66 protein-coding genes and 1 pseudogene (1 of these 67 cut by a window edge) are annotated in these 56,329 nt (G+C 39.8%); 29 read left to right on the forward strand and 38 right to left on the reverse strand.

What is annotated here, in order from left to right:
• From WYK_RS12680 to WYK_RS12690, 3 genes are all read right to left on the reverse strand, one after another.
• The coding region (locus WYK_RS12680; protein ID WP_040374857.1) for an APC family permease at positions 1-1,289 on the reverse strand (1,289 nt) is incomplete at its 3' end.
• A 155-nt stretch (positions 1,290-1,444) separates the two neighbouring features.
• Positions 1,445-2,827 carry an amino acid permease gene (locus WYK_RS12685; RefSeq protein ID WP_040374858.1) on the reverse strand — a complete coding sequence of 461 codons (1,383 nt, stop codon included), beginning with the start codon at positions 2,825-2,827 and terminating at the stop codon, positions 1,445-1,447.
• Between the two features lie 298 nt (positions 2,828-3,125).
• Positions 3,126-3,947 carry an undecaprenyl-diphosphate phosphatase gene (locus WYK_RS12690; protein WP_040374859.1) on the reverse strand — a complete coding sequence of 274 codons (822 nt, stop codon included), beginning with the start codon at positions 3,945-3,947 and terminating at the stop codon, positions 3,126-3,128.
• Between the two features lie 189 nt (positions 3,948-4,136).
• On the opposite strand from WYK_RS12690, the gene WYK_RS12695 reads away from it, so the two are divergent.
• A complete protein-coding gene (locus WYK_RS12695) occupies positions 4,137-4,883 on the forward strand; it encodes a glycerophosphodiester phosphodiesterase (protein ID WP_040374860.1) in 747 nt (248 codons plus the stop codon).
• A gap of 51 nt (positions 4,884-4,934) precedes the next feature.
• Here WYK_RS12695 and WYK_RS12700 read toward each other — a convergent pair whose 3' ends face one another.
• Entirely contained in the window at positions 4,935-5,138 is a 204-nt protein-coding gene (locus WYK_RS12700) for an alpha/beta-type small acid-soluble spore protein (protein ID WP_040374861.1), read from the reverse strand.
• Positions 5,139-5,310: 172 nt separating this feature from the next.
• Here WYK_RS12700 and WYK_RS12705 point away from each other — a divergent pair, with 172 nt between their 5' ends.
• Both WYK_RS12705 and WYK_RS12710 read left to right on the forward strand, forming a co-directional pair.
• Positions 5,311-6,597, forward strand: a complete 1,287-nt coding sequence (locus WYK_RS12705) for a glycosyl hydrolase family 18 protein (protein WP_040374862.1) — start codon at positions 5,311-5,313, stop codon at positions 6,595-6,597.
• Positions 6,598-6,733: 136 nt separating this feature from the next.
• The gene (locus WYK_RS12710; RefSeq protein WP_051387479.1) at positions 6,734-7,543 is read left to right on the forward strand and encodes an ion channel; all 810 of its coding nucleotides are present in this window, start codon (positions 6,734-6,736) and stop codon (positions 7,541-7,543) included.
• 62 nt (positions 7,544-7,605) lie between these two features.
• Here WYK_RS12710 and WYK_RS12715 read toward each other — a convergent pair whose 3' ends face one another.
• The 4 genes from WYK_RS12715 to WYK_RS12730 all read right to left on the reverse strand — a co-directional run bounded on the left by WYK_RS12715 (position 7,606) and on the right by WYK_RS12730 (position 11,097).
• Positions 7,606-8,007: a YugN-like family protein gene (locus WYK_RS12715; RefSeq protein ID WP_040374863.1), complete on the reverse strand. Its 402-nt coding sequence runs from the start codon at positions 8,005-8,007 to the stop codon at positions 7,606-7,608.
• Between the two features lie 18 nt (positions 8,008-8,025).
• Positions 8,026-8,388, reverse strand: a complete 363-nt coding sequence (locus WYK_RS23330; RefSeq protein ID WP_051387481.1) for a FlxA-like family protein — start codon at positions 8,386-8,388, stop codon at positions 8,026-8,028.
• Between the two features lie 116 nt (positions 8,389-8,504).
• Positions 8,505-9,851, reverse strand: coding sequence for a glucose-6-phosphate isomerase (locus tag WYK_RS12725; protein WP_040374864.1), 1,347 nt, complete (start codon positions 9,849-9,851; stop codon positions 8,505-8,507).
• Between the two features lie 82 nt (positions 9,852-9,933).
• Positions 9,934-11,097, reverse strand: coding sequence for an iron-containing alcohol dehydrogenase (locus tag WYK_RS12730; protein WP_040374865.1), 1,164 nt, complete (start codon positions 11,095-11,097; stop codon positions 9,934-9,936).
• A gap of 131 nt (positions 11,098-11,228) precedes the next feature.
• Here WYK_RS12730 and WYK_RS12735 point away from each other — a divergent pair, with 131 nt between their 5' ends.
• On the forward strand, positions 11,229-11,462 hold the full coding sequence (locus WYK_RS12735; RefSeq protein ID WP_040374866.1) for a DUF378 domain-containing protein: 234 nt from the start codon (positions 11,229-11,231) through the stop codon (positions 11,460-11,462).
• 89 nt (positions 11,463-11,551) lie between these two features.
• Here WYK_RS12735 and yugI read toward each other — a convergent pair whose 3' ends face one another.
• On the reverse strand, positions 11,552-11,962 hold the full coding sequence (yugI, locus tag WYK_RS12740) for a S1 domain-containing post-transcriptional regulator GSP13 (protein ID WP_040374867.1): 411 nt from the start codon (positions 11,960-11,962) through the stop codon (positions 11,552-11,554).
• Positions 11,963-12,320: 358 nt separating this feature from the next.
• Between yugI and WYK_RS12745 the strand changes: the two genes are divergently transcribed.
• A complete protein-coding gene (locus WYK_RS12745; RefSeq protein WP_040374868.1) occupies positions 12,321-13,664 on the forward strand; it encodes a sodium-dependent transporter in 1,344 nt (447 codons plus the stop codon).
• A 97-nt stretch (positions 13,665-13,761) separates the two neighbouring features.
• Positions 13,762-14,124, forward strand: coding sequence for a helix-turn-helix domain-containing protein (locus WYK_RS12750; protein ID WP_040374869.1), 363 nt, complete (start codon positions 13,762-13,764; stop codon positions 14,122-14,124).
• A 141-nt stretch (positions 14,125-14,265) separates the two neighbouring features.
• Here the strand turns inward: WYK_RS12750 and WYK_RS12755 are convergent, their stop codons facing one another.
• Positions 14,266-15,432: an aminotransferase gene (locus tag WYK_RS12755; RefSeq protein WP_174391507.1), complete on the reverse strand. Its 1,167-nt coding sequence runs from the start codon at positions 15,430-15,432 to the stop codon at positions 14,266-14,268.
• Positions 15,429-15,929, reverse strand: coding sequence for an Lrp/AsnC family transcriptional regulator (locus WYK_RS12760; protein ID WP_040374870.1), 501 nt, complete (start codon positions 15,927-15,929; stop codon positions 15,429-15,431). Before WYK_RS12760 ends, WYK_RS12755 begins: the two co-directional genes overlap by 4 nt.
• Before the next feature lie 147 nt (positions 15,930-16,076).
• On the opposite strand from WYK_RS12760, the gene WYK_RS12765 reads away from it, so the two are divergent.
• Positions 16,077-16,913, forward strand: a complete 837-nt coding sequence (locus WYK_RS12765) for an alpha/beta fold hydrolase (RefSeq protein WP_040374871.1) — start codon at positions 16,077-16,079, stop codon at positions 16,911-16,913.
• Positions 16,914-17,170: 257 nt separating this feature from the next.
• Here WYK_RS12765 and WYK_RS12770 read toward each other — a convergent pair whose 3' ends face one another.
• Positions 17,171-17,431, reverse strand: coding sequence for a DUF1871 family protein (locus WYK_RS12770; RefSeq protein WP_040374872.1), 261 nt, complete (start codon positions 17,429-17,431; stop codon positions 17,171-17,173).
• 82 nt (positions 17,432-17,513) lie between these two features.
• Here WYK_RS12770 and WYK_RS12775 point away from each other — a divergent pair, with 82 nt between their 5' ends.
• A complete protein-coding gene (locus tag WYK_RS12775) occupies positions 17,514-18,677 on the forward strand; it encodes a MalY/PatB family protein (protein ID WP_040374873.1) in 1,164 nt (387 codons plus the stop codon).
• Here WYK_RS12775 and WYK_RS12780 read toward each other — a convergent pair.
• The 3 genes from WYK_RS12780 to WYK_RS12790 form a co-directional block, all read right to left on the reverse strand.
• On the reverse strand, positions 18,636-19,199 hold the full coding sequence (locus WYK_RS12780; RefSeq protein ID WP_051387488.1) for a superoxide dismutase family protein: 564 nt from the start codon (positions 19,197-19,199) through the stop codon (positions 18,636-18,638). The two genes, WYK_RS12775 and WYK_RS12780, sit on opposite strands and share 42 nt — an antisense overlap.
• Before the next feature lie 100 nt (positions 19,200-19,299).
• Positions 19,300-20,955 carry a CoA-disulfide reductase gene (locus WYK_RS12785; RefSeq protein ID WP_040374874.1) on the reverse strand — a complete coding sequence of 552 codons (1,656 nt, stop codon included), beginning with the start codon at positions 20,953-20,955 and terminating at the stop codon, positions 19,300-19,302.
• A gap of 91 nt (positions 20,956-21,046) precedes the next feature.
• Positions 21,047-21,826: a TraR/DksA C4-type zinc finger protein gene (locus WYK_RS12790; protein WP_326238851.1), complete on the reverse strand. Its 780-nt coding sequence runs from the start codon at positions 21,824-21,826 to the stop codon at positions 21,047-21,049.
• 129 nt (positions 21,827-21,955) lie between these two features.
• On the opposite strand from WYK_RS12790, the gene WYK_RS12795 reads away from it, so the two are divergent.
• On the forward strand, positions 21,956-22,747 hold the full coding sequence (locus tag WYK_RS12795; RefSeq protein ID WP_040374876.1) for a DUF817 domain-containing protein: 792 nt from the start codon (positions 21,956-21,958) through the stop codon (positions 22,745-22,747).
• A 39-nt stretch (positions 22,748-22,786) separates the two neighbouring features.
• On the opposite strand, the gene WYK_RS12800 is transcribed toward WYK_RS12795, so the two are convergent.
• Positions 22,787-23,011, reverse strand: coding sequence for a hypothetical protein (locus tag WYK_RS12800; protein WP_040374877.1), 225 nt, complete (start codon positions 23,009-23,011; stop codon positions 22,787-22,789).
• A 104-nt stretch (positions 23,012-23,115) separates the two neighbouring features.
• A complete protein-coding gene (locus WYK_RS12805; protein ID WP_040374878.1) occupies positions 23,116-23,706 on the reverse strand; it encodes a peptidylprolyl isomerase in 591 nt (196 codons plus the stop codon).
• Positions 23,707-23,897: 191 nt separating this feature from the next.
• Between WYK_RS12805 and kapB the strand changes: the two genes are divergently transcribed.
• Positions 23,898-24,287 (forward strand): kinase-associated lipoprotein KapB, encoded by a 390-nt coding sequence (kapB, locus tag WYK_RS12810; RefSeq protein WP_040374879.1) that lies wholly within the window; start codon positions 23,898-23,900, stop codon positions 24,285-24,287.
• Positions 24,288-24,328: 41 nt separating this feature from the next.
• Here the strand turns inward: kapB and kapD are convergent, their stop codons facing one another.
• Positions 24,329-24,949, reverse strand: coding sequence for a 3'-5' exonuclease KapD (kapD, locus tag WYK_RS12815; RefSeq protein WP_040374880.1), 621 nt, complete (start codon positions 24,947-24,949; stop codon positions 24,329-24,331).
• Between the two features lie 265 nt (positions 24,950-25,214).
• Here kapD and WYK_RS12820 point away from each other — a divergent pair, with 265 nt between their 5' ends.
• Entirely contained in the window at positions 25,215-27,083 is a 1,869-nt protein-coding gene (locus WYK_RS12820; protein WP_040374881.1) for a transglycosylase domain-containing protein, read from the forward strand.
• Here WYK_RS12820 and WYK_RS12825 read toward each other — a convergent pair.
• Positions 27,078-27,635, reverse strand: coding sequence for a DUF5366 family protein (locus WYK_RS12825; protein ID WP_040374882.1), 558 nt, complete (start codon positions 27,633-27,635; stop codon positions 27,078-27,080). The genes WYK_RS12820 and WYK_RS12825 overlap by 6 nt on opposite strands.
• Positions 27,636-27,839: 204 nt before the next feature.
• Here WYK_RS12825 and WYK_RS12830 point away from each other — a divergent pair, with 204 nt between their 5' ends.
• Genes WYK_RS12830 through mnhG form a run of 7 tightly spaced genes read left to right on the forward strand, consistent with a single transcriptional unit; the run spans position 27,840 to position 33,579 of the window.
• Positions 27,840-30,239 carry a Na+/H+ antiporter subunit A gene (locus WYK_RS12830; RefSeq protein ID WP_040374883.1) on the forward strand — a complete coding sequence of 800 codons (2,400 nt, stop codon included), beginning with the start codon at positions 27,840-27,842 and terminating at the stop codon, positions 30,237-30,239.
• The gene (locus WYK_RS12835; protein WP_040374884.1) at positions 30,236-30,658 is read left to right on the forward strand and encodes a Na(+)/H(+) antiporter subunit B; all 423 of its coding nucleotides are present in this window, start codon (positions 30,236-30,238) and stop codon (positions 30,656-30,658) included. Before WYK_RS12830 ends, WYK_RS12835 begins: the two co-directional genes overlap by 4 nt.
• Positions 30,658-30,999 carry a Na(+)/H(+) antiporter subunit C gene (locus WYK_RS12840; RefSeq protein WP_040374885.1) on the forward strand — a complete coding sequence of 114 codons (342 nt, stop codon included), beginning with the start codon at positions 30,658-30,660 and terminating at the stop codon, positions 30,997-30,999. The genes WYK_RS12835 and WYK_RS12840 overlap by 1 nt, the downstream gene beginning before the upstream one ends.
• Positions 30,992-32,470, forward strand: coding sequence for a Na+/H+ antiporter subunit D (locus tag WYK_RS12845; RefSeq protein WP_040374886.1), 1,479 nt, complete (start codon positions 30,992-30,994; stop codon positions 32,468-32,470). Before WYK_RS12840 ends, WYK_RS12845 begins: the two co-directional genes overlap by 8 nt.
• A 7-nt stretch (positions 32,471-32,477) precedes the next feature.
• The gene (locus WYK_RS12850) at positions 32,478-32,954 is read left to right on the forward strand and encodes a Na+/H+ antiporter subunit E (protein ID WP_040374887.1); all 477 of its coding nucleotides are present in this window, start codon (positions 32,478-32,480) and stop codon (positions 32,952-32,954) included.
• A complete protein-coding gene (locus WYK_RS12855; protein WP_040374888.1) occupies positions 32,955-33,239 on the forward strand; it encodes a Na(+)/H(+) antiporter subunit F1 in 285 nt (94 codons plus the stop codon).
• The gene (gene mnhG / locus WYK_RS12860) at positions 33,223-33,579 is read left to right on the forward strand and encodes a monovalent cation/H(+) antiporter subunit G (RefSeq protein ID WP_040374889.1); all 357 of its coding nucleotides are present in this window, start codon (positions 33,223-33,225) and stop codon (positions 33,577-33,579) included. Before WYK_RS12855 ends, mnhG begins: the two co-directional genes overlap by 17 nt.
• 153 nt (positions 33,580-33,732) lie before the next feature.
• On the opposite strand, the gene WYK_RS12865 is transcribed toward mnhG, so the two are convergent.
• Both WYK_RS12865 and WYK_RS12870 read right to left on the reverse strand, forming a co-directional pair.
• Complete coding sequence (locus tag WYK_RS12865; protein WP_040374890.1) at positions 33,733-34,491, reverse strand: nuclease-related domain-containing protein; 759 nt, start codon at positions 34,489-34,491, stop codon at positions 33,733-33,735.
• A 384-nt stretch (positions 34,492-34,875) separates the two neighbouring features.
• Positions 34,876-35,268: a hotdog fold thioesterase gene (locus tag WYK_RS12870; protein ID WP_407951476.1), complete on the reverse strand. Its 393-nt coding sequence runs from the start codon at positions 35,266-35,268 to the stop codon at positions 34,876-34,878.
• Between the two features lie 132 nt (positions 35,269-35,400).
• On the opposite strand from WYK_RS12870, the gene WYK_RS12875 reads away from it, so the two are divergent.
• Entirely contained in the window at positions 35,401-35,784 is a 384-nt protein-coding gene (locus WYK_RS12875; protein WP_051387494.1) for a hypothetical protein, read from the forward strand.
• Positions 35,785-35,841: 57 nt separating this feature from the next.
• Here WYK_RS12875 and WYK_RS12880 read toward each other — a convergent pair whose 3' ends face one another.
• Positions 35,842-37,341 (reverse strand): leucyl aminopeptidase, encoded by a 1,500-nt coding sequence (locus WYK_RS12880; protein WP_040374892.1) that lies wholly within the window; start codon positions 37,339-37,341, stop codon positions 35,842-35,844.
• A gap of 240 nt (positions 37,342-37,581) precedes the next feature.
• Between WYK_RS12880 and WYK_RS12885 the strand changes: the two genes are divergently transcribed.
• Together WYK_RS12885 and WYK_RS12890 are read left to right on the forward strand one after the other, a co-directional pair.
• Entirely contained in the window at positions 37,582-38,064 is a 483-nt protein-coding gene (locus tag WYK_RS12885) for a divergent PAP2 family protein (protein ID WP_040374893.1), read from the forward strand.
• 6 nt (positions 38,065-38,070) lie between these two features.
• The gene (locus WYK_RS12890; RefSeq protein WP_326238849.1) at positions 38,071-38,868 is read left to right on the forward strand and encodes a cobalamin-binding protein; all 798 of its coding nucleotides are present in this window, start codon (positions 38,071-38,073) and stop codon (positions 38,866-38,868) included.
• A 40-nt stretch (positions 38,869-38,908) separates the two neighbouring features.
• Here the strand turns inward: WYK_RS12890 and WYK_RS12895 are convergent, their stop codons facing one another.
• From WYK_RS12895 to WYK_RS12905, 4 genes and pseudogenes are all read right to left on the reverse strand, one after another.
• On the reverse strand, positions 38,909-39,589 hold the full coding sequence (locus tag WYK_RS12895) for a 3D domain-containing protein (protein WP_040374894.1): 681 nt from the start codon (positions 39,587-39,589) through the stop codon (positions 38,909-38,911).
• Between the two features lie 139 nt (positions 39,590-39,728).
• On the reverse strand, positions 39,729-40,046 hold the full coding sequence (locus tag WYK_RS12900) for a YuiB family protein (protein WP_040374895.1): 318 nt from the start codon (positions 40,044-40,046) through the stop codon (positions 39,729-39,731).
• A gap of 133 nt (positions 40,047-40,179) precedes the next feature.
• Positions 40,180-40,302 (reverse strand): YuiA family protein, encoded by a 123-nt coding sequence (locus WYK_RS24940; RefSeq protein WP_161629132.1) that lies wholly within the window; start codon positions 40,300-40,302, stop codon positions 40,180-40,182.
• Between the two features lie 198 nt (positions 40,303-40,500).
• A pseudogene (locus WYK_RS12905) lies at positions 40,501-41,669 on the reverse strand (NAD(P)/FAD-dependent oxidoreductase).
• Between the two features lie 317 nt (positions 41,670-41,986).
• Here WYK_RS12905 and WYK_RS12910 point away from each other — a divergent pair.
• A complete protein-coding gene (locus tag WYK_RS12910) occupies positions 41,987-42,979 on the forward strand; it encodes an NAD(P)/FAD-dependent oxidoreductase (RefSeq protein WP_040374896.1) in 993 nt (330 codons plus the stop codon).
• A gap of 119 nt (positions 42,980-43,098) precedes the next feature.
• Positions 43,099-43,740, forward strand: a complete 642-nt coding sequence (locus WYK_RS12915; RefSeq protein ID WP_040374897.1) for an SDR family oxidoreductase — start codon at positions 43,099-43,101, stop codon at positions 43,738-43,740.
• 41 nt (positions 43,741-43,781) lie between these two features.
• On the opposite strand, the gene WYK_RS12920 is transcribed toward WYK_RS12915, so the two are convergent.
• Together WYK_RS12920 and WYK_RS12925 are read right to left on the reverse strand one after the other, a co-directional pair.
• Entirely contained in the window at positions 43,782-44,144 is a 363-nt protein-coding gene (locus WYK_RS12920) for a HesB/IscA family protein (protein WP_040374898.1), read from the reverse strand.
• A gap of 138 nt (positions 44,145-44,282) precedes the next feature.
• Positions 44,283-44,519 (reverse strand): YuzB family protein, encoded by a 237-nt coding sequence (locus tag WYK_RS12925; RefSeq protein WP_040374899.1) that lies wholly within the window; start codon positions 44,517-44,519, stop codon positions 44,283-44,285.
• Positions 44,520-44,768: 249 nt separating this feature from the next.
• Here WYK_RS12925 and WYK_RS12930 point away from each other — a divergent pair, with 249 nt between their 5' ends.
• On the forward strand, positions 44,769-45,836 hold the full coding sequence (locus WYK_RS12930) for an NAD(P)/FAD-dependent oxidoreductase (RefSeq protein WP_040374900.1): 1,068 nt from the start codon (positions 44,769-44,771) through the stop codon (positions 45,834-45,836).
• Between the two features lie 35 nt (positions 45,837-45,871).
• Here WYK_RS12930 and WYK_RS12935 read toward each other — a convergent pair whose 3' ends face one another.
• Positions 45,872-46,204 (reverse strand): YuzD family protein, encoded by a 333-nt coding sequence (locus tag WYK_RS12935; RefSeq protein WP_040374901.1) that lies wholly within the window; start codon positions 46,202-46,204, stop codon positions 45,872-45,874.
• Positions 46,205-46,335: 131 nt separating this feature from the next.
• Between WYK_RS12935 and WYK_RS12940 the strand changes: the two genes are divergently transcribed.
• A complete protein-coding gene (locus tag WYK_RS12940; RefSeq protein ID WP_040374902.1) occupies positions 46,336-46,572 on the forward strand; it encodes a NifU family protein in 237 nt (78 codons plus the stop codon).
• 47 nt (positions 46,573-46,619) lie between these two features.
• Here the strand turns inward: WYK_RS12940 and thrB are convergent, their stop codons facing one another.
• The 6 genes from thrB to yutH form a co-directional block, all read right to left on the reverse strand.
• Positions 46,620-47,555 carry a homoserine kinase gene (gene thrB / locus WYK_RS12945; protein WP_051387496.1) on the reverse strand — a complete coding sequence of 312 codons (936 nt, stop codon included), beginning with the start codon at positions 47,553-47,555 and terminating at the stop codon, positions 46,620-46,622.
• Complete coding sequence (gene thrC, locus WYK_RS12950) at positions 47,552-48,613, reverse strand: threonine synthase (protein ID WP_040374903.1); 1,062 nt, start codon at positions 48,611-48,613, stop codon at positions 47,552-47,554. Before thrC ends, thrB begins: the two co-directional genes overlap by 4 nt.
• The gene (locus WYK_RS12955; RefSeq protein ID WP_040374904.1) at positions 48,610-49,908 is read right to left on the reverse strand and encodes a homoserine dehydrogenase; all 1,299 of its coding nucleotides are present in this window, start codon (positions 49,906-49,908) and stop codon (positions 48,610-48,612) included. The genes thrC and WYK_RS12955 overlap by 4 nt, the downstream gene beginning before the upstream one ends.
• Before the next feature lie 203 nt (positions 49,909-50,111).
• Positions 50,112-51,023, reverse strand: a complete 912-nt coding sequence (locus WYK_RS25650; protein WP_235782500.1) for a L,D-transpeptidase family protein — start codon at positions 51,021-51,023, stop codon at positions 50,112-50,114.
• Positions 51,020-52,030 carry a 2-hydroxyacid dehydrogenase gene (locus WYK_RS12965; protein ID WP_040374905.1) on the reverse strand — a complete coding sequence of 337 codons (1,011 nt, stop codon included), beginning with the start codon at positions 52,028-52,030 and terminating at the stop codon, positions 51,020-51,022. The genes WYK_RS25650 and WYK_RS12965 overlap by 4 nt, the downstream gene beginning before the upstream one ends.
• 100 nt (positions 52,031-52,130) lie before the next feature.
• Complete coding sequence (gene yutH / locus WYK_RS12970) at positions 52,131-53,132, reverse strand: spore coat putative kinase YutH (RefSeq protein ID WP_040374906.1); 1,002 nt, start codon at positions 53,130-53,132, stop codon at positions 52,131-52,133.
• Positions 53,133-53,276: 144 nt separating this feature from the next.
• On the opposite strand from yutH, the gene WYK_RS12975 reads away from it, so the two are divergent.
• Positions 53,277-53,771 (forward strand): phosphatidylglycerophosphatase A family protein, encoded by a 495-nt coding sequence (locus WYK_RS12975; protein WP_040374907.1) that lies wholly within the window; start codon positions 53,277-53,279, stop codon positions 53,769-53,771.
• A 79-nt stretch (positions 53,772-53,850) separates the two neighbouring features.
• On the opposite strand, the gene WYK_RS12980 is transcribed toward WYK_RS12975, so the two are convergent.
• Positions 53,851-54,615: a TIGR01457 family HAD-type hydrolase gene (locus WYK_RS12980; protein WP_040374908.1), complete on the reverse strand. Its 765-nt coding sequence runs from the start codon at positions 54,613-54,615 to the stop codon at positions 53,851-53,853.
• Positions 54,616-54,637: 22 nt separating this feature from the next.
• Positions 54,638-55,075, reverse strand: a complete 438-nt coding sequence (locus WYK_RS12985) for a DUF86 domain-containing protein (protein WP_040374909.1) — start codon at positions 55,073-55,075, stop codon at positions 54,638-54,640.
• 153 nt (positions 55,076-55,228) lie between these two features.
• Here WYK_RS12985 and WYK_RS12990 point away from each other — a divergent pair, with 153 nt between their 5' ends.
• Together WYK_RS12990 and WYK_RS12995 are read left to right on the forward strand one after the other, a co-directional pair.
• Positions 55,229-55,495 carry a DUF3055 domain-containing protein gene (locus tag WYK_RS12990; protein ID WP_051387497.1) on the forward strand — a complete coding sequence of 89 codons (267 nt, stop codon included), beginning with the start codon at positions 55,229-55,231 and terminating at the stop codon, positions 55,493-55,495.
• A gap of 47 nt (positions 55,496-55,542) precedes the next feature.
• Positions 55,543-55,797 carry a hypothetical protein gene (locus WYK_RS12995; protein WP_040374911.1) on the forward strand — a complete coding sequence of 85 codons (255 nt, stop codon included), beginning with the start codon at positions 55,543-55,545 and terminating at the stop codon, positions 55,795-55,797.
• A gap of 50 nt (positions 55,798-55,847) precedes the next feature.
• On the opposite strand, the gene WYK_RS13000 is transcribed toward WYK_RS12995, so the two are convergent.
• On the reverse strand, positions 55,848-56,120 hold the full coding sequence (locus WYK_RS13000) for a YutD family protein (protein WP_040374912.1): 273 nt from the start codon (positions 56,118-56,120) through the stop codon (positions 55,848-55,850).
• Positions 56,121-56,325: 205 nt separating this feature from the next.
• Between WYK_RS13000 and WYK_RS13005 the strand changes: the two genes are divergently transcribed.
• On the forward strand, positions 56,326-56,329 hold the 5' portion of the coding sequence (locus tag WYK_RS13005; RefSeq protein WP_161629133.1) for a YhcN/YlaJ family sporulation lipoprotein. Its footprint extends 539 nt past the window's final position; 4 of the gene's 543 nt are visible here — the first part of the coding sequence; its start codon is at positions 56,326-56,328; its stop codon lies off the right edge, out of view.

The raw sequence follows: 56,329 nt of genomic DNA on the forward strand, positions 1-56,329 counted from the left end.
AACACCCAGTAGAGAGGAAGTCCGATAATCCCAATTCCAATCGATAAAAGGGCATCTGCGGGTTTATCCATTACCGTATTAACCACCAGATAAATGGTTCCAATTACAGCTATAATTGGTGTTAACGGATAAAAAGGAACTTTATACGTCTTCACATCCGGCTGTTTCTTCCTGAGAATAAATACCGCAAAAAACGCTAATCCATAAAAAGAAAATACCGAGAAAATAGCCATATCTGTGAGCCGATCGGGGTCACTAACAATCATCATAATAACTGCAATGACCATTTGCATGATGGTTGCATTCATTGGTGTCTTGTAAGTCTTATGAACTTTTGAAATTTGTTTGGCTCCAGGTAATAAACCGTTTTGCGCCATGGCAAAAGGAATTCTTGGAAACGTTAATATTTTCCCATTTAAACAACCAAAGATAGAAATTAAAATTCCTATGGTAATTAATTTACCACCAAAGTCCCCAAAGAGAATCGTGGCCGCAGTATTCGCAGCATTAGGACCGAGTTCAATTATTTGTTCTGCTGTAAGTACATGCAGCATAGCTATGTTCACGGACAAGTATGAAACCATAACAATTAAAATCCCAGTAATAATTGCCTTCGGCAGCGTTTTCGAAGGATCTTTCATTTCCCCCGCCATAAAACCGACATTCATCCAGCCATCGTAGGCCCATAGTGTAGCCAAGATTGCCGCTCCCATGCTAATAGCTGCTGTTGAAGATCCACTCGATACATTTAATACAGGTTGATCTCCCAGAATGATTCCAAATATAGCTATTGCAAATATCGGAATCAGTTTCGCAACCGTTGAAACGTTTTGGATGATTCCCCCATAACGAGTACCTAGACTATTCACAACACCTAAAAAAATGACCGTTATAATACCCACGATTGTTGATAATGAGGAATCTAACTGAAAAAAACTAACGAGTAACGAACCAAAATATAACCCTAGGGCTCCCATAACAGCTGGTCCATAAATAACGGTTTGAACCCATCCGCATATGAATCCCCAGATTCTTCCGTATACTTCTTCCAGGTAAGCATAAAGCCCTCCGGTTTTTGGAATACGCGTACTTACTTCGGCAATCGTTAACCCGCTGGCAAGGGTTATGAGTCCTCCTATTAACCAAGCTAAGAGTGCTCTCGTTGAGTCACCGCTTGATTCAAGAACAATTCCTGGTTTCATAAAAATTCCGGAACCGATGACGGTTCCAACTACTAATGATGTTCCAACAAAAAAGCCAATGTTTTTCTTTAACTGTTCTGTTCCCAAAGCATCCTCCCCATAACATATGTATGAATTTAATTAGTGTAATTATAACATGTTTGATATATAAGAATAATTTAATGGTCGGCTTATGGCTGAAAAGTCCTTTTTCAATCCACACTGGAAAGCCCTGCTTCTTAAAAAGAAGCAGGGCTTTGTGTTTAGTTTAAATGACTATGTTTTTTAGAGTAACTGAAATAAATAATCGACCCTATCATCAGCCAAATAAAAAATGAAAGCCAAGTAATCAGCGGCAGACTCAAAGCTAAATAGAGACATAGCAATGCGCTGATGGCCGGTAGAACAGGCACAAAGGGTACTCGGAAGGATGCTTTCAAATCAGGGTGTTTTTTACGCAGCACGATAATAGCAAGTGACACAAGCGTGAACGCTGCTAATGTCCCCATATTAACCAAATGGGCTAGGGTAGTTAAATCTACGAAACCGGCGATTCCAGCTGCTACAAATCCGGTGATCCAGGTATTGATGAACGGCGTCTTAAATTTCGAATTCACTTTAGCCAATGTTTTAGGCAGCAGGCCATCTCTGCTCATTGCATAAGAAAGGCGCACCTGTGCATATATCAAGGCTAATATTACGGTCGTAATTCCAGCAACAGCCCCTACAGATATAATTCCCGCCATGGAATCTTGTCCAACCACACGAAGTGCAAAGGATACAGGATCCGCCACATTTAGATGGGTATAAGAAACCATTCCTGTCAGCACAGCAGAAACACTTATATACAACACTGTACAGATTAATAAAGAGGTAACTATCCCAATTGGCATATTTCGTTTTGGGTTCTTCACTTCTTCCGAAGCTGTAGCAATCACATCAAAGCCAATGTAGGCAAAGAATACTGTTGCAGCACTGGTAACAATCCCTTCTAATCCAAATGGAGCAAAGGGGGTCCAGTTTTCAGGTTTTACATAACTGATTCCAGTAACAATAAACAACAAAATGACTCCTAATTTAATAAATACCATAATGTTATTAAATGTAATGCTTTCCTTAACTCCGCGACTGACTAGCGCTGTAATGAACAAAATGATTAATACAGCTGGTAAATTAACCAGTCCCCCTTCTCCCATCCCAGGAGCAGATGCTAACATTTTTGGCACCTGCATTCCAAAGCCGGCAATAAGTGATTGGAAATAAGCAGACCAACCTGTCGCAACTGCTGAAATGGCCAGAATATATTCCAATATTAGGTCCCAGCCAATCAAAAAAGCAAAAATTTCCCCTAATGTTGCATAGGTGTATGTATAAACACTACCTGATACCGGTACAGCAGAAGAAAACTCCGCGTAACAAAAGGCAGCCAGCGCACACGCTATGCCAGCAAGGACAAAGGAAAGCATGATTGCAGGTCCGCCGCTGGTTGCAGCAACTACACCAGTGATAACAAAGATCCCAGTTCCTATGACACAACCGACACCTAGGAAAATTAAATCAAGTAATCCCATCGAACGATTTAGATCTTTTCGTTGACCCTGAATAAGTAAATCATTTATTGATTTTTTTCGAAATATTTGGTTCATGGGAGTCCTCCTGAGTAAATACAAAAAAATTCTGAATAAAGACATCAAGTAGCAGTATATTGTCGATTTTTGTCGAAGTCAAGGTTTCTTTAAAAATGGATTGCATATTTTTAATGATCATGTACACATACATATCATGTCTTTTCTATAGTATCTAACAAAATCTAGTATCTATTTAGTTATTACACATATTTCTCCGAGAAGTGCCTGCTAACAATAAAACTCTCGTCTCATATGTTATGAGGCGAGAGTTTTTTATAGTCTATTTAAATTCAAAGCATTTGAACTAACAAGAACCTTACCAAACAATAAAGAGAAGGATAATCGCTAGTACGATTCGATAAATGGCAAATGGAGTCAATTTAATTTTTTCAATCAACTTCAGGAAGTATTTAATACAAAATAACGCAAACACAAATGCACTAATGAAGCCTGCAATGAAAAACGGCATCGCTTCAGGTGTAAAAAAGCTCCAATATTTAACTACTTTTAAAAGTGTAGCTCCAGCCATAATCGGTACGGCCATGATAAAGGTGAAATCTGCAGCCGCCCGATAACTCATTCCCAGGAGAACCCCTCCAGAAATCGTTGAACCTGAACGCGAGAATCCGGGCCATAACGACAAGCATTGAATAAGTCCAACGCCAAGGGCTTGTTTATAGGTAATCTGATCAACTGTTTCAGTCTTGATTTTTGGATGCAGCTTATCCGCAGCAATCATAAGGAAAGCACCAATAAACAATCCAATTGCGACCGTTTTTACTGAAAAAAGATGGTCGTCAATATAATCTTCAAAAGCAAGACCTAGTACTGCTGCTGGAAGTAATCCAACAATGATTTGCAGTAAATTTAGTTTCTTTTGACCTGCAGGGGCTGAAGAATCCATTTTTTTCAGTCCAAGCAAGTCCATAAAACGGCTCCAAAAAAGAACCACTACAGCAAGAATAGAACCTAACTGAATGATTATCTTAAAGGCATTGGCAATCTCGTCTCCAAATAACTCATTTGATTTAAATAAAAAGTCGTCGACAATAATCATGTGACCTGTTGACGAAACTGGTGCAAATTCTGTTAGTCCTTCTACTAATCCAAGGACTATCGCAACAAATATTTCCCACATCTCTTAACTCCACCTCGTTTTATCTTATTCAGCTCTAATTAACAGTATATTTATTATTCCCTTTCTTGCATACGGTCGATTTTACCGTTTGTATAGAAAATTGTCTAAGAAAAAAGGTGAAGTATTACCAAATACCACGTAAAATAGGGGAAAATAGCTAGAGATACCTCGTAAAAGGAAGTGAATGGAGTGAAAAAAATTAGTGTATATGCTCATCGAGGATCAAGAGGTACACATCCTGAAAACACAATGGCCGCTTTTGTCGAAGCCGATAGAGTCGGTGCTGACGGCATTGAATTCGATGTCCATCTTACTAAAGACGGCGAACTTGTTATTATTCATGACGAAACACTTAATCGAACGACTACCTTAACTGGCTTTGTAAAGGATTATAGCGCAGCTGAATTAAGAAAAGCTGACGCCGGGGTGAAGTTCTCACCTGCTTTCTCAGGAGAGGGGATCCCCTTCCTCTCTGAAGTGTTTGAATGGGCTTCAGCAAATAAACTAATTATGAATGTAGAGTTAAAAAATGATAAGCTGAACTACCCTGCTATTGAACAAAAAGTCATATCCTTAATTCGTCACTATCATTTAGAAAGCCGTATTGTGCTTTCCTCCTTTAACCATTCTTCTATTGCAGAAGTTAAACGACTTGCACCGGACATCGAGCGTGCATTACTATTTGAAGGTCTTCCAGATGATATTGTTAACATTTTATCTGAAAAAAAGGAAGCAGGATTTCATCCAGACGCGCCTAGTCTAACCAAAGAATTAAACAAGCAGGCACAAGAACTAGGATATGTTGTACGGCCGTGGGTGGCCAATTCAAAGGAGCAGATCCTTAAAATGGCTGAATTCGGGGTAGATGTGATAATGACTGATTTTCCAGAAGCCGCTATAGACATACTCCAAACTAGAGATTTTGAATCAATGTAAAAAAGAAGGGGCATATAAGCCCCTTCTTTTATCCATTTTATTAGGTTTTTATCAACGAGACGATCCGCCTAGTTGTTGTTCAGCCATTTGTACTAAACGCTTAGTGATTTCTCCACCAACCGATCCGTTTGCACGAGCAGTTGTTTCTGCACCTAAATTCACTCCAAATTCTGAAGCAATTTCATACTTCATTTGTTCTAGTGCTTGTTCTGCTCCTGGTACTACTAAATCATTGCTGCTGTTGTTATTTGCCATATGTCTTTCACCTCCTCTCTACTATTAATGATTTACTTTTCTCCCCTTTTGTATGTTTGCCAATTTATTGAAAGTTGTTTATTCACTTATCATGAATGAAATCTTTTCTCATACATTAATAATGAAGTCTTTTTCTTTATGGCATGCCATCTATAAGAAGGAGGATATTCCTTTGCAAATACATGTTGTTCAACCAAATCAAACGTTGTCAGGTATTGCTTCTACTTATGGAGTCACGGTAGACAGACTGATTGAATCAAATAAAATTCCGAATCCAACCAACTTAGTTGTCGGACAAAATATCGTGATCCCCATTGTAGGAAGTTATTATTTCGTTCAGCCAGGAGATTCCCTTTATAGTATTGCTCAGAAAGTAAACGTTCCGTATCAAGAGCTAGCGAGAATAAATGGCCTTTCAGAAAATCAACAGCTTTCCGTTGGTTACCGGCTTTATATACCATCTCGAACAAAAACAACAGCTGAATTTAATGCGTATATTGAGCCGCGCGGATCTAAAGTATCTACGGTCTTAGAGCAAAGCGCTATTGAGAATGCACCGTACTTAACTTATTTAGCACCGTTTAGCTTTCAAGCAAAGCGAGACGGTTCTCTTAAAGAGCCGCTCCTAAATAACTTTGCCGAAATTGCTAGAAATAATCGCAATGTCTTAATGATGGTTATTACCAATCAGGAAAATGACCAATTTAATGATGAACTCGGACGGATACTGCTTACCGATATGGACATACAAAATAAGTTTGTTACCACGATTATCAGAACAGCGAAGAAGTATGGATTCAAAGACATTCATTTTGATTTTGAGTATCTTCGTCCTGAGGACCGTACGGCTTATAGTCAATTCCTTCGAAAAATGAAAACCCGCTTCCAAAAAGAGGGGTGGCTGCTATCCGCCGCCTTAGCTCCAAAAACCAGTGCCGAGCAAAAGGGACGCTGGTACGAAGCCCATGATTATAAGGCAATTGGCGCAATTGTTGATTTTGTAGTTATAATGACGTATGAATGGGGATACAGCGGAGGGCCCGCACAGGCTGTTTCTCCGATTGGTCCGGTTCGGAAGGTATTAGAATATGCCATCACGGAAATGCCCTCTTCCAAGATTCTTATGGGGCAAAATTTATACGGCTACGACTGGACCCTCCCTTTTGTACAGGGGACGACTGCAAAAGCTGTCAGTCCACAACAAGCCATTGAAACTGCCGCTGACTACCAAGTGACCATTGAATACGATCAAACAGCTCAAGCGCCCCATTACACATATACAGACAACGATGATAAACAGCATGAAGTATGGTTTGAGGATGCACGTTCCATTCAGGCCAAATTTGACCTTCTTAAAGAATTAAAACTACGAGGAATGAGTTATTGGAAACTAGGTCTCGCGTTCCCGCAAAATTGGCTCTTAATCAGCGATAACTTTAATGTGCGGAAACGGGCATAAACAGAAAAGCTGTCTCAAAAGGTCCCGAACCTTCGAGAACAGCTTTTTCTTTTTGAATGCCTGCTTGAACTAAATAAATGACTGCCTTATGAATCCATTTTTTTTGTACATAATGGAATTAAGGAGTGTGAGAAACATGCTAAGAGTAAGAGTAAAACAATTTTATGACAGCTATCCACGCTGGCCTCGTCTGGCTCGGCTGCTCGTGATTATTTGTCTATTTCTGCTGGGATTTGGCACTCTTATTCATCTAGTAGAACCACAAACATTTACGTTCTTTGATGGGATTTGGTGGGCGATAGTGACTGCTGGGACGATTGGATATGGTGATTTCGTTCCAGTGACGTCTTTGGGCAAAGCAGTTGGAATCGTCCTAATTTTTACTGGAGCTGGAATTGTCGCCACTTACTTCGCCTCCATTGCGGCAGTAGCCGCTTCCTCGGAGAAATCCTTTATTGAGGGAAAAAAACCATTCAAGGGTAAAGATCAGTTAATCATTGTAGGGTGGAATGAACGCTCTCGGTATATTATCGCGGATATGCACGAAAGAGAACCACAGCTGCCTATTGTCTTAATTGATGAATCTTTACCCAGACATCCACTGCCGCGCACAAACATTCATTTCATCCATGGTCGAGCTGCTGAAGATAACATTTTGTTCAAAGCAAACATTCATGAAGCAAAACAAATTCTAATTACAGCCGATTTACAGCAAAATGAATTTCACACAGATATGTTTTCAATTCTTACCCTTCTAGCCGTTAAAGGACTGAATCCTGCAATCTATTGTTTAATTGAGATTCTTACAGAAGAGCAGCGTCTTAACGCCTTAAGAGCCGGAGCAAACGGATTAATTGAAACCAATAAATTCGCCAGTTTTTATATGGTTAAGGCACTTATTACCGGTAAAACCGTTTTTGAAGAGGAAGAGCTTCCTTCCAAGTAAAAAAACCTTCTCCATAGAGAAGGCTTACCCAAGGGGCTCTTTTTTTTACAAGAATGGATCTATTATAAGAGTAACTTTTCTACCTCATGTAAATGAGCTTGACCAAGAGAGATATAGTCTTCAGGAAATTCTCCATCCTTATCCTTCGGTTCAGCAAACTGGTTAAAAGCAGCAGTTACATTCCCGATATTTCCTTCTGGATCGACACTATCCTGATAGACATGAGACAATAAGAAGGGTTGCTGCAGTTCAACGACTGCACCCGCCGAGTCAAGCTCGCTGTTTACAGCTTTAAATGGCAATCGCAAAAACAGATACCCCTCTTTATCATCCATTTTATAATCAAAAGACCCATGTTCATAATCCCAATTGCCGCCAATTGAATACCCCAGCGGTTTCAGCTTACGTTCTAACTCAAACAAGGAAAAAGTCATACCTGAAAGTGAAGAAGACAACTCAATCATTCAAACATCTCCTTTTTTCTACTTTAGGTTAGCTTTACCCACACCCGATAAATCATCCGAAGAAAACGACTGTCTTCCAAATAAAGCAGCAGCTTTTGAACTAATTTCTATCGTGTCAGTCTGGTTAGCTGTATTCGTTTGTTTTTGGTCATTCTTTTGCTGGTTCTCGAGCTGTTGCATTTTCATAGTAATCTGCTGTATCTGAACCTGCAGTTGTTCAACCTCTTTTTGCTTTGTTTCGTCATCCTTATCACTTTGGTTTATTTTCTCAATTTCTGCTTGAAGTTTCGATATTTGCTTTTCTAATTGTGACGACGAAGTTGATGTTTGGCTGGCGGCACCACTGACGGACGCACTCGATAATGTAGAACTGATTTGCATAGTACTCGTCTCCTGTTCCTCTAAGTTAAGTAAAAAGTAACTATAAAGGATAAATATTACCAAGTTATGAACAAAAAAAATCCGGAGCAGCATAGCCGCTCCGGATTCATTTACTATTACAGACGTTTTTCTAGTTCCGCTTTCTTCTCTTCAAAGCCAGGTTTCCCTAATAAAGCAAACATATTTACTTTATAAGCTTCAACTCCTGGTTGGTCAAACGGATTTACCCCTAGTAGGTAACCGCTGATTGCACACGCTTTTTCAAAGAAATACACAAGGTATCCGAATGTAAAAGCATCCATTTTAGGAATGCTTACTATTAAATTCGGTACGCCGCCATCTGTATGAGCGAGCAATGTTCCCTCAAACGCTTTATCATTAACAAAATCAACTGATTTGCCAGCCAGATAATTCAAGCCATCTAAATCATTCTCTTCTGCTTCAATCGTAAGTTCATGACGTGCCTGATCAACTTTAATAACTGTTTCAAAAAGGTCACGGCGGCCTTCTTGGACATATTGACCTAATGAATGCAGGTCAGTCGAAAAATTGGCTGAGGAAGGGAAAATTCCTTTTTGATCTTTTCCTTCACTTTCACCAAACAGCTGCTTCCACCATTCAGAGAAATACTGTAAGCCTGGCTCATAGTTAATTAACATTTCAATCGTTTTACCCTTATTGTAAAGTACATTCCGAACAGCAGCATACTGATACGCAAGATTTTCAGAAAGTTCATCTGAACTGAAATCTTGACGTGCCTCAAGTGCACCCTTCATCATCTCTTCAATATTTGCACCGCTTACTGCAATGGGTAATAATCCTACAGCAGTTAATACAGAATAACGGCCGCCAATATCATCTGCAATGACGAACGACTCATAACCTTTTTCTGTTGCAAGTGTTTTTAATGCGCCTTTTGCTTTATCTGTCGTAGCATAAATCCGAGTTTTCGCTTCATTCTCTCCATATTTTTCTTCGAGAAGTTTACGGAAAATCCGGAATGCCAAAGCAGGTTCTGTCGTAGTACCTGATTTAGAAATGACATTGATTGAAAAATCTTTCTCTTTTAATAGATCCATTACATCAGTCATATAAGACGAACTGATGTTGTTTCCAACAAAGATAATTTGTGGTGTTTTACGCTGGTCACCTGGAAGTGCATTATAGAAACTGTGCTGAAGCATTTCGATTGCAGCCCGAGCACCTAGGTATGAACCGCCAATTCCAATGACTAGTAAAACTTCTGAATCCTTTTGAATCTTTGCAGCGGACTTTTGAATCCGTGAAAATTCTTCTTTATCATAATTCTCTGGAAGATCGATCCAGCCTAGAAATTCATTCCCTGCACCTGATTTGTTGTGCAGAGATTGGTGCGCTGCTTTTACAGCATCTTGTAAGTAAGTAATTTCATGTTCACCGAAGAACGGTAATGCTTTTGAGTAATCGAAACGTACATGTGTCATGTTAGTTCCTCCATCTTCTATAAGAGTACCACTTCACTTTATACAAACCTGTCCCATTAATCAAGATGCTGCTTTTCAAAAATTACAGGGATGCACGTAATATTGCGAGTACGTCTTCTCGATTTAACTTCTTAAAGTTACCAAATTCGCCGTTAATCATAGCTTTATCAGCCATTTCTTCTAATTTTGAATCATCTATATCATAATCCGACAATTTTGTGGGCGCACCTAAGCTGCTCCAAAATTCCCGCAGTTTAGCAATTCCCTCAAGTGCTGTTTCTTCATCTGTTTTTCCTTCAGGGTTAACACCAAACACACGGACTGCTACCTGTTTAAACCGGGAAACATCTTCATGAAGCACATGCTTCATCCAATTAGGGAAAATGATTGCCAGACCCCCAGCATGAGGAATATCGTATACCGCTGATACGGCATGTTCTATATTATGTGATGCCCAATCTCCTCGATATCCAACCTGTAAATAGCCATTAAGAGCGATTGTACCTGAATAAAGAATTGTTTCTCTGAGTTCATAGTTATCTAACTCATTTAACAGCTTAGGTCCAGACTCAATCACCGTAAGAAGTAATGATTCACAAAAACGGTCCTGAAGTGGTGCATTTGTTTTTTGATGAAAATATTGTTCAAATACGTGAGACATCATATCGACCATTCCATAAACGGTATGATTTTTTGGAACAGTAAACGTATTAACCGGATCAAGGATGGAGAATTTCGGGAATGTCAATGGACTTCCCCAGCCATATTTCTCTTTTGTTTCCCAGTTGGTGATAACTGAACCTGAATTCATCTCTGATCCCGTGGCCGCAATCGTCAGAACGGTTCCAAAGGGAAGTGCTTCCTTAATCGGCGCTTTTTTAGTCACTAAATCCCAGGCATCTCCATCATACTTCGCCCCTGCTGCAATAGCCTTGGTACAATCGATTACACTACCACCGCCAGCAGCTAGTATAAATTCAATATTTTCTTTTTTACAGATTTCTACCCCTTTACGTACTGTCGTAATTCGTGGGTTTGGTTCTACACCGGATAATTCATGGATATCTGCGTCGATGTTTTTGAGTTGTGTCATAATTTCATCATAAAGGCCGTTCTTCTTTATACTTCCGCCGCCATAAACAAGCAGTACCTTTGTTCCGTACTGCGGAATCTCTTTTGACAGTTGTTCAATTTGTCCTTTACCAAATATTAATTTGGTAGGGTTTTGATACGTAAAATTATTCATAAAAAAATAGCCTCCTTTTTTCTTCATTATGAAGAATCACGCTTCAAATTACAAAATATCGGATTGAATCAATGAATAAAATTCGGGTTATGCAGCAAACTAAAAATGTTCGAACTAAAAGGAGGAATACTATGAGTGGCATTCAAAGAGCTGCACTAGTCCTTACAATAATCGGCGCCATTAACTGGGGACTGATTGGGTTTTTCCAATTCGACCTCGTTGGTGCCATCTTCGGTGGCCAAGGTTCTGCCATTTCCCGTATCATATTCGGTCTTGTCGGAATAGCAGGATTGGTTAATCTCGGATTATTATTTAAACCGAGTGAAGAACTCTCGACGCAACCTGAAACAAGAACAGAACGTTAAAAAGAAATGGCCGGCAATTGCCGGCCATTTCTTTAGTTCATTATGAAATAAAAAAACGGCTGCTCTCAAGAGAGAACAGCCGTCGAAAATTATTTTTTAATTAAATCTTCGCGTTGGGATTGTTCGATCCATTCTTGAAGCTTGTCCTTCAACGTATTGAAGCCTTCAGTTGAATCATTAGTTGTTGTTGAAGTTTTAATAGCTGCTTGACGTTTTTTAGGGGCTTTTTTAGCTGGTGAAGCAGGAACTTCTGGAGCTTCTTCAGTAGCACGAATTGATAATCCGATTTTACCTGCGGCTGCATCAACAGAAAGTACTTTAACTTGAACTTCATCGCCCACTTTAAGATGTTCATTTACATCTTTAACATAACCGTGAGTAATCTCAGAAATGTGAACTAAACCTTGTGTAGACTCATCTAACGCAACAAATGCACCATATGCTTGAATGCCTGTTACTTTACCAGTAACAACCGATCCAACTTCGAATTTTTCAGACATTGTAACACTCCTATATAAGTATATTTTTCCTCTATTACACGCAATATAAAATTATATCATACTTTTTGCAAACAATCAAAACATCCATATTCATTTTAACACACATCACACATTGTTTAAACCTGTATTTTAAAGAACGACTTGTCTTTACATTCTCCTATTTCATTTCAATTCAGTCATCCAGACAGCTGGATGATATTCCTAATATTAGAAACAAGCCGATTTACTGCAATAATTCCCCTCTTGTCCTTCCCTAAAAAACATAGTAGTATAGTAAAAATATTCACAATTCAGCATTTTATAAAAGATACCTTCTCGATTTATTGTTGATTGTATTTTTAAAAGGAGTTATTCATCTATGGCAAACCAGGAGCAGTGGACATCTAAGATCGGATTTATTTTAGCAGCAGCAGGGTCTGCTATTGGGTTAGGAGCAATCTGGAAATTCCCTTATATGGCAGGGACTAATGGGGGCGGTATATTTTTACTACTGTTCATCCTATTTACCCTCTTAATTGGTACACCAATATTAATAGCTGAATTCATTATCGGCAGAAATGCACAAAAGGATGCTGTGAGTGCTTATAGGCAAATTGCGCCTAAAAAACCATGGTTTTTAATTGGATATGGCGGAGTAATTGCCTCCCTAATCCTGCTGTCCTTTTACAGCGTTGTCGGCGGCTGGATTCTTTCTTATTTAGTTCGAAGCTTCTCTGGCTCACTTTCAGGCCTAAGTCAGACTGAATATAATGGATTATTTAATGATATTATCAGCAGCCCAACGGAAACAATTCTTGCTCAATTCGCTTTTATGATTCTTACTATTTTAGTTGTACAGGGTGGTGTTCAAAAAGGGATTGAAAAAGCATCTAAATATATGATGCCGGCATTATTTGTTTTGTTTGTTGTGCTATTGATTCGTTCCGTCACTCTTGACGGAGCAATGGAAGGAGTTAAATTTTTCTTACAGCCTGATTTAGCGTCTCTTTCAAAAGAAACGGTTCTGCTTGCACTTGGGCAAGCATTCTTCGCACTAAGTGTCGGTATATCTGTAATGGTCACTTATGCTTCCTATTTAAGCAAAGCGGAGGATATTGCTAAGTCAGCCTTTTCTGTTGTCGCATTAAATATCTTCATTTCATTGTTGGCTGGTTTAGTTATCTTCCCTGCCGTTTTTGCTTTCGGCTTTGATCCGGCCAGCGGTCCAGGGCTCGTATTTGTTGTTTTACCAGCCGTATTTAACGAAATGGCATTTGGCACCTTATTTATGGCAATCTTTTTTATTCTGCTTTTATTTGCAACCTTAACCTCAGCTTTTTCCATTCTCGAAATTATGGTTGCAGTTATGACTAAGAATGATACTAAAAAACGTAAAAAAGCATCATGGATATCTGGTCTTAGTGTTTTCGTCGTTGGGATTCCAAGTGCTCTGTCATTTGGCGTTCTATCTGATGTTAAGATTTTCGGCAAAACCATTTTTGATTTAGCTGATTTCCTAACAAGCAATATTGCTCTGCCCTTAGGAGCTATGCTGATATCCATCTTTGTTGGGTATCAAATGAAACGATTTGAGGTTCAGAAAGAGCTTGAACTTGGAACAGCAAGTACAGGGAAATTTTTTAAAGTGTGGTATTTCTTAATTCGATACGTCGCTCCAATAGGAATTTTATTCATCCTTTTAAGTTCGTTAGGGATTATATAAAATCATCATGAAAAATACATTTTTATAAGATCTAACCCCTTTGTTTACATGGTAAAATTAGGTATAAGCAAAATCTCTTTCTAAGGAGTGAATTGCAATGACCGATATCGGTAAACTAATTAAAACATATCGTGAAAAGAAAAATCTGACTCAGCAAGAGTTAGCGGTTAAAGCAAGATTAGGGACAAAATCAATTGAAAAGTATGAGTCTGGAGAGCAAATTCCCGATACTCAGACGGCATTGAAAATCTCAACAGTCCTTGATTTACCCGCTTCGGAACTATTAGAACATGAATACACTGTTCGTCATGCTATTGATCAAGAAATCATGCAGCTGATAACTGTGTTGGGGCAAGAAAAGACGAAGGTTATTCTACGTAAGTTTAAGGAATTAAATGCCGAAGACTATACCTATATGATGAATAAAATGTCTGAATTAAATCATGATCAATCAGTATAACGAAAACGAATAATGGCAAGACTGATCGTAAGACATCTAAGGTTAGTCAGGATTATATTTGCCCTGAAAAACATTCCTTTCTGATGTTTTTCAAGTATTCCCCCTTTTTAATAGGGCCCCCAGCTGGGAGCCCTATTTTTTTTATTGATAATTCTTCATAAATCGTGCTATTCGTTTTACTGCTTCTTGAAGTTGAGCCATTGATGATGCATAAGAACAACGGATATATCCTTCCCCGCTTTCACCAAAAACATCCCCGGGTACAACGGCAACTCTTTCTTCAAGAAGCAATTTTTCAGCAAATGATTGAGAACTTAAACCTGTCTTTGCAATGGATGGAAACGCATAAAAGGCGCCTCCTGGGTTATGACAGGCAAGGCCGATTTCATTGAACGATTTAACGATATAATTCCTTCTCTGCCTGTAGCTGCTGCGCATATCTTCTACATCATCCCACCCATGTTTCAGTGCCTCTAACGCACCATACTGGGCCATTGTGGGCGCACACATCATCGTATATTGATGGAGCTTTAACATTGCCTCAAGAATTTCCCTTGGCGCACAGACAAATCCAAGGCGCCAGCCGGTCATGGCAAAACTTTTAGAAAAACCATTTATTAAAATAGTCCGATTAATCATATCTCCAACTGAAGCAAAGGAAGTAAATGATTCGTCATACGCTAGCTCTGCATAGATTTCATCAGCTATCACCAGCAAATCATTTTTCTTAATGATCTCAGTAATTTTAATTAACTCTTCCTTATTAAGCTGAGTGCCAGTAGGATTATTCGGTGAACAAATAATCATCGCCTTGGTGTTCGGTGTAATTGCATCTTCTAGTTCTGCTGGTGTCAGCTTAAATTGATTTTCCCCAGTCGTATGAATGATCTTAGGAACTCCTCCAGCCATTGTGACTAAGGGAGCATACGAAACAAAACATGGAGAAACCACTAGTACTTCTTCACCTGGATTAATAATAGACCGTAACGCAAGATCAATTCCTTCACTTGCACCAACCGTAACTAAGATTTGATGTTCAGGCTGGTATGAGACGTTAAAGGCTTGTTCCATATAACCAGCGATTTCCTTACGCAATTCCAGTAAGCCAGCATTTGCCGTATATGATGTCCGGCCTTCCTCTAAGGAGTGAATAGCCGCTTCTCGAACGGACCATGAGGTAACAAAATCCGGTTCACCAACACCAAGCGAAACGACACCTTCCATATTAGCAGCCAAATCGAAGAACTTTCGGATGCCTGATGGCGGCAGGCTTGCTACCGTTTTTGACACATAATTCTCATTTATCATGGTGACACCACAATCCGATTATCTTCTTCAGGCTGATCAAAAATCGTGCCATCATGTTTATATTTTTTCAAAATAAAATGTGTGGTTGTAGAGATTACTGAATCAAGTGTTGATAACTTTTCAGAAACAAATCTTGCAATTTCATTCATCGAATTTCCTTCGACGATGACAGATAAATCATATACTCCTGACATTAAATAAACAGACTCAACTTCTTTAAACCGATAAATCCGCTGTGCCACTTCATCAAACCCCACACCTCGTTTAGGCGTAACCTTAACATCAATCATAGCGGTTACCCCGTGATGCTCATCAATTTTCGCCCAATTTATAATAGATGCATACCGTACAATAATCCGCATTTCTTCAAGTTTTGTTAACGTTTCTTCAACCTCTTTTTCGGTGGAGACGACCATTTTAGCCAAATCACTATAATCAATTCGACTGTTTTTTTCGATAATTCTTAATATTTCTAATTCCTTGTCATTTAAATGCATACCTTCCCCTACTTTCTTTGCTCTATAATGTAATAAATAAGTTTCAGTTGTTAGTAAACTTTTTTTATTATATCAAATACAAGCAGCTGCGTTATAGGAAAATAAGGGCACGATAAAGAAAAGTGTGAACCCTAGGAGGACAGCTCGATGGAACTACCGGTCTATAAAGGCACCCAAACTATTGAAGAAAATGAACTCTATTATGAACTGTATCAACATCCTGAAAGAAGACCAACACTAATTTTACTACATGGATTTCTTTCATCAACTTTTTGTTACCGTAAGCTGCTTCCACTTCTTACCCAGAAGTATACAGTTTACTTGATTGATATACCCCCTTTTGGCCAAAGCGGAAAGAGTAGTAAATATGCATACTCTCTAACTAATATAGCAAAGACGATCCTAACCTTTATTGACATGCACAAGTTGGAAAAAGTGATTTTAATCGGCCATTCCATGGGCGGACAAATTGGGTTAAACATGTGCAAACAACGGCCGGACCTCATAGAAAAAATGATATTACTTGCCGGATCAGGCTATTTAGCAGCTCCCTCTCGATGGTTAAAAAGAGCAAGCTATGTGCCTTTCTTCTCCTTATTTGTTAAGCGGTATCTCGAAAAATCTGGTATCGAAAAAAATCTTCGACTAGTTGTCTACGACCAATCGATGATCGACGATGACATGCGAGACGGATATACTGCACCCTTCCTCCAAGGAAAAGCCATCTTCAAAGCACTAGGAAAAATGGCCCGTGACAAAGAAGATGACCTAACAGAAAACGACTTACATACCATTCAAACCAACTGTCTTCTCCTCTGGGGACGCTACGACAAGGTCGTTCCACTATCAATCGGCAACCGACTACACAAAGATCTTCCTTGTTCACAGCTAATCATCCTAGACGACACAGGACATTTACTGCCAGAAGAAAAACCCGAAGAAGTATTTCGTCATATTGACAATTTTATTACGTTTGAAGGATGACTGTTCCATGAACCAGGGGGCGGGGGGGGGGTATTCTGTTTCTTTTTACAGCTGAATCCTGATTATTCCCGTCCCGCTTGAGCTTATTCCCGTCTCGAATAAGGTTATTCCCGTCTGGCTTGAGCTTATTCCCGTCTGAGAGATGGTTATTCCCGTCTGGCACCTTTTTATGAGGCTAAAAAACCCAGCTGGGTATTTTAGCGATTCATCCTAGTGCAAAATCAAAAAAAGCTGATCCACGGAAAATGGTTCAGCTTTTAGAAGGAGCAACTTGCATTATTTTTGATGGTTAGTAATTTTTCAGCAATCTTTAAGCACTCATTATAAGCGAGTGGTTCTTCAAAGGAGAATTCATAGATTTCTTTGATTTTCCTGGCTAAGTCTTTACTGTTCTCGATGTCGCGCATGGCGATCATACAGTCGGCTATTTCTGGATCATAAAAATCTTCTCCTTGATTGAAAGGATCCCAGTTTCTCAGGACTTTAACCATGGCAAGATTCATTTCTTGAGTTTGCATACAATCATCACCTGCTATTCATTATCTGTGAACATGTTATCATATTACCATAGATCGTAAAATTTAAATGGTGGTGTTTGTAATGAATAATTTTGATGAGTATATTGACCGAAAAAATACCGGTGCCTTTAAATGGGATCATATGAAGGATCTCTATGGAAGAGATGACCTTCTGCCAATGTGGGTAGCAGATATGGATTTCCCTTCACCAATAGGTGTACAGAAAGCCTTACTAGATCGAGTCATGCATCCTGTTTACGGGTATACAGCTCCTATGCCAACCCTTTTGCCGGTTATTCAAACGTGGCTTAAGAATCGCCACTCCTGGAAGGTAGACAAAGACCATCTTTCCTTCAGCGCAGGTGTAGTCTCAGCAATTGGAATGACTATTCAGGGACTTACTGAACCCGGCGATAAAATTTTGCTGCAATCACCTATTTATACGCCCTTTTTCAGCATGATTGAACAAAATAATCGAGTGGTTGTTAATAGTCAGCTTAAAGTCATTGATGATCGCTTTGAAATAGACTTTATAGACTTTGAAGAAAAACTTAAAGAAGGCGTTAAACTCTTTCTTCTGTGCAGTCCTCATAACCCAGGCGGCCGCATTTGGACAAAAGAGGAGTTAACGCGTATGGGTGAGCTTTGTTTGCAGTATGGAACGATAATTGTTAGTGATGAAATTCATGCTGACTTATTTCATTCTTCCTATACTCATTATCCCCTAGCCTCATTAGATGAGCGTTTTGCCGATCAAACTGTAACGTTGATGGCCCCAAGTAAGACCTTTAATATCGCTGGCATGCAGGCATCGATTATGATTACGAGCAATAGTGATATTCGTACTAAAATTACGACTACACAGACTAGAAATGCCTTTCACGGGCTCAACATATTGGGTCTAACGGCAATGGAAGCAGCCTATCAAACCGGGGAAACCTGGCTTGACGAAATGCTTGCGTATGTTGAAACGAACGTACAGATTGCAGAAGACTTTATCTCAAATGAAATACCTGGTTTGCGCTGTATGCACCCTGAGGCATCGTATCTGCTATGGATCGATTGCCGCGGCCTAGGCTTGAACGACAAAGAAATTCAAGACCTTCTTACTTCTAAAGGAAAGCTAGCATTAGAGCCAGGAACTAAATATGGTCCTGGCGGAGAAGGTTTTGTTCGAATGAACATTGGCTGTCCACGTGCACTCTTAAACGATGGACTCAATAGACTTAAACAAGCGTTCAGCTGAGAATAAGTTACTTCCCTTTTTAATGACACCGCAGGCGATTCGTTTTCCAGAGTCCCCTGCTGGCTGAGTCATCCCGTCATCTTGATTTTGATTCACAATGATGGAAGTACCCTTCTGCGTAAAAAGCGTTGTTTTCCCTTTCCTTAAGGTTACATCCTTTGCAGTAAGTGTAGCTTTTACATTACCAGAATCCTTAACAATTAAATTAGGTAAATCCCCAGCATGGGCTCCTTTCGGATTAAGGAGCCCATGCTCTTTATCATCGGGATTATAATGGTTGCCTGCCGATTTAAAATCAGGTGCTTTGCACTTACCTACACTATGAATATGAATACCATGTACGCCCGGCTCAAGCCCTTCCAAATCAACTTTCAGTTTCAACCCCTTCGCTTGTTCCTCAAGCTTAATCGTACCCAAAGAATCCCCATCAGCATTAAACATTTTCACATTCAGCTTCTTAGGATTCTCTTCCGCACAGCCTGCAAGCAGCACTACAAACCCAATTAGTAACACTCTTTTCATCCGATTTTCGCCCCCTAATCTATTTGTCCCTATCTTCCCCCCAATAAGAAAAGAGATACGCCAAAAAAGCACCGTTCCAAATAGGAACGGCGCTTGACCTTTAATATTCTGATTTAGCCGTAGAATACAGCTTATAACCGCCATCTAGATTTTTTACTTTCATTCCATGACCAGTTAGAATACGGGCAGCTAAATACCCTCGTAAACCAACTTGACAAGAAACGTATAGGTCTTTATCGCGAGGTACTTCACCGAGCCGTTCTCGCAATTCATTTACAGGAATATTTATTGCACCGTCAATCGCTCCTCTAGCCACCTCACCAGGGTCACGTACATCAATTAATATACCACCACCTGCCAGAAGTGCATCAATTTCATGCCACTGAACATTCTCAGCTGAACCATCCACGATATTAGAAGCCGCATAACCGGCAATATTAACAGGATCTTTAGCAGAAGAATACGGCGGTGCGTAGGAAAGCTCTAAATCAGCTAAATCCTCAACCGTCATACTGGCTTTAATGGCCGTTGCCAGTACATCAATCCGTTTATCTATTCCGCCCTTCCCAACTGCCTGTGCACCTAGTATTCCACCTGTTTTTTTATCAAAAATAACTTTTAAGGTCATCGGTGAAGCACCAGGATAATAGCCGGCATGGTTCATAGGCTGAACATGAATTACTTCATAAGAGCGATTCATCTTCCTTAGTGTTTTTTCGTTATTTCCGGTTACAGCCGCAGTCAGTTCAAATACTTTCACGATTGAAGTTCCGAGAACCCCTTTGTAGGCTGCCGGCATACCATTAATCACATCTGCCACAATACGCCCTTGACGATTAGCAGGACCTGCAAGCGGGACAAAACCAGCCGTTCCGTTGATGTAGTCCTTCACTTCAATGGCATCCCCAACTGCATAAATAGAAGGGTCAGATGTTTGCAGCTTCTCATTCACTTTTATTGTCCCGCGTACCCCAAGTTCAAGACCTGCATCTTTTGCGAGCTGTGTTTCTGGTTGAACACCAATGGCAAGAATGATCATATCAGCTGATTCAACCTTGCCGCCGCTTTCTAAAATAATGGTCGTTCCTTGATCTTTAAATTCCTTGACACCATCGTTCAGGATTAAGTTTATCCCTTTATTCTTAAGCTCTGCGTGAACAATTTGAGCCATTTCAAAATCGATTGGAGCCATAACCTGATCTCCACGTTCAATGACAGTTACCTTCACTCCGCGTTCAACCAGATTTTCAGCCAGCTCAAGACCAATAAATCCTCCGCCTATCACAACCGCATGCTTTGGCTTTTCTTCATCAACATATTGTTTAATACGATCTGTATCTGGGACATTACGGACCGTGAATAAAGCTTTGGCCTCTTCTATTCCAGAAATTTGCGGTTTAATTGGTTTAGAGCCTGGAGAAAGAATTAGCGCATCATAGGATTCGACATATTCTTCACCTGTTTGCAAATTACGTGCCGTCACCATTTTTTCTTGAGCATTGATGCGCACAACTTCCGTTAAATTACGAATATCTAAGTTAAAGCGATTACTCATTCCTTCTACAGTCTGAACAAGCAGCTTTTTACGTTCTGAAATGACACCGCCGATATAGTACGGAAGTCCGCAATTGGCAAATGAGATATACTCTCCGCGTTCAAACATAATAATAGTATCTTCTTCGTTTAACCGTCTTAGTCTCGCTGCTGCCGTAGCTCCCCCAGCAACACCGCCAACGATGATTATTTTCTTTTTCATTTAAATTCCCCCTCAATATACCTACGGGGGTATTATAACAAATCAAAAACAGGTGTGAAAGCTTTTGACACACTTTCACACCGTTGACACATTAATCCTCGTTGTCTTCTTCTACATAAGGGTCTTTTTCAGAAGCAGGCAAGTCCCCAAGAATGGTCTGCACTCCGTCTTCTTCTAGCATATCCACATAATTTTCATATTTGGCATTTCGATAGATGGTAACTGAATCTCCATACAGGTCAACACCCGCAAAATTTTCATAATCTTCGACGTACCCAACATTTTCTTGTGCTTCTATATACGTATCATTATAGTCAGCTGTAGGTTGAACTTGATCTGCTGGTGTATCGGACGTTCCGTATCTCGCAACATCCTGCCAAGAATCCTCACCATCATATCCCACTGATTCATGATCTTTATCTGCCACAAAACCTCCGAAGGACGTACGTAAAACTGATTCTTCGATTGGACGATCATCAGACGTATGTTGAGATGGAGAATGGTCTATACAAAAACGAGTCGTAGGCATGGCTTCCAGCCGTTCGTATGGAATGTCTTTCGAACAAACCTCGCATGTCCCATAACTTCCTTCTTCGATTGCCTTCAGACCCTTATCAATATCTGCTAATTCAATTTGATAATGCTCATATAGGGCAAGATCCTTTTCACGTTCGAATAACTCAGTCCCTTCATCAGCTGGATGGTTATCATAACTTGATAACTCACCTGTTGAATCTACCAGGCTCCGCCTTAAACCAAAATCATTTTCATCTCCAAAGTGCTCCTTTAGCTCTTTTTTCTGCTGTTCGAGCTTTTGTTGAAAATCCTGTACTTGCTGGTTTGAAAGCATATACGCCAGTCCCTTCCTCACTATAATCTACTCTTAGTATTTTCCATTATCCATATTTTTATAAGTGAAAAATAAGGGGACACTCTTGGCAAGCAGCATTTTGTGAGATATCCTAATGTCTAACATAATTTTCCTATAGGGGTTTTAAAAATGAAACCATTATCATTTCTTATTCATTTTGGATACAATCAAGCACTGGCCTGTCTGTTTCCAGTCGCTATCTTTTTGACACTAGCACTATCCAAAATCATTCCGCTTTCAATCCTACCTCGATATGACTTTATTCTGATTCTTTGTCTGCTCATGCAGGTGTTTATGGTTACAGCAAAGTTTGAAACATGGGACGAACTTAAAGTCATCTGTCTCTTTCATGTCATTGGACTTGCACTTGAATTATATAAAGTTCATATGGGTTCTTGGTCGTATCCTGAAGAGGGGTTTTCTAAGCTATGGGGGGTTCCGCTATACAGCGGATTTATGTATGCAAGTGTAGCCAGCTATATGTGCCAATCCTGGCGGCGTTTACACCTTACACTAGTCAATTGGCCGCCTACCATCATTGCAGCTATTACTGCTGCTGCAATCTATCTTAACTTTTTCACACACCATTTTATCATTGATCTTCGCTGGATATTAATAGGGGTCGTCCTTTTAGTCTTTTACCGGACAATAGTAACGTTCACAGTAAACAATCAACCCTATCAAATGCCTGTGGTATTATCGTTTGTTTTAATGGGTTTCTTTATCTGGGTTGCTGAAAATGTGGCTACTTTCTTTGGGGCATGGCAATATCCGAACCAGGAAGATGGCTGGCATCTAGTCCATTTCAGTAAAATCAGCTCTTGGCTGCTGCTCGTCATTGTAAGTTTTCTGATTGTCGCTCTTCTTAAGCATGTAAAACAAACTGAGTCAAGAAAGCAATCAATCAATTTAAGCAAATAAAAAAGCTGCGGATTCTTCCCGAATTCGTAGCTTTTCCACTTATTGCGAATCGTCCTTAGAGATATTTAGGTTTCTCTTCGTAATTTCATCTTCTAATTCCTGTGTTTTTAATGCTTCATTCCGTGAAATTTTTATAATAAAGCGCATGGCGAATACAGCAGCAATTAGAAAGATGGCACAAGTTATGCCTGCTGGAATATATTCAGATTTATCATCAGGAAAATAAAGAAAAAGTCCTAAGACAGTCTGACTAAAAACATTCATATTCTACCCTTCCTCTCATCCTGTAAGAATCATCTATATTATACCAACCTGAGTCATTATACTCTAGAATAAAAAAACGGGATTTAAATCCCGTTTGATTTTTCTTAAACTAATGTAATCGATTGGATCACAATATCTTCAGCTGGTTTGTCACCGTGTGTTGTTTTTGCGTTTGCAATTGCATCCACGATATCAAGACCCTCTATTACTTGTCCAAAAACAGTATGTTTGTGATCAAGCCAAGGTGTACCGCCATTTTCCATATACGCTGTGATAATTTCTTCAGGGTAGCCAGCTTGTTTCATCTGATCGCCCATTCTGCTGTCAACATGCTGTGCTTGAACGATAAAGAATTGGCTACCATTTGTTGCAGGTCCAGAATTCGCCATTGAAAGTGCTCCGCGCAGATTGAAAAGCTGCATAGAAAACTCATCTTCGAAGGTAGAGCCCCAAATACTTTCGCCGCCCATTCCTGTTCCATTTGGATCGCCGCCTTGGATCATAAAGTCCTTGATTACACGGTGAAAAATAATTCCATCATAGTAACCATTTTCTGCATGTGTTAAAAAGTTTTCAACGGTTTTAGGAGCTAATTCAGGGAAAAACTTAATTTTAATTGAACCTGCAGTCGTTTCCATGATTACTGCTTTTTCGTTTTCTAGTACTTCTGTTGTTAATTGTGGAAAGTTTGTCATTGCGATAACCCTTCTTTCAAATTTATTTTCGTGGGCAGCCCTATTGATGACTACCAAGCATCAATTGTACAATACATGAAAAGGAAGTAAAAAGCATCTATTGAACCCTCCTTTCAATTCGTATCAATATTAAATCGTGCCATTTATATGTATGATGATGGAAAGACATATTCTAAAAAGGTGGGGTTCCCATGACAGAAAACACATTTGTAAACGGTGAGATCGTTACCGCGATTTATAAAACGGGGAAATATATTGGGGAAATTACGGATGAACGGCCCAACGCTTATCTTGTGCGGGTACTCGCAGTCGTCAATCATCCGACACAAGGGGATTTACACAATCCTAAACAAACCGATGTTTCCCTATTTCACCAGCGGCGTGCATTAGCCTATCGTGAACAAACGAATGTCCCAAAAAACATGGTACGTCCATACGACGAGACTGTGATTCCAGACTATCAAAGCTCATTAAAGGCTGCGTTAGAAAAACAAAAACAGAAATTGAGTGAGGGCGGCAGGGAATGGGATCAAAAAAGTTTAGAAATGATTGCAGAACTTGAAGCTGATTATTTTAAATAATGACCATAATAAAAGCCAAATCAGTATCGTTGACTTGGCTTTTATAATACGAGTTGATCTAATACCTTCGATAAGTCAATTCTATCGCCGATTGTAGTAGGCTGATGGTTTTTCATATAGCTTTTATCTTTTTCCACTAATTTAAAAATATTGTAAGTCGTCAATGCATCGTCTAGTGCTCGATGGTGTTTACCTGTTCCTTCTTTTCCATATGCTTGTACGGCCTTCCAAAGACCTGTCTGATTCTGGTCTCCAAAAAATCTTTTATATTCCAATGAAAGATCTAATTGTTTACCTGTAAACGGAAAGTCGAGTCCTGCTTTTTGACAATTGTTACGTAATACTTTCATATCCATATTGCCCCAAGTCACCACTGTTGTAGGAAGTTTTTCATCATAGCTTTTTAACAGTGATACCAGTTCAGCAAATGGCATACCTAAATCTGTTTGACTTTGATTGATGTGCAGAAATTTTTTACACCGATCTGTCAATTTATTAAATCTTGTTGGTGTAACAAATGACGAAAATTCCCCCGTAATGTGACCGTCCTTTACAGCTGCAAACCCTACTTCAATAATTTCTGGATAAAACCCAATTGGATTTGCTTTCCCTTCCGGCATGGTAAATTCAAAATCAATAAATAGATACTGCTTTTCTTCCATGCTCTAACCTCCTTCTTTTCTCTCTTTACACTATTAACATATTTAAGGTAATTAAGCCCTTTTTTTTATTAGTATATCAGAAACAAATTCGGAATATTTCATTTTTTTATACTACATGTAACTTTTATTGCCTTAAATTTTTTAAAATGGTACATCTCATCAAAAAGAAATTAACATTTCCCCTGAATTTGCCGTTATAAATAATGACCCAAAAATGTCCTTTTATTATCGTTTATACCAAATATATTAGACAGGAAGTTGGACTATGCGTACGTTTCTTGGTTATGTCTTTATTTTTATGTTTGTCCCACTTTTCTGCTGGATGTTTTTTCTTTCCTATTCAGAATGGTCTGCAAGCCTTAGCCTAAATCAAGTACTTGATAAAAAGATTCCTATGGAAACCATTCCACTAGCTGAAACAAGCTGGATAAAGGATAAAAACGGCAGTGTAATCGCGTCAATCTCCAATCAACAGCACAGGGTTTCTCTCGATAATACTGAAATACCAACGTTTCTAAAAGACGTATTCATCATCGCTGAGGATCGCAGTTTTTATGATCATTCAGGCTTTGATGCAGCAGCAATCAGCCGTGCAATAATGGTCAATGCATCCAGTGATTCGATTGAACAAGGCGGCAGCACCATTACTCAGCAACTGGCAAGAAATAGTTTCTTATCTTCTGAAAAAACGTATAATCGGAAGCTGGCGGAACTGCTTCATGCTTACCAGCTAGAACGGAAATACAGCAAAACGGAAATTCTTGAGCACTATATTAATGCCATTTACTTTCATAACGGCATGTATGGGATTGAAGCAGCAGCCAATTTTTATTTTACTAACTCTACTGACAAATTGACCAACGCAGAACTTGCTTTTCTTGCAGCGATCCCAAATAACCCAAACGCTTATAATCCGCTCAAGCATTACGATGCAACAAAGCGCAGACAAGAACGATTGATCAAACAGCTTAGTGAGGCTGGGAAACTGACAAAAAGTGAAACTAACAAACTAATCCAAGAAAAAATCACCTTGAATGTGCAGCCAAAAACGAAGGAACAATACCCAGATTATACGGATTACGTAAATTATGAATTCAACAGTCTCATCGCTCGAGTGGATGGCTTGGAAGCGAAGCTTGTCAGTAAAGACTCCTCTATAAGGAAAGCAGCACAAACGAAATTGAATAACAAAGTACAAACCTTACTTGAATCTGGTATAACCATCGAGACTGCGTTAGACCCTGCTATCCAGAAAGCCTCAAAAGAATCTGTGCAGCAAAGGCTTAAAGGAACCGATATCGAGGGATCGGCAGTGGTTATAGAACATCATACGCAAAAGCTTGTCTCTTTGATTGGGGGAAAGAATTATATCAAAAATTCTTTTAACCGTTCGTATCAAAGCTATCGTCAGCCAGGATCCGCAATGAAACCATTACTTGTTTACGCGCCTTATTTCGAGGAGACGAATGCCCCTACTTCTCAATTAATTAGTGGCGCATCTTATTGTAAAAACGGATACTGTCCCCGTAATGCCGGTGGAGGCAGTTACGGCTCTGTTACCTTAAAGCAGGCATTTGCCCGTTCCTATAATACACCAGCTATTCGATTGTTTGAAAAGACAGGCATCGCCACGTCCTTTTCGTATTTAAAACCATTTCGTTTCCAAAAAATCACCACTGATGATTATACTTTGCCCGCAGCAGTCGGTGGTTTTTCGTATGGTGTCAGTACACTGGAACTCACCCGGGCTTTTACATCATTCGCTAACGGGACATATAAACCAGCACACGCTATTATGAAAGTTCGTAATAAACAAGGAAAAACCCTCTACCAATGGGACGATAAAGCAACAACCATTTGGAGCGGTCAAACCGTTAAAAAAATGAGGAATCTGCTTCATGAAGTAACCGTGAATGGAACTGGGAGGAAAGCCTATATTGAACGTAGTTATATTGGTGGGAAAACTGGTACAACCAATGATGTTAAGGACCTCTGGTTTGTTGGACTGACCAACGACTATACCACAGGCATTTGGATAGGCAAAGATCAGCCGTCAAGTATGGCTGCTCAACAGTACGCTGCTCCTCACCTAACCATCTGGAAGACTATTAATCTCTCCATTCCAAACCTATAAAGGCATGCTTGCTATGACACTGTTATAGAGCTTAATCCCACAGTATAAAATGGTACTCAGCATGGCCGACCAGCCAAATACATGAAAAACAATAATTCCAATCAGCCCCGCTCCACTGAGTGCAGGGCTGATTTTGTATACAAAGTAAATAAATGCAACGAATGTGGTTGTAAGAAATATAGCCAAAATCCCTAAAATGGATTGAATACTTATGAGAGAAACAGCCCCTCCAATCAAATAAATCACAGCACATGCTCGAATACTTCTTAAACTTTCTCCTTCTGATTCTTTGGAAAAAAACAATAAGGAAATCTCGATGGCTGTATCAGCAATTAGTTTTAACGCGGCGAACAACATAAAAACAATCAAAAACAATCCAAATAAAAGAGTCAATTTAATCCCAGTAACCGAAAAAAACGCCAGCATTCCTTGATAAATACCAACCTGTTTTAACAAATCAAGGGTATGTATCTCCCCATATACTGCAAAGGATAGACTGAATAATAAAATTGAAATTAGCGGAAAATAACCTAGTAAATAGGTATTTTTCATTCTTGATCTTCCTTTCTTTTACCAACTATTTTCTAATCTAAAAATTTTTTTTACTTGAATATGACCTGTTTCTACCTATTTATAAATTTTTTTATAATTCGATTACAGACGCCCGCCAGTCATGCAGCAGGCTGTTATTTACGCTATACTTTAGGAACGTTCCCTATGTAATGCACAATCGTATTAAAAACGAGGAGGGGTATTATGTCGTTGCTTCACTGGGCCGTATTAGCGCCGTTTTTGGCAGCGCTGCTGGTCCCTTTTCTTTATAAGCTTGTCCGCCGAATTCATACGGGCTGGTTTGTACTTTTTATACCGATCATTCTTTTTACATACTTTTTCACATTGATTGATACTACACGAAAAGGATCAACCATTATCGAAAGTGTTCCATGGATTCCTTCTCTACATATCAATGTATCCCTATATGTGGATGGATTAAGTTTATTATTCGCATTATTAATAACGGGTATTGGTGCTCTAGTTATTCTTTACTCGATTTTTTATTTATCAAATAAAAAAGAATCTCTGCATAACTTTTATGTATATTTACTTTTGTTTATGGGGGCCATGCTAGGTGTTGTCCTATCTGATAACTTAATCGTTCTCTACACATTCTGGGAACTAACGAGCTTGTCATCCTTCCTGCTAATCGGCTATTGGCATCATCGCGAGCGCTCTCGCTATGGTGCACAAAAGTCATTGTTGATTACGGTTTTCGGTGGACTTGCCATGTTCGGCGGTTTTGTCCTCCTATCCTATATCGGCAGCACCTTCAGTATTCGTGAGCTAATTATGGATAGCGGACAACTGTTTGAACATCCTTTATTCATCCCTACTATGCTGCTGATTTTGCTCGGAGCGTTTACAAAATCCGCGCAATTTCCTTTTCATATCTGGCTCCCGGATGCAATGGAGGCACCGACACCGGTCAGTGCTTACTTGCATTCGGCCACAATGGTGAAAGCAGGTATATACCTGGTTGCCCGTCTATCACCTGTCTTTGCCTTTTCTGGAACCTGGCTCTGGCTGGTTTCTCTCTTTGGAATCATCACCCTTTTATGGGGTTCATTCTTTGCGGTAAAACAAACCGACTTAAAGGGAATATTAGCGTATTCAACCATCAGTCAGCTTGGACTAATCATGTCATTATTAGGCGTTGGAGCAGCTGCTCTCCATTATGAAGAGCTAGATGACAATCTCTATCTTGCCGCTACTGTTGCTGCCGTTTTTCATTTAATTAACCACGCCACCTTTAAAGGCAGCCTATTTATGGTCGCTGGGATCGTCGATCATGAAACAGGTACACGTGATATCCGTAAGCTGGGCGGTTTAATGCAGGTAATGCCGATTACCTTTACGGTTGCAGTTATAGGCACTTTTTCTATGGCTGGAGTACCGCCCTTTAATGGCTTTTTAAGCAAGGAAATGTTCCTAGCAAGCATGGTCCATGTTTTGGAACTAGATATAGTTAACTTCACTACTTGGGGAGCTCTTTTCCCTGTAATAGCTTGGATTGCAAGTGTCTTCACCTTTATTTACAGTATGATTATTTTATTTAAAACCTTTACAGGCAGCCTTCAGTCGGAAAAGCTCCCGAAACAGCCGCATGAGGCACCAATCGGGATGCTCATTTCTCCAATAATCTTGGCATCTTTGGTTATTGTGTTTGGGCTATTTCCGAACCTGCTGTCAACTTCCATTATAGAGCCAGCAACAGCTGCCATTCAGCCAACGCTGACAAATGACCTCCATGTCCATATTGGTTTTTGGCATGGATTTAAACCTGAGTTTTGGATGACTGTTGGAATCATCGTATTTGGGACTATGCTTTTTATAACCTTAAAAAGATGGTGGAGGATTTACTCCATCGTTCCCGAGCAAATTTCACTCAATAATCTCTATGACCAAAGTTTAAACATGATTGAAGTAATCTCATTAAAACTCACAAAAATCTTTATGACTGGGTACATCCGCAACTACTTAATATATATTTTCATATTTTTTATAGCAGCTCTATTAAGTACCCTTTTTCAAAAAAATGCTTTCACAATCGATTTAGATCATGTTGCACCCATCGGATTATATGAGGTCATTTTAGCAGTCATCATAGCCAGTGTGTCTATTGTCATTTTATTTGCTAAATCACGGCTGACCTCCATTATCCTGCTTGGTGCTGTCGGCTATACCGTTTCACTCTTTTTTGTTTTATTCAGGGCACCTGACCTTGCCTTGACTCAGCTGATTATTGAAACCATTTCCGTCGCATTATTTCTGCTATGTTTCTATCGGCTTCCGAAGCTTGGCAATCGAAAAGAGGAACGTATGGCATTTAGATGGAATAATGCCTTAATCTCTATCGGAGTTGGCATCACCGTAACTCTCATTGCGATATCAGCGTTTAGCAGTAATAAACCGTTTCCTCCTATTTCCAGCTACTATATTGAAAATGCCTATAAAGAGGCAGGGGGTAAAAACATAGTCAATGTCATATTAGTTGACTTCCGCGGACTTGATACCATGTTCGAAATTACCGTCCTTGGAATTGCAGCCCTTGGCATCTTTGGAATGATCAAACTTAGAACAGGGAGGAAGTCAGAATGAAAACAAACGACCTAATCCTCCAAACGGTTACAAAGGTTGCAGCTTTTGTCATTATTCTATTTTCCCTTTCTATCTTTTTAGGCGGCCACTACTCGCCAGGCGGCGGCTTTGTCGGAGGATTAATGACTTCCTCTGCCATCATCTTGCTGTTGCTTGCCTACGACCTAAAAACTGTTGCGGGAATACTACCTGTTGACTATAAACTGTTTATCGCAAGCGGGCTGCTCCTTTCTGTACTAACTGCATCAGGGTCACTTCTGTTCGGTGTACCACTGATGACCCATGCATTTACGTATGTCGACCTCCCGTTACTCGGACATATTTCACTGCATACAGCAGTCCTGTTTGATCTCGGTGTCTACCTTGTGGTTGTTGGTGTGACGATGACGATAATCCAAACGATTGGGGAGAGTGAATAATGGAAATTTTAATGGCCATTGTCATTGGCATCCTGTTTACGTGTGCTACGTATCTCATGCTCTCTAAAAGTATTCTTCGGATCATAATTGGGACAGGGCTGCTGAGTCATGGCGCACATTTATTAATTCTAACGATGGGTGGACTTAAACGCGGCGCAGTCCCCATCCTAACCGATAAGATTCAAGACTATGTAGATCCACTTCCCCAAGCACTAATATTAACGGCAATCGTTATTAGCTTCGGGGTCACGGCTTTTTTCTTGGTACTGGCATATAGAACCTATCAAGAGATTGGCACCGATGATATGGATCAATTGAGAGGAACGAAGCATAATGAATAACCTTACTATATTACCTGTGCTGCTGCCGCTGCTCACAGGAATTATCTTACTATTCGTTACCAAATCAATTATTATTCAACGAATTCTCTCGATGCTCTCTTCCATAATTGGCATTGGGATCGCAGGTACCTTAGTCTACAATGTCTCTGCTCACGGAATAATAGCTTTAGCGGTTGGCAGCTGGGAAGCACCATTTGGCATTGTCATCGTTGCAGATATGCTTGCAAGCTTACTGGTACTGACCACAACTATCATCGTCTGTGCGGTATTAATCTATTCGTTTTATTCTATTGGCGAAGCACGTGAGAAATTCTACTATTACGCAATGGTTCAGTTTTTACTAGTCGGAATAAATGGAGCATTTTTAACAGGGGATTTGTTCAACCTATTCGTCTTTTTCGAAGTCATGTTAATGGCTTCTTACGTATTACTTGCACTCGGTGGAACAAAAGTCCAACTCCGCGAGACAATTAAGTACTTATTGGTAAACGTAATTGCCTCTGCTCTCTTTGTCATTACCGTTGCCTATCTATATTCCGTCACCGGGACTCTGAACATGGCCGACTTAAGCAGAAAAATCGCAGAAATTGGACAACCCGGAATTATCACCGTCATTGCTGTATCCTTTCTCATTGTGTTTGGTATGAAAGGAGCGATTTTCCCGCTCTTTTATTGGCTGCCCGGCTCATATGCCGCCCCGCCGATTCCAGTAATCGCCTTGTTCGGTGCACTCCTAACAAAGGTTGGGATTTACTCTATTTTTCGTACGTACACACTTTTGTTTTATCATGATCAAGGCTATACACATACCTTACTTGGCATACTTGGCATCTTAACCATCATTATTGGGATCATAGGTGCAGTCGGCTATTGGGATTTAAAGAAAATTATTATTTATAACATCATCATTGCCATCGGCGTGATTACGTTTGGAATCTCACTTATGAATGAACAAGCTCTAATCGGAACAGCATTTTATATCATGCACGATATGATTATCAAAGCCGCATTGTTTTTACTAATTGGTATTATGATTAAACTAACAGGGACGAATAATTTGCGTGAGATCAGTGGTCTAATCCGCACTTACCCTGTACTCGGCTGGAGCTTTTTTATTGCAGCCATCTCACTAGCAGGAATACCGCCTTTCAGCGGCTTTGCCGGAAAATTATTAATTCTCCAAGGAGCCGCTGCTGAGTCTGCGTATCTCGGAATGGCGGTCGTTCTTCTGTCCAGTCTATTCGTACTCTATTCGGTCATGAAGATCTTTATCAATGGCTTTTGGGGTGAAGAAAAAGAATACCCGAAGAAAGATATACCTTATAAAAAGCTGCTGTTTCCAGCCGTTTTACTTGTTGCAATTTCCATCAGCTATGGCCTAGGTACAGAATTTGTGTATCCGTTTATCTCACAGGCGGCCGAAACCCTGCTTCATCCGGATATCTATCTTGATGCGGTATTAAAGGAGTAATGTGCAGATGTCTTTTCAAATCTTATTAAATCTATTACTCGCATTCACCTGGATGTTTTTAAAAAATGAGTACAGCGGAAACACATTTACCATTGGGTACATACTTGGGCTGCTCATTTTAATTGTCTTCCGTCATTTTTTCAACGAACGTTTCTATCTTCTGCGTGTTTACGCAGTCATGAAGCTCGTTCTCCTGTTCTTTAGGGAACTCCTTCTTTCTAATATTGCCGTACTCAAAGTCATTCTCAAACCACGGCTTACCATTACACCTGGTATTTTTGCTTTAGAAACGAAACTGACCAAAGACTGGGAAATTACGACACTAGCCAATTTAATTACACTCACTCCTGGAACACTGGTGGTCAACGTTTCAGCTGATAATAAAACCCTCTACATCCATGCTATGGATCTAGCTGATAAACAAGAAGCCATCGACAACATTAAGAATACGTTTGAAAAAGCGATAATGGAGGTGAGCCGATAAATGTTTTCTATAATCATTCAGATAGCCCTCATCTGCATCTCATTATCTATGCTAGGACTGGTATATCGACTTATTAAAGGCCCTTCAACCCCTGACCGGGTTGTCGCACTTGACGCCATAGGCATTAATCTTATAGCACTGATCGCGCTGCTTTCCATAAGCTTGGACACAAGTGCCTACCTAGAAGCCATCCTTCTTCTAGCAATCGTTTCATTTATCGGAACAACAGCCTTTTCCAAATTCCTAGAGAAGGAGGATATCATCGAACATGATCGAAACCTTTAAACTTATAGCCGGCATTCTAATCCTGTTAGGTGCCTTCCTATTTCTAGCGTCCACACTCGGCGTCATCCGGCTGCCAGACGTCTACACCCGAAACCACGCCGCCTCAAAAAGCACCACCCTAGGCGTAACCTCAATCCTAATTGGAACATGTATTTATTTTTACGCACAACACGGACACTTTAATTCAAGATTAATCCTAGCCATATTCTTCATTCTGCTAACCGCACCCGTAGCTGGACACCTAATCAGCCGCGCTGCCTATAACACAAACGTTAAACTCTGGAAAAACAGCAGCGAAGATGATTTAGAAAAAGCAAGGATGGCAAAGCGAAAAGAGTAATACGATTAGACAAGCTCATAGAAAGCTTGTCTTTTTTTTGTATTGGGGAGGTATCTTATTCTATAAGTATATACTCTCTGTTTTTTGTAATTCCTGTGAAATTTAGAGCCATTGACGCCAGAATACGACGGGCAATCGTTTCTGATTCTATCCCTAAGAAGAGACGAAGTTCCTTATTCGTAACAGTATGTTTTTTAATAATGTATAGTCCCTCAAGGATGGCAGATGGGAATCCGGAGACGAATATCCACATGAATGACATATCCAATTTCCATTTTTTCTGTTCATAGGAAGTGCAAAACATATTGTACAATGAACGCCATTCAACAATTCATCTTCATTGATCGCATATTTTTGCAGGATATTTATTTGGAGGGGACTATCAGAAGTAAGCAGAAGGGTTGAGAGTTTGAGGAGTTCATGTTGATTGAATGTTTCAGATTGGTACTTTTGCTGAAGCATCTCTATTTTCAAAGAAAGATAGTCACTATTAATCAACACGTCAAATATTGAAAAGTGCTGAGGTGAGGCCTTAATAATCGCATGCTGATTAGCAATAACAACAAGATGTTCAATAGGGATATCAGGAAAGTCGTTGCGTTGAAGCCATTCTAAAAAAAGATTTTTTTGCCTAATCACCTCGATTAGGAGAAAAAACGAGGGAGAAATGAGTAAAAAATCCATTTGAAAGTGTTCCTCATACATTTCAGAAAGCCTTAACCCATGAAAAATCCTATAGGCTGGATTATGAAGACGTACTAAATGGCGATTCACTTCCATTTCGCCTTTAAAGCCAGCCAAACTTTTTCGTACATCTTCCTCAACATATTTCTTTTTTGGATGCAGTTCCGGTATTCTTCGATTGAGCGCCTCCAGTGCTAGGATACCGACTGATTTATTACATGGTTTCATGATGATAAAATTCCCCCTTCGCCATTCAATACCCTACCATTCGACGAAAATTAAATTATACCTGCATCTTACTTAATTCCTCCAAACCAAGGGGGGTATTTTGTTGAAATTCAGCTTACTAAACTCATTAATCCCGTCTGAAGTCTGCTTATTCCCGTCTGGCCCTATCATATTCCCGTCTCGCGCCTTGGAAAGCCTTCCGAATACCCCAGTGCGTACCCCGTTAGGCTTGGTCTTTTTAAAATAACTCGCTTTTTTTGTTCGCCTGCCATCCTAGATGCGGGATCTGGCCTACAAAATCAACTATTCCAGTCTTCGTGGTTTGAAATCCTCCACTAAGCGTTCTAAACAGAAAAAAAGCAGCATGCTGCTGCTTTTTTTCTGTTATTGTTCTTTTTTCAGTTTTATAACGGCGAGTGTACAGCGGGAGATGCACACTAGTTGTTGTTCTTCGTCACGGATTTTGATGTCCCAAACCATGGTTGTTTTGCCGCGGTGCAGGATGGTTCCTTCTGCTGTGACGATACCGGATCGTTTTCCTTTTAAATGATTGGCATTGATTTCGAGGCCGACCACGGCTTCTTTTGTGGGGTCTACAAGAGCAAATCCCCCCATACTGGCAACTGTTTCGGCTAAGGCTACGGAAGCGCCGCCGTGAAGCAGCCCGAACGGCTGATGTGTTCTTTCGTCGACAGGCATAGTTGCAACAATGCGCCCTTCGCTCAGCTCCGTCACTTCAATTCCTAGTGTATTCATTAATGTCTTTTGGATATTCATTTCCATTGTACTTACCTCCATATACTATCGATATACTGTAGTTCGATTATTTCATAGAAATATCCTTCTTTTACTCACTCATCATACCTGTTTATATTTTCTCATATGTTGAAGATGAAGGAGGCGCAAGCCATGAAATTTTCTGATCAATCCCAAAATGTACGTTATCCTAAGGTCTTTCAGCCAGAAATTCATACAATTCCACAGCGGCCGTCACCTGCACCTGATCCATCGATGTTTATTAAGTCTGCTCAACTCTCGCAGTCTCTTTTGGCCGATGCGCAAAAGGTTGTCAAGCAGATGGCTTCTTCCAAATCATTTTCTCAAAAAATTATGACTGCTGCTCAAGATTCTAAACAGAGTGAGGTCACAGAAATGATAAAAAAAATCGGCCTCACTACAGTTCCAAAAGTTCGTATTACCCCGGATGGAATACGAATGGACTTTGACTCTAAAATAGAAGCAGCACCTGGGGATACTCATGTAATTATCTTGTTACGATGGCATACTTTTTAACGTCTTTCAATAATAGCGAAAAAAAACCGAAGTCCATAAGACTTCGGTTTCATCTTTTTATTTTTCTCCAAAGCGTTCAACAAGCGTGGCAAGTGTTCTAGTCATAACACCCGTACCACCAGGCGTCCCGAGTTCTGATAGGGAATTTGTTGTTGATGTTCCGGCAATATCCAGGTGAACCCATGGGGTATCTTCTGCAAATTCACCGATAAATGCGCCGCCCATGATCGCATGTCCTGGACTTCCCGGTGAGTTGTTTAGATCCGCAATGCGGCTTCCTCTTACCCGTTTCTTATCTTTCTCAGTAATCGGGAGTCTCCAAATCGGCTCACCAGCTTCATGAGAGGCTTCTAAGACTTCGATGAATAAATCCTCATTATTAGTCATTGCGCCAGTCATATCCATTCCTAAGGCCGTGATAACCCCTCCAGTCAGTGTAGCCACATCAACTAAGTACTCTGCGCCATGCTGTTTCGCGTAGGTGACAGCATCGGCAAGTACCAATCGTCCTTCTGCATCCGTATTTAGGACTTCAATAGTTTTACCACTCATTGAAGTAATAACATCATCTGGTTTAAACGCGTTTCCACTGATCATATTATCTGTCGAAGGAATGACTGCCACCACATTTTGCTCAGGCTTTAATTCACCGATAATTTCCATAGCACCAAGCACTGCCGCAGCTCCGCCCATATCGGTTTTCATCCCGACGATGCCTGCCTTTGTTTTAATGGAATATCCTCCTGTGTCGAATGTAACCCCTTTGCCGACAAGTCCGATGACATCTTTCCATTCTTCTTTACCCTGATATTTCAATACGATCATTTTTGGCGGTTCTGTAGATCCTTGGTTAACAGCTAAAAGTGCGCCCATCCCAAGTTTAATCATGTCTTCTTTATCTAATATTTCTGTTTCAAAATCATATTTTTTGCCAAGTTCAGAGGCGTACTCAGCTAAATCCGTCGATGTTAAAAGGTTTCCCGGTATATTAACTAAGGTTCTAGCGGAATTGGTTGCTTTGCCAAATACATGTCCAACCTCAAGAGATGCTTTTAAGTCTTGACTGTCGCTTTCGCTGTAAATTGTAATTGTTTCGATATGCTTTTGCTTCTCATTAGATTTTTGCTTGTACCCCGCAAATTCATAAGTGGAAAGCTGAAATGCTTCCCCAAAGGCATGAGCTGTATCTTGGATATCTACGTGCTCAGTATGGAATGTATCGAGTGCTACTGAAATCTCAGAAATACGGGAGTTCTTAATCAATTTAAAAGCAGCCCCAAATGATTCACGCAAGCTTTCAAAGCTGACTGTGTCACGTTTACCGAGACCGACAAACAATAGTATTTTCGGTCCCAGTTGTCCTAATGTATGTACCTTCGTTACTTTATTACGTCTTCCAGAAATTTCACCGGCCTTTAACAGTCCGGTCAATTGACCATTTAATTTTTCATCGGCCAATTTCCCTGCTCCTTCAAGCCGTGCTGGCTGATCAAAGACACTGATAAGAAGACATTCCTCAAGATGATCTATTTGAAAATGATTATTTATGGTATACATAGTTACCTCCCTTATTTCGTAAATTAATTATATCTAAGTTTTCAAGATATTTCGAATATAGCACATATTTTCTGTTTATTAATTATTTTTTTGTAAAAATGGTTTAGAGCCCCTTAATCATGTTTATGAATAAAGTAACAGGATTTCTTAGCAGGAAATAACTACTTTTTCACCGAATAACATATCATTATCTTTTCAAGCGTTCCGATCGCGTTGAAAATAGAAAGAAGGAGATGCCCCTTGGATTTACTTTTTAATTTTCCCTTAATCGCGGCTCTACTTGCGATATTCTTTGCTCAATTCATCAAAGTTCCTATTCACTTTATCGCATTAAAAAAGCTGGATTGGTCTCTTCTTACCTCAACAGGCGGCATGCCAAGTTCACACTCTGCCGCAGTCACTGCGCTGGCGACGGCGGTGGGTATTGAAGCGGGGCTAACGTCTCCCATCTTTTCAGTTGCAGCCATCTTTGCCATCATTACGATGTTTGATGCTACTGGAGTTCGACGCCAGGCAGGTGAACAAGCCGCGGTACTCAACAGACTGGTAGTGGATTTTAACACCTTTGTCTCAGAAGCAAAGACTTGGCAGCAAAAAGAAGAAAAGCAAAAACAGCGGAAACTTAAAGAACTGCTCGGGCATAAACCAATTGAAGTATTTTTCGGCGGATTAACAGGTGTTTTCATAGCACTCTTTCTTCACTTTGTATTATTTGAAGGGTAGGTTCTCATGATGAAAATCATTTCGTTATGTCCTAGTAATACTGAGCTTTGTGTCTATTTAGGTGTTGAAGACCAGTTGATTGCTTTAGATGATTATTCAGATTGGCCTGACTCTGTGCAGCATCTGCCCCGGTTAGGCCCGGACTTATCCATAAATATTGACCTAGTAGAAAAACTGAAACCTGATTTAGTATTGGCATCTTTAAGTGTCCCAGGAATGGAGAAAAACCTTATAGCCCTTCAAGACCGTGGCATTCCTCACCTGACTTTCAATCCACAATCGTTAGATGATATTGCTAAGGACCTACTAACGCTTGGTGATGCCCTAGGAATGGAGACAAGAGCTGCTGCAGTCGTTCATGCCTATAGGTCACGGATAAAGCAGTACGAGGAAACAGCTAAAAGGATAGAACAGAAAACGCCTCTTTACTGGGAATGGTGGCCGAATCCCTTATTCAGCCCAGGTGGAGTAAATTGGCTGACAGAAATCAGCAGGCTGGCCGGGGGGTACAATATATTTGAAACCATAGATGCTGCAAGCATTCAAGTTCTGCCAGATGATGTACGAAAACACAACCCAGCATTTATACTTTTAGCTTGGGTCGGCGTTCCTACAAGCAAAATTAAACCTGAGCTCGTAAAAAAAAGACCTGGCTGGACGGATATGATCGCTGTTCAGCAAGATCAACTCCTTATTTTAGAAGAACCTTTATATTGCCGTCCATCGCCGCGCCTTCTTGATGGATTAGAGAAATTAGCCTTACTTCTGCATCCCGAACATTTTCAGCATCTTACCGATAAATAAAAGAGATGGTTGAACTTTGTTCGACCATCTCTTTTACTATTTATTCTTTTTTCGTTTTTCCAACTATCTGTTCTCGAAAAACTTGCAGATTTTTATCTTCATTGAGAGCAGCCAATTGTTTTTCTGTTAAAGAGCCTTTTCCCTTTTCGATAATGTATACATCAAGGGTCTTTTTCCCCCAGTCCGAATATACATCAGCAACGGTATTATAATACAAATCAAGCTCATCCCCATTGATTGCTCCGCCTTTATCCGCTACTACTCCGTACCCGTAACCAGGAATCCAAAGAATCGTCCCTAATGGGAAGACATTTAAATCTGCAGCGACTGTAGAATACAAATCTCTTTTTACCTTAACACCTGAATAGGTAATCCCGTATGTAGGACTTTCTGGATATTTGCCCGTTGATTCATATCCTGCGGTATAGCCTGTCGCTGTCACAGTATGTACTGGATATTGAGTAAAATCGATTTCATCCTCTATAGATGGTTGAATTTCTGCTGCTTGAACTTTTAAACCGTGCCCTAAGAAAGTTTTCTTAATTGATTCCAGACCTATATGATGAGTCTTTTTATTATCCAGAGATAAGAACTTCTTTGAATCCTCTGTTTGACTAAATTGAGCGCCGACCCCTGTTACCTGCCAGAAGGTCGTATAGAATGCTGTTATAAATAACAAGCTGACGGCCGTTCTTTTAATCCCGATTTTCATTTTTTCCATATAGTAATTCCACTCCCTTATCATCATATTTCTTTCCCGAAAAACGATGAAGTATGCAGGATTCATGGAATTTGACTTAAGATTGGTTCTTTCGGATTAGCAAAAAGCAGGCAGCCATGATTCGGCTGCCTGCTTGATTTTAAAACATTTGATACCCTTGTTTTCTCAAAATTTTAATGACAACACCTGCTAAGATAGCTCCAGCTAGACCACTGGAAAGTATAGTGATGTCAGCAACTGCAAGATTTGAAAATTTAGTACCAAGTGTACTAAATACTCTGCCGGGAGCTCTGAAGTATTCAATCATTTTCTCACCATTTACGATAAAGATCGTAACAAGTGGGAAAATAATCACCATAACCCATGAGGACCGGAACAGCATATTTAATAAAAAACCGATTCCAAAAAAGAGCAGAAAAAATAGAACAACAGATATAATTAAAACAGGCAACGCCATAGTCAAAGACCCTCCTCAAGAAGCATCACTCTCAGTTTACTCAATGAAAAGGGACACGTCAATTCCTCAGATAGATAAAAATGGAATCAATGATTACGTTGTTTTTCTGATTTTTATCTTTTAATAAAGACAATCAGGATTTTTCCCCTGCTTTTCCGCTGCCATCACAACCGTTGCAAGTTTCCGATCCGCCAAGAAGTAATTGAAAATATCCCTGCCCAGAACAATATTCACAAGTATTTCCCTTTCCTTTCATTTCTCATCAACTCCTTATAAATAATTTTAATTTTCTGATAGTTTAACAAAAATAGCGAAATAAGGAAAATCTCAAAAGTAACGAAAAACCCTTAATGTAACCGCATACAGTTATGGTTTTCTACTGTTTTCTCTCTATCCCTTAAAATTAACTGAATATTTAAAAAGCTGTATAGGAAGATTCCTAACAGCTTGTCTTTTAGAGAATATTAAACTTTCCTTTCTTTAATACGGTACTTGTGCCGCCAATAGAGAAAAGTGCACGATTATCAATTACCTTTTTCATTACTGAAGCCGGTTTTCCTTTTAATTTTTTTCCAAAGACGATACCAATTGCATCACGTTCCCCAAGCGAGCATACTGTTCCTTTAATATCAGGCTTAAACGCAGTTAAGTTCGTTTCTTGGCGTAATAATGCGAGTAGATTATTGGTTACCACATCTGCTTGCTGCAGCGCAATTTGAGCGGTGGGAGGATAGGGACGATTAATCTCCTCATTAATAATTAAGGAACAGTCTCCAATGATGAAAATATTTTCGTGACCAGGAGCCCGTAAATCTGGGTCCACCTTTACTCGGCATCGGTTCGCTTCAAAACCTGATTCTTCAATTACGGAGCTTCCGCGGATCCCAGCCGCCCAAATCACTGTGCCCGCTTTAATTTCTTGTGTCTCTTCTTCACCAATACCTACTAAAATACCCTCTGGGTCAGCACCTTTAATGGGTGTTCCAATCTTAAATTCAACCCCTCTTTTCTCAAGATAGGCTACTGCATACTCAACCAATTCTGGGTCAAAACCAGGAAGTACCGCTTTTGCTGCCTCTACACAATAAATCTTCACCTTATTTTGATCAATTTCATATGTTTTACATAACTTCGGTATGCGATTGACCAGTTCACCAAGGAATTCGATCCCTGTGAAACCTGCACCGCCGACTATGATTGTTAATCGTTCTTCCTTTTTTAGAGCTTCATTTTGATACGTTGAAAATTGACTCTCAATATGTTCGCGTATTCGCTTTGCTGCATCTACACTCGTAATTGAAAACGCATATTCCTTCAAGCCCTTAATGCCAAACGTTTCTGATTCACCGCCGAGGGCTATAACTAAATAATCATAAGAAACCTCACCGATATTGGTCATCACTTTTTTTTCTGCGGTTGCAATTTTTGTAACGGATGCTTGAATAAATGCAACTTTTTTAACATCAATCACAGATTTAACTGGATAGGTAACCTGGTCGTCTCGAAGGGTACCAGCTGCAGCCTCATGAAGCCAAGTCGTTTCATAATGGTAGTTATTTTTGTTAATCAGTACAATTTCTACTTCATCTGTACGTATTTTTTTTGCAAGCGTACGGTAGTCATTAATCCACCGTATCCTGCCCCAAGAATTACGATTTTTGTTTTCAAGAATATCACTTCTGCCTTTCCTTTTACGATTATGTTTTATTGTTTCCATATTCTTTATTATTAACAATTCATTTTTTTGGATTTTTTGTTTTTTTATTTTCTGAGGTTTTCTGTTCATTCCTCGTTTTCCTTGTTTATTAAGAGAGAGGGTCAGAAATAGGGGCAAACTAAGCTTAATAAGTTTCTGAATATAGAGGTTTTTGCGTTTAGTTCTTGATTATCTATGATAAGATAGTAAAATAAATTTCGAATTTTTATCGGAGGGATTTAGCTTGGAAGAGAATGAAAAAGTATTTGATATAACGATTATCGGAGGCGGCCCTATTGGCTTATTTACCGCTTTTTATGGCGGTATGAGACAGGCGTCTGTGAAAATTATAGAAAGTCTGCCTCAGCTGGGCGGACAATTATCCGCCTTATATCCAGAAAAGTACATTTACGATGTAGCAGGCTTTCCAAAAGTACGGGCACAGGAGCTTGTCGATAATTTAAAACAGCAAATGTCTAAATTCGAACCAACTGTTGTACTTGAAGAAGCTGTGCAAACCGTTGAAAAACAAGCTGATAGTGTGTTTAAGCTAACAACTAATGGTGGTACACATTTTACAAAAGCCATTATTATCACAGCTGGTAACGGAGCATTCCAGCCACGCAGAATTGAATTGGATGAAGCGGCTAAATACGAAGGGAAAAACCTTCATTATTTCATCGATGATTTAAATCATTTCGCCGGCAAAAAAGTGGTGATTTTCGGTGGAGGAGATTCCGCAGTTGATTGGGCGCTTATGCTTGAACCCATCGCTGAAAAAGTAACAATCGTTCATCGTCGAGATAAATTCAGAGCACACGAACATAGTGTTGAGAATTTAAAAAAATCAAATGTAGAAATTAAAACCCCATTCATCCCTGCTGAATTTCTTGGTAACGAAGAAGCCATTACGCAAGTGGTCGTGCAGGATGCAAATGGTGAAGATAAAGAAGTGATCGATGTTGATGCCGTCATCGGAAATTACGGTTTTGTATCCTCTCTAGGACCAATTAAAGATTGGGGATTTGAACTGCAAAAAAATACAATTGTTGTGAACTCAAAAATGGAAACGAGTATTCCAGGCATATACGCAGCCGGTGATATTTGTACCTATGATGGTAAAGTAAAACTTATTGCCAGCGGCTTCGGCGAAGCGCCTACGGCCGTCAACAACGCCAAGCAATATATCGATCCAAAGGCACGAATCCAACCGATGCACAGTACGTCAATGTTCTAAGAATCAATTAAAGGAACCAAGTGGAGGATGAAAAACACCTTCTACTTGGTTCCTTTTTGTTTACCTGTCTTTATTAAGGGTAAAAAATGAATAAGTAATTTCTGAAAGGGTGTTTCGATATGAAAGTATTAGTAGCTGGAGCAAATGGCACAACAGGCAGACAAATTGTAAACTTATTAGCTAAAGAAGAAAATCATACGGCACTCGCTATGATTCGAAAAGAGGAACAAAGTGAGGATATCAAAAACGCGGGTGGTGAACCGGTCTTAGCTGATCTCGAAGGAAATCTTGATCAAGCAGTCCAAGGTGTCTCTGCAGTTATTTTTGCAGCTGGTTCTGGACCTAAAACCGGCCCTGACAAAACTACGGCCGTTGATAGGGATGGGGCCATCTCGTTAATTGATGCAGCAAAAAAAGCTGGAGTAAAACGCTTTGTCATGTTAAGTGCAATCGGATCTGACACACCGGAACAAGGACCCGAAGGCATGCAACACTATTTCAAGGCTAAGCTTGATGCTGATGAGCATCTAAAGCAAAGTGGTTTAACCTATACCATTGTTCGTCCAGGCGCTTTGACGAATGACGAAGGTACAGGGAAAATTATTGCACAGAATAAACTTGAAGATCCGAAAGGAAAGATCTCTCGGGCAGATGTTGCACAAGTTCTCGTTTCTTCATTAGATGACGAAAAAACGTTCAATCAAACTTTTGAAATTCTGAATGGAAATGTCCCAATCAAAGAAGCAATCTCTGAATTATAAAAAAGGGCACCTGAAATCATTTCAGGTGCCTCTTTTCTGTATTAACAGCTTTCTGGTGTTCCTTCATTCTTCGCTGTTTTAAAAGATGATCCGCATCCGCAAGAAGCGATGGCATTAGGATTCTCTATGGTAAAGCCGCCGCCCATTAAGGACTGTTTGTAATCAATAGCCGTTCCATTTAAAATCGAAGCATCGTTTTTATTGACGAGGATTTTGATTTCAAACTGTTCAAGCTGCTGATCATTTTCTCCAGCTTCTTGTTCAAAGCCCATACCATATGAAAGACCGCTGCAGCCGCCTCCTTTTACAGCTACTCGTAAAAAGGAACCTTCTTCTTCATTGTGTTTCATCATTTCTTTTATTTGAAAAGCCGCAGCTTCTGTAATTGTTACTACTTCACTCATTTAAAACCCTCCCTTTATAAGTTTGATGAGGAATGTTTCTTTATTAGTATATACTTAAAATCAGTTGCTTCTCAACTTTCCAATCCAAAAACAGGGATATCTTTTAAAAAAGCACCTTTATCTATGATAACCATTCAATTAGAACATTGGATTGTCTTTAAGGTATTGATAAATATTACTAACCAACTCTTCTGTCGTTTCTCCAGATACAGGATCACCATTAACCAAAGCATAAAGACTTGCCGCACATTTACCACATTGACTGAGGCATCCATACTCAACAATATCTAAATTCGGATCACGTTCTAATTGTTCTAAAGCTTCCTGTGCTCCGCTGGCTAAGTTGCTTATACAAAATTCAATTATAGGCTTCATACTCTCACCTCACATTACTAACAGATTATCCTATCCCTTTTTTTCTAAACAGTCAATTCATTTAGCTTATAATTATCATAATAGTTATATAATTAGTTGTGATTTATCGACAATTTAGATATACTTTTTAGTGGTATATAATGCAGTAATTGCGCGGACATACGGGGATTTAGGGGAAATATCTGCAACGAGAGTAAATTGCGCTCAGAAATGAGTAGTGACTCTTGGTTGCACAAAGGGGAATTATACATGAAGAACTTAGTCATACTAGGCGGAGGGTATGGAGGGATGCGAATCCTTGAGCGATTGCTTCCTGGCCATCTTCCGGACGAAGTATCCATTACACTTATTGATCGTAATCCTTACCATAGTTTAAAAACAGAATTCTACGGTCTAGCTGCTGGAACGATTCCAGATCAGCATATACGCGTCGGGTTTCCTGATCACCCAAGACTTGAAAAGGTTTACGGCGAAATTGATTCTATAGACTTAGAACATAAACAAGTACTTCTTCTAAATCAAAAACCAGTGCCTTACGATGACCTTGTTATCGGTCTTGGTTGTGAAGATAAATATCACAGTGTTCCAGGTGCAGATGAGTTTACGTACAGCATACAAACAATAGACAAATCACGCCGTACATACCAAGCGTTAAATAACCTTGGTTCTGGGGGAACGGTTTCGATTGTCGGCGGAGGGTTAAGCGGAATTGAACTCGCTAGTGAGCTTTGTGAAAGCCGTCCTGACCTAAAGGTGAAACTGTTTGATCGTGGTCCGCATATTCTATCTACGTTTCCAGTAAGACTGTACACGTATGTGGAATCATGGTTCACGAAGCATGGTGTCGAAATAGTCCACCATGCAAATATTACAAAAGTAGAAGAAAATATTCTTTATAATAATGATCAGCCTACACAGAGTGACGTAGTTGTCTGGACAGCTGGGATCCGACCGAATAGAATCGTCAGAGAAATGGACATTGAAAAAGACAAACAAGGCCGGGCTATTCTCACACCACAACATTTTCTTCCATCTGATGACAGTGTTTTTGTAGTAGGAGATTGCGCGAGTCTTCCACATGCTCCAAGTGCGCAGTTAGCAGAAGGACAAGCTGAACAAATCGTTCAGGTCCTTCAAAAAAAGTGGGCCAATCAACCACTTCCTGAAAGCTTCCCATTGATTAAGCTTAAAGGTACATTAGGCTCTTTAGGTAAGAAGCAAGGCTTTGGACTTGTAGCCGAACGTCCAATTACAGGACGAGTGGCACGTCTCTTAAAATCGGGCATTCTTTGGATGTACAAAAATCATAGAGGATAACCTTAAGCTTGCAGAAACTTTCTGCAAGCTTGTTTTTATTCTGTTCCTTCCACATACCCATATTCTTTTAATTTAGCAGCAATGGTTTTTAACCTTGGATTGCCTTCCCCCATAATTTCTCCCTCTATTAAGACAATGGGATAAAAAAGATCTTCTTCAATTACTCTGTTTACAAATTGTTGAATAACAGGGTTATCATGTGGACTTTCGATATCAAAATATCTCATTTGTATATGTTGATTTGGGAATTTCCGATTTAGTGCAGCTCCAAGCCATTCATACGTTTCTTTCGATGAAGGCATTCCTACACAGCTTGCACAAACCTGTTCCGCTCCAAATACTTGTACTTCTGTCTCTTTATAATTCATTATTTAACATCCCCTAACTATATTCTCCTGAATTTAAAAATAAGGCCTGTTTGAAAACTTTATACGTAGTTACAGATGGATTTTTTGCTTACTGAGCATTATAATAAAGAGTATGAAAGGAGTCGATTGCAATGTCTGAACAGACAATGGAAGTACAGGTTCAAGAAGTTTTAGATAAGCTTCGTCCGTTTCTTCTTCGTGACGGCGGTGACTGTGAGCTTGTAGACGTAGATGAAGGAATCGTTAAGTTACGTCTTCTTGGCGCATGCGGCAGCTGCCCAAGTTCTACAATTACCCTTAAAGCCGGTATTGAACGCGCTCTTCTTGAGGAAGTACCTGGCGTAGTGGAAGTTGAACAAGTATTCTAAGTAACTTCAATATAGTAAAGCTGGCCTATATAGGCCAGCTTTTTGTTTTACTTTTTACCTGTCTCCATTCCATCTCCTCGTGCATAAACCATTGCCTTGCTTCCTTCATTGTCAATATCAACCATCTGAACTGTGTATGATGGAAAAGTATTTGCCAAACACTCCAAAACCTGAGCGGCTTTTTCCTCCACCACTAGGCATAATACCGTAGGTCCAGCCCCGCTTAGCGCTGTCCCGACAGCACCTTTATCCGCCGCAGCTTGTTCAACTTTTGCCAAATGAGGAACCAACGTACTACGATATGGCTGATGAAACCTATCCTTTTTCATCATTGCCCCAGCCAGCTCCCAATTACGGGTTAATAGAGCCGTCAGCAGAACATTAGCTGATGCACTGGCTAATACCGCATCTTGGTACCCTAAGCTTCTAGGTAAGACATTGCGTGAATCGTCTGTCCGAAGCTCATAATCTGGAATTACTGCAATAACCTTGATACCTTCAAGAGGATACGAAATTAAATGTGTTTCCTTCTCCGAATGCCAGCCGACAACAAGTCCACCAGAAACGGATGCACCAGCATTGTCTGGATGCCCCTCCAATAAGGATGCATGACGGATTTTCTCCTCTGTAGATAAATGAAGATTACCAGCAATATTGGCAAGTTCAATCCCTGCTACAATCGCAGATGCACTGCTTCCTAATCCACGAGTCAATGGAATGTCGCTGCATACGGTCAAACAGCATGGCCTTAGTTCTGTATTATAGGCTGCAGCCACTTTTTTTGCGATAGAGACAATATAATTCGTTTCATCGGCAGGAAAAACCTTAAGATCTTCTGATAGAGGAATCACTTCCCACCTTTCCGAAAACCTTCCACGGACCTCTAAATACAGCGCAAGCGCGAGTCCAATAGAATCGAATCCTGGGCCAAGATTTGCGGTACTTGCTGGAACCTTGATTGAAAACATTGCCTCTTCATTCATATTTTTACCGCACCCTGCAGATGCTCAATGATGATTTTTTCATCCATTGGCAGCAGTTCCGCTTTGATTGAACTCGTCTCAACAGCCACATTCGGATCCTTCAAACCATTTCCGGTTAATACAGCCACGATCTTAGAACCGCGTTTGATTTCTCCGCTGGCCAGCTGTTTACGAATCCCAGCAATCGAGGCACATGAGGCTGGTTCAGCAAAAATTCCCTCTTTACTCGCTAATAAGTGATACGCTTCTAGTATTTCTGCATCAGACACTTCGTCAATCTTACCGTTTGATTCTTGAGCCGCTTCTACAGCAAATTTCCAGCTTGCAGGATTTCCAATCCGAATTGCTGTAGCAATTGTTTCTGGTTCCTCAAACACACGATTGTGAACAATAGCCGCTGCACCTTCGGCTTCAAAGCCTCTCATCTCGGGAAGCCCTGTCTGTTTCTTTTCATTGTATTCCTTGAATCCTTTCCAATAGGCTGTAATATTCCCAGCATTTCCAACTGGAAGGGCAAGAATATCGGGAGCAGCACCTAAAACATCTACAATCTCAAAAGCTGCTGTTTTCTGTCCTTCAATCCGGTAAGGATTAACCGAATTAACTAGTGTAATGGGGGCATTCTCACTGATATTACGGACAATTTGCAGCGCATTATCAAAATTACCTTCAATCGAAATGATTTCTGCTCCATACATGACAGCTTGTGCTAGTTTTCCCATTGCAATTTTTCCTTCTGGAATGACGACGATACAACGTATATTCGCTCTAGCCGCATACGCAGCCGCAGCAGCAGACGTATTTCCAGTGGAAGCACAAATAATTGCGTCACTTCCCTCTTCAATCGCTTTAGCAACGGCCATCACCATACCGCGATCCTTAAAAGAACCTGTTGGGTTTAACCCTTCATATTTTACATAAAGGTCAATTCCCCATTCCGCAGAAAGGTTGTTACATTTAATAAGGGGAGTATTTCCCTCATGAAGGGATAAATCCGGTGTTTCATCATTGATTGGCAGATAGTCTCTATATTCTTTTAACAGTCCGTTCCAACTCATTTTCCATTCTCCCCTTCAACACGGTACGTGCTTTTGATTTCTTTTACGATTTCATAATCATTCATTTTTTGCTGTATTTTTTCAAAATTTTCTAGAGTTGCACGATGTGTTACAAGCACGATTTCCGACGAGTGCTCTTCCTCCATCGGCAATTGTAGTATTTTATCAAAGCTGACCCCATGTTCTGCAAATAGTGTGGTGATTTTCGCAAGTACTCCCACTTCGTCCTTTACATGCAGACGGAAAAAGAATTTCGCCTTAACTTCTGAAGGCTTCTTAAGTGTTTTTGAATATTGTGGTGAAACAGCACTTCGCCCATTTACACCTAATCTCATATTCTTCATAACAGAGACGAGATCTGATACTACAGCTGTAGCAGTTGGCAGACTTCCCGCACCAGGACCATAAAACATAGTTTCCCCGACGGCTTCTCCATAGACATAAACCGCATTATATTCATTGTTCACAGATGCTAAAGGATGATGTTCAGGAAGCAAGGCAGGCTGAACACTTACTTCTACCTTATCACCATCTCTAGAAGATAAACCAATAAGCTTCATCGTATATCCAAGCCTCTTGCTATATACTAAATCCTCCTCTGAAATTCCCGTGATGCCCTCATACTTCACATCTGCTAGATCGATATTCATTGAGAATCCCAGTGTAGAAAGAATCGCCATTTTACGCGCAGCATCTAGTCCGCTGACATCCGCAGTTGGATCTGCTTCTGCGTATCCAAGTGCCTGCGCTTCCTTTAATACATCTTGGTAAGCACTGCCGTTTTTACTCATTTTCGTAAGAATAAAATTGGTGGTACCATTCACAATGCCCATCATTTTTGTAATCCGATCCGACGATAATCCATCTACAAGCCCACGTAGAATCGGGATACCTCCAGCAACACTAGCTTCATAGAATAAGTCACACTGATTATCAGTCGCAACTGTCAGCAGCTCTGAACCATATAAAGCCATTAAATCCTTGTTAGCTGTTACTACATGCTTTTTATTTTTCAAAGCCTCTAAGAGATAGGCTCTCGTTTCGTCAATCCCTCCCATAACTTCGATAATGACATCGATTTCCGGATCATCTAATACATCCGCAGGATTCAAAGTAAGCTTCTCTTCAGGAACTTCCACATCACGTTCTTTATTCAAATTTTTAACAAGAATTTTCTTTATTCGAACGGGACAGCCAATTTGATGGATTAGCTTATCCTGATTTCTTTCTATGATTTTTACTACTCCAGATCCAACCGTTCCGAGTCCTAGTAGGCCTATTGAGATAGTTTTCATTTACGTTTCCCCCTGCCGTCTGTATATCCATTAAAAACATTTGTTCTTCTATAGTAGACATTATAAATTTATTTTTCTAAAATTTCAATAGGTGCCTCCCCATTTTTCCTCATTACACTGTTTGAATCCTTATGAACTAGCAGAATACATTGAGATTTTTTTTTAAAAAGTGCTTTCCATTATGGAAAGCACTACTTTCATACCTACAAATTCTTTAGACTAGTTTTTGAAGACAAAACAATTTGCGGATTTTGTGCAGGATCAAGCCAAGAAAGAATACGGACAACATTTTTCTCTGTTGTTGCCGCACATCCAGCGGTACTTGTTCCTCTTCCCCGCCAGACATGAAGAAAAATGGCACTGCCCTTCCCTTTAATAACAGGGTCCATATTATACGAAATTACAGCCCCATATCTATAAAGCGGATGATTCATCACTTCATAGGATTTCCACTTTTTATTTGGATTCCCTTTGTAATGCACCCATTTGTTATAATCTTTTGATGATGGATCATCTACCCAGAAATCATTCTTCGTTGTTTCTTTGTAAGGCCACGTTATCGAATCCAGCTTTTTTGTTTTTCCAAAGGCTGTCCCAAACGCATACATTCCTATTGGGGTTTTACCATCACCCTCTGTTTTTTGGTTTGTGAAGCCTTTTTTTCCAACGACCCCAGACATCTTAATCAATACTCTTCGCCACTCTCCATACTTGATTTCATATGCTCGAATGGCGGCACTTGTACTTGTATTCTTTTCTCCTATGACAGTCAAAACCTGTTTTGCTCCTTTTTCCTTAAGAGCTTTGTTCATGAATCTTTTTTCGTCCGTGGTGAAGACTTCTTTGGCAGAATGAGCTTTAACATAAACAGGGCGGTTTTTATAACAAACCTGGTACCAGCTGTTCTTCCGCTCGACCACAGCTAACTTATTTCCTTTCGCCAGCGTTTTCACTGTGACTGATGTATGATCTTTTTTTTCTTTCAGGTCCGTTTTTTCCTTTAAAATAATGTTGAAAGCAGTCTTGCCGCATTCAGCAGCTAATGTTTCCTTTGGATGACTTATACTAAGAATGAAAAGGAACAGTACGAACGTACATATAATTCTTTTTTTCAAGTAGATAATCCTCCAATATCTTCTTTTACTGACAACCACTCTTTATTAACTAATGTTTTAGGTTTCCTTCCAGTTAAAATTCTACTGATATTTTCTGAACACAAGTTCATCATTTCTATCCTTGTTTCTATGCTTGAACTGGCCATATGAGGTGTAGCAAGCACATTTGGTAATGAAATCAATGGATGGTCAGATTCAATTGGTTCATTTGTGAATACATCCAGCCCTGCCCCGGCAATTTCCCCTTGAACAAGTGCTTTATGTAATGCGTCCTCATCAACAACGCGTCCTCTAGACGTATTAATAAAAATGGCTGAATCCTTCATGCGTTTGAATGCTTCCGCATCAAACATATTCTCGGTTTCGGCTGTTAAGGGGGTCATACAGACAACATAATCGGAACGTTCAAGCAGTTCTTCAAAGCTGCAATAAACAGCCCCTAGATGCTGCTCAGCGAACGGCTTCCTATTCCGATTATGGTAGAGAATCTCCATTTCAAACCCAAGGGAACGCTTAGCAACCGCTTCACCGATTTCTCCCATCCCAATTATTCCTAATGTCTTATGATGAATATCATGACCAGCTAGTAATAACGGACTCCACGATTGCCAGTTTCCCTGCTTAACTGTTTCTGCACCTTCGGCTACCCTTCTCGCCGTTGCCATTAAAAGTGCAAAGGTGAAATCAGCCGTTGTATCTGTTAAAACATCTGGGGTATTACATACAGCAATGCCCTTAGAATTAGCAGCTTCCACGTCAATATTATCGTAGCCTACTGCCATATTAGCGATTACCTTCAAATTCTCAGCTTGCGCTAATAGGCTGGAGTCAATCTTATCCGAAATCGTTACGAATAATGCATCGACCTTTTTTGCCTCTTCAAGCAAAATCTCCGGGGGAACTGCATCTTCTTCCGAATCCCATATCCTTACTTCAAACTGTTTCTTTAAGTTACCAATAATGTCGGGAACCATTTTCCTTGTAATAAAAACGGACGGTTTACTCATTCTGTAATCCCCTTTCCGTGTTTGGTTATCGTTATCATAACATAGTAAAAAAGGGCGGAAAACAGATTAAGTAAATTTTCTAAATTTTCTTTTATGTTACCTACAGCCAACTAATGGATGGGATGTTCAACTGTCTTGCAGGAACCTGAGCTATTTCATAAAATCGCTTTAAAAACTCCTCATAATAATGTGCCGTATCTGTATAGGCATTCAGCTTATCTTCCAATTCATTCGCTCTAGATTCTTTCGGGTTCGAGAAATACTCCTCAATTGTTTCTACATAATGAATAGGGAACAGCAGCCGCGAATAGAGTAAGCGTGCCGAAAAGCTAGACAGCGCTCCGAGTGCTTGGTAATCAATCATGAATTCTGTAATTTCCGGCTGATGGGTAAGTGGTTTTGCAAAGTAATGTTCCCTAGTCCACTCAGCTATATCTCGACTTCCATGATCAAATACCCAATCAAATGGGTTCTTGATACATGGTTTTCCACTCCAGATATCATTAGTAAACCTTTCATAACAAACGGTTCCTCCGTCCGTCATAACAGGTGTATCATCGATTTCAGTATCTACTAAATATTGTATTGCGTTTTCTGAAAGGGACATATAGTAAGGAAAACTTTCAATAAATTGTTTCTCAAATGAATTATTCGGATGTGCGACTAATTTGTCATTCCACATTCTTTCCAGCTGATCAATTCTCTGCTCCCAAAGTCCTTTCCATTCACCCACTCTAGAACACACCTTAATCGGTGTCGCAATGGAACGTGCCCGGTGATGAAACTTGGCTAGTTTCCTGCCCATTTGCGTGCTTCTCCCCTCTTCTTGAGAGGTGTTCTCCAGCAATAAAAATAATTGACCTTCCGTTACAGAAATATAACTCCCCTCTTTGGAAAGAATAAATCTTGAAACATACCTATCTCCCTGAAGAGCTAAATGCTCAGACATTTGATGTCTTTCAGTTAACTCTTCCTCGTTCACTTCTTCTAATGGGATGATGCTGTAAATGGCTTCGCCTGAACGGAAGGTCGGGTATCTGTTTCCTTTTTCTTCCTTATCTACAGTGATACCATACTGATCAAAGATTGTTTGCTCAATCATATTCCCCCGCCTTTTTTTAAAAGTGGCTGCACTACTTAAACATATGATGAAAGAGAAGGATTTCTGAATGATTTTCTAAATTTTAGAATACATTTTGATAATAAGCGCTTTGCTGTACAAATTGTTAGAGAAACGGGTGATTACATGACAGAAAAAGTAAATGTATCTGAACAGACGGCAAAAAGATGGCTGCTGGAGCGTGGAGTAAAGATAAAGGATATTGCAGAGCTCGTGATGTTTTTACAATCTAGTTATCATGAAAATTTACAGTTAAAGGATTGTATCCATAATGTCGAACGTGTCCTTTCTAAAAGAGAAGTTCAAAACGCAATTTTAACCGGCATTCAATTGGATATGCTTGCTGAGCAAAATATGCTAGAGCAGCCTCTTCAAGCGATCATCGAAACGGACGAAAGTCTATATGGTGTCGATGAGGTTCTTGCTTTTTCAATTGTAAATGTTTATGGTTCAATAGGTTTCACTAATTATGGATATGTCGATAAACTTAAACCTGGAATCCTCAAACATCTTAATGATAAGAGCAGCGGGAAGGTTCACACTTTTCTAGATGATATTGTCGGTGCCATTGCTGCCGCCGCATCAAGCCGTCTTGCGCATCGAGATGATAACGCAGAATAAACTTGGTTTAAGTTTATGTTTAAGGATCCGGTTTTAACTAAACAAAGCCGGCCCCATTGGACCGGCTTTACGTTATCTTTTAAAATTCCCATTGATCAAGAGAATCAAGTACATGTGTTGGCTTAACCTTATATTTAGTCAAATGTTCTTTTGTTGTTACGCCTGTGTGGACAAGCAAGGTGTCCATTCCAGCATTAATTCCTGCTAGGATGTCCGTATCGTAATTATCACCGACCATAATCGTTTCATCTTTACTGATTCCTAACACTTTCAAAGCCTGTTCTACAATTATGGATTCCGGTTTACCAATGAACACCGGCTGCACGCCGGTTGAAACCGTAACAACCGATGTGATCGAACCATTTCCAGGCAGAAAACCACGTTCTGTCGGCAAAGCAATGTCACCATTTGTTGAGATAAAGAATGCACCGTTTCGAACAGCAAGACATGCTTTTGTCAGTTTTTCATAATTGATACCACGATCAATCCCCATAACGACAAAGTCTGGTTTTTCATCCGTTATGTGAATCCCCTTTGCTTGAAGAGCGGCAATGATTCCTTCTTCTCCCACTACATAAGCAGTCGAATCGCTTTTTCGTTCTGCAATAAAATTAGCTGTCGCCATACTCGTTGTAAAGACTTGATCATCCTTTGCTTCTATTCCAAATTCACGTAATTTTTCTGCCACCTGCTCAGGTGTTCTTGATGAATTATTCGTAACAAATAAATAGGGAATCTTTCGTTTAACCAGGCCCTCAATAAAAGCACCTGCTTCTTCAATTTTCTCTGTTCCTCTATAGATTGTTCCATCTAAATCAATAAGGTAACCTTTATAGTGTGTCAATTGATAACCTCCAACCAGTTGTTTAGTTTTTAAAAGCAGATACTGGTCCTAATTCATTTATTAAGTAGGTTCTGATGTGATGAGGGTATAGTTGAAATGCTTCCAAATTTTCATCAAATAGTACGGACGTTTCTGTAAAATCTAATTCCAGATAATCCTGGATTAATTTTTTTCGAAGCGGCAGTAAACTTTTGAATTGGACAGCCATTTCACTTGTGATTACCTTTTCATCGAGGAGAATATCAATAATGTCCTCAAAACTACCGGGGTCCCGCATAATAAATCCATCAATCATTGCATTACCCGTATCTAGTACGGCATCAATGGATGTTTGTATAATTCTTTCTAAAGCAAGTTTAGATTGGCGTTCTTCCCAATTCTTAATTTCACGATAGGAAGCAAGCTGTTTTTCTAGAAAAGCTAACAACATTTCTATTCTTTCTCTATCCACAAAATACATTCTCACAAACCCCTTCTCTCTGGTTAGTCATATATCAAACATGCCTTACCTCCACTTGATAATACCATAATTCCGTCCCTTACCGACGAATCTGCTATTAAATACGGCTGTGGATTGTTATGATAAAAGAAAATAAAGGAAGTAGGGATCACCGTGGAAAAGTTTGATTTTTTATACAATGACCTCGTTGATACGAAAACTCGTTTTGTCAGCTTTGTCGGAAGTGAAATCCGCTATGACTTAGCTATTGTAATGACTGATCGATTTTATGGAAAAAAGCTTATTCTTGATATGCAAAGCAATCGTTTTGCCATCATTGGTCCTGATGATTTAGATGAAGAAGGCTACCTTGAGCATGCCTTTCAGATTTCTGCTGAAGAAGCAGAAGAACTGCACTTATTCTTAACTGAAATCGTTTAGCATGCTCCATCTTCATATGGACATCCTATAAAGGGAGGATGATACCAATGACCGATAATTATCATGATTTCCTTAATGTTGAAAAACAACGTCATTCCCTGATACCAGAGGAATTTCCAGAAGGTTCATACGGTTCTTCACGAGCAGCAAGTTCACCTGTTGAAAATAAAAGCTCAGATTGGAAAGAAGGACAATCGTTCCAAAGTGCTTTTAATTATGAAAATAAATCGTTGCAAGAAAACCTGCCAAGACAATACCCTGGTGCAGCTGTACCTGAAGATCTAAAAAAACGTAAACAATAATAAAATGGACAACCACTAGCCATGCGGCAGTGATTGTCCATCTTCCTTAACTATTTAACCTTTTTCATTACGAAGTAGGGACATCCAAAATTACAGTATTCATACAGATATTCTGATAATGTACTTATTTTCGTATCAAAGGTTGCCTTTTGATTTTGATCATCAAAAAACCCGCGAAGCCGCAATTGACCATAGCCCCAATCACCGACTATATAATCATACTTAGTCAATATCTCACTATATCTAGCTAGAAAAGCTTCTTCATTATATCCGTCCCTTTGTTCTTCTACCATTTCATAGTTCAGATTATTGATGCTAATCATGTTCATCACCTCGCAGCTTATAACTTGTTCCTTAAATTATAACGTATTCTCCATGATTTTCTAAGCGAAATTTAGATAAAACTGTCCATGATATGTAATAGGGGGTGCTTAACACTTGAAAAAAACAATCTTAACCGTCAGCTTAAGCTCTTTTATTGCCTTAACGGGTTGTTCTAGTGACAACAATCACGAATCTAATGAGAGTATGG

Source organism: Peribacillus psychrosaccharolyticus ATCC 23296, assembly GCF_000305495.1.
In the GTDB taxonomy this organism is placed as follows: Bacteria; Bacillota; Bacilli; order Bacillales; family DSM-1321; genus Peribacillus; species Peribacillus psychrosaccharolyticus.

Coding starts and splice junctions, on each gene's coding strand:
- WYK_RS12685 (WP_040374858.1), bottom strand. CDS start 2,827: ATGAACCAAATATTTCGAAAAAAATCAATAAATGATTTACTTATTCAG.
- WYK_RS12690 (WP_040374859.1), bottom strand. CDS start 3,947: ATGTGGGAAATATTTGTTGCGATAGTCCTTGGATTAGTAGAAGGACTA.
- WYK_RS12700 (WP_040374861.1), bottom strand. CDS start 5,138: ATGGCAAATAACAACAGCAGCAATGATTTAGTAGTACCAGGAGCAGAA.
- WYK_RS12710 (WP_051387479.1), top strand. CDS start 6,734: ATGCTAAGAGTAAGAGTAAAACAATTTTATGACAGCTATCCACGCTGG.
- WYK_RS12715 (WP_040374863.1), bottom strand. CDS start 8,007: ATGATTGAGTTGTCTTCTTCACTTTCAGGTATGACTTTTTCCTTGTTT.
- WYK_RS23330 (WP_051387481.1), bottom strand. CDS start 8,388: ATGCAAATCAGTTCTACATTATCGAGTGCGTCCGTCAGTGGTGCCGCC.
- WYK_RS12725 (WP_040374864.1), bottom strand. CDS start 9,851: ATGACACATGTACGTTTCGATTACTCAAAAGCATTACCGTTCTTCGGT.
- WYK_RS12730 (WP_040374865.1), bottom strand. CDS start 11,097: ATGAATAATTTTACGTATCAAAACCCTACCAAATTAATATTTGGTAAA.
- WYK_RS12735 (WP_040374866.1), top strand. CDS start 11,229: ATGAGTGGCATTCAAAGAGCTGCACTAGTCCTTACAATAATCGGCGCC.
- yugI (WP_040374867.1), bottom strand. CDS start 11,962: ATGTCTGAAAAATTCGAAGTTGGATCGGTTGTTACTGGTAAAGTAACA.
- WYK_RS12745 (WP_040374868.1), top strand. CDS start 12,321: ATGGCAAACCAGGAGCAGTGGACATCTAAGATCGGATTTATTTTAGCA.
- WYK_RS12750 (WP_040374869.1), top strand. CDS start 13,762: ATGACCGATATCGGTAAACTAATTAAAACATATCGTGAAAAGAAAAAT.
- WYK_RS12755 (WP_174391507.1), bottom strand. CDS start 15,432: ATGATAAATGAGAATTATGTGTCAAAAACGGTAGCAAGCCTGCCGCCA.
- WYK_RS12760 (WP_040374870.1), bottom strand. CDS start 15,929: ATGCATTTAAATGACAAGGAATTAGAAATATTAAGAATTATCGAAAAA.
- WYK_RS12765 (WP_040374871.1), top strand. CDS start 16,077: ATGGAACTACCGGTCTATAAAGGCACCCAAACTATTGAAGAAAATGAA.
- WYK_RS12770 (WP_040374872.1), bottom strand. CDS start 17,431: ATGCAAACTCAAGAAATGAATCTTGCCATGGTTAAAGTCCTGAGAAAC.
- WYK_RS12775 (WP_040374873.1), top strand. CDS start 17,514: ATGAATAATTTTGATGAGTATATTGACCGAAAAAATACCGGTGCCTTT.
- WYK_RS12780 (WP_051387488.1), bottom strand. CDS start 19,199: ATGAAAAGAGTGTTACTAATTGGGTTTGTAGTGCTGCTTGCAGGCTGT.
- WYK_RS12785 (WP_040374874.1), bottom strand. CDS start 20,955: ATGAAAAAGAAAATAATCATCGTTGGCGGTGTTGCTGGGGGAGCTACG.
- WYK_RS12795 (WP_040374876.1), top strand. CDS start 21,956: ATGAAACCATTATCATTTCTTATTCATTTTGGATACAATCAAGCACTG.
- WYK_RS12800 (WP_040374877.1), bottom strand. CDS start 23,011: ATGAATGTTTTTAGTCAGACTGTCTTAGGACTTTTTCTTTATTTTCCT.
- WYK_RS12805 (WP_040374878.1), bottom strand. CDS start 23,706: ATGACAAACTTTCCACAATTAACAACAGAAGTACTAGAAAACGAAAAA.
- kapB (WP_040374879.1), top strand. CDS start 23,898: ATGACAGAAAACACATTTGTAAACGGTGAGATCGTTACCGCGATTTAT.
- kapD (WP_040374880.1), bottom strand. CDS start 24,949: ATGGAAGAAAAGCAGTATCTATTTATTGATTTTGAATTTACCATGCCG.
- WYK_RS12820 (WP_040374881.1), top strand. CDS start 25,215: ATGCGTACGTTTCTTGGTTATGTCTTTATTTTTATGTTTGTCCCACTT.
- WYK_RS12825 (WP_040374882.1), bottom strand. CDS start 27,635: ATGAAAAATACCTATTTACTAGGTTATTTTCCGCTAATTTCAATTTTA.
- WYK_RS12830 (WP_040374883.1), top strand. CDS start 27,840: ATGTCGTTGCTTCACTGGGCCGTATTAGCGCCGTTTTTGGCAGCGCTG.
- WYK_RS12835 (WP_040374884.1), top strand. CDS start 30,236: ATGAAAACAAACGACCTAATCCTCCAAACGGTTACAAAGGTTGCAGCT.
- WYK_RS12840 (WP_040374885.1), top strand. CDS start 30,658: ATGGAAATTTTAATGGCCATTGTCATTGGCATCCTGTTTACGTGTGCT.
- WYK_RS12845 (WP_040374886.1), top strand. CDS start 30,992: ATGAATAACCTTACTATATTACCTGTGCTGCTGCCGCTGCTCACAGGA.
- WYK_RS12850 (WP_040374887.1), top strand. CDS start 32,478: ATGTCTTTTCAAATCTTATTAAATCTATTACTCGCATTCACCTGGATG.
- WYK_RS12855 (WP_040374888.1), top strand. CDS start 32,955: ATGTTTTCTATAATCATTCAGATAGCCCTCATCTGCATCTCATTATCT.
- mnhG (WP_040374889.1), top strand. CDS start 33,223: ATGATCGAAACCTTTAAACTTATAGCCGGCATTCTAATCCTGTTAGGT.
- WYK_RS12865 (WP_040374890.1), bottom strand. CDS start 34,491: ATGAAACCATGTAATAAATCAGTCGGTATCCTAGCACTGGAGGCGCTC.
- WYK_RS12870 (WP_407951476.1), bottom strand. CDS start 35,268: ATGAATATCCAAAAGACATTAATGAATACACTAGGAATTGAAGTGACG.
- WYK_RS12875 (WP_051387494.1), top strand. CDS start 35,401: ATGAAATTTTCTGATCAATCCCAAAATGTACGTTATCCTAAGGTCTTT.
- WYK_RS12880 (WP_040374892.1), bottom strand. CDS start 37,341: ATGTATACCATAAATAATCATTTTCAAATAGATCATCTTGAGGAATGT.
- WYK_RS12890 (WP_326238849.1), top strand. CDS start 38,071: ATGATGAAAATCATTTCGTTATGTCCTAGTAATACTGAGCTTTGTGTC.
- WYK_RS12895 (WP_040374894.1), bottom strand. CDS start 39,589: ATGGAAAAAATGAAAATCGGGATTAAAAGAACGGCCGTCAGCTTGTTA.
- WYK_RS12900 (WP_040374895.1), bottom strand. CDS start 40,046: ATGGCGTTGCCTGTTTTAATTATATCTGTTGTTCTATTTTTTCTGCTC.
- WYK_RS24940 (WP_161629132.1), bottom strand. CDS start 40,302: ATGAAAGGAAAGGGAAATACTTGTGAATATTGTTCTGGGCAGGGATAT.
- WYK_RS12915 (WP_040374897.1), top strand. CDS start 43,099: ATGAAAGTATTAGTAGCTGGAGCAAATGGCACAACAGGCAGACAAATT.
- WYK_RS12920 (WP_040374898.1), bottom strand. CDS start 44,144: ATGAGTGAAGTAGTAACAATTACAGAAGCTGCGGCTTTTCAAATAAAA.
- WYK_RS12925 (WP_040374899.1), bottom strand. CDS start 44,519: ATGAAGCCTATAATTGAATTTTGTATAAGCAACTTAGCCAGCGGAGCA.
- WYK_RS12930 (WP_040374900.1), top strand. CDS start 44,769: ATGAAGAACTTAGTCATACTAGGCGGAGGGTATGGAGGGATGCGAATC.
- WYK_RS12935 (WP_040374901.1), bottom strand. CDS start 46,204: ATGAATTATAAAGAGACAGAAGTACAAGTATTTGGAGCGGAACAGGTT.
- WYK_RS12940 (WP_040374902.1), top strand. CDS start 46,336: ATGTCTGAACAGACAATGGAAGTACAGGTTCAAGAAGTTTTAGATAAG.
- thrB (WP_051387496.1), bottom strand. CDS start 47,555: ATGAATGAAGAGGCAATGTTTTCAATCAAGGTTCCAGCAAGTACCGCA.
- thrC (WP_040374903.1), bottom strand. CDS start 48,613: ATGAGTTGGAACGGACTGTTAAAAGAATATAGAGACTATCTGCCAATC.
- WYK_RS12955 (WP_040374904.1), bottom strand. CDS start 49,908: ATGAAAACTATCTCAATAGGCCTACTAGGACTCGGAACGGTTGGATCT.
- WYK_RS12965 (WP_040374905.1), bottom strand. CDS start 52,030: ATGAGTAAACCGTCCGTTTTTATTACAAGGAAAATGGTTCCCGACATT.
- yutH (WP_040374906.1), bottom strand. CDS start 53,132: ATGATTGAGCAAACAATCTTTGATCAGTATGGTATCACTGTAGATAAG.
- WYK_RS12975 (WP_040374907.1), top strand. CDS start 53,277: ATGACAGAAAAAGTAAATGTATCTGAACAGACGGCAAAAAGATGGCTG.
- WYK_RS12985 (WP_040374909.1), bottom strand. CDS start 55,075: ATGTATTTTGTGGATAGAGAAAGAATAGAAATGTTGTTAGCTTTTCTA.
- WYK_RS12995 (WP_040374911.1), top strand. CDS start 55,543: ATGACCGATAATTATCATGATTTCCTTAATGTTGAAAAACAACGTCAT.
- WYK_RS13000 (WP_040374912.1), bottom strand. CDS start 56,120: ATGATTAGCATCAATAATCTGAACTATGAAATGGTAGAAGAACAAAGG.